Source organism: Kitasatospora sp. NPDC059973 (assembly GCF_042737525.1).
Taxonomy (GTDB): domain Bacteria; phylum Actinomycetota; class Actinomycetes; order Streptomycetales; family Streptomycetaceae; genus Kitasatospora.
In genome coordinates this window covers 1-57,671 of sequence record NZ_JBHWUI010000022.1, presented here as the reverse complement: position 1 = coordinate 57,671, position 57,671 = coordinate 1, and the positions used below count along the sequence as shown (strand labels likewise).

Sequence of the window (57,671 nt, the reverse complement as noted above, 5' to 3'; positions counted from 1 at the left end):
CGTCCTCGCGGTGCCGGCCGCGAGCCTCAGCCTCGGCCTGCCCGGCGGCGGCTCACAGGCCGCCGGCACCGACGCCCGTACCGCGTACGACCGGATCGGCGAGAGCTTCGGCCCCGGGTTCAACGCACCACTGGTGGTCGTCGTCGACGCCGGGGGCGCGGCGCGGCCGGAGCAGGCCGTCCAGGGCGTGGCCGCGAAGCTGGGCACCCTGGAGGGGGTGCGGACGCTGCTGCCGCCGACCGTCGACGGGCCGAGCGGCACGGCCCTGCTCACCGTCATCCCGACCACCGGCCCGGACCACGCCGACACCAGGAAGCTGGTCGGGGAGATCCGCGACCAGCGCGACGACCTGCGGGCCTCGACCGGCGCGCGGATCGACGTCACCGGCACCACGGCCGCCAACATCGACGTCTCCGCCAAGCTCGGCGACGCCCTGCCGCCCTTCGTGGCGGTGATCGGCGGCATCGCGCTGGTGCTGCTGGCGCTGGCCTTCCGTTCGGTCCTGGTGCCGCTGAAGGCGGTGGCCGGCTTCCTGCTCAGCATCTCGGCCTCGCTCGGCGCGGTGGTCGCCGTCTACCAGTGGGGCTGGCTGGACGGGCTGATCGACGTGCCGAAGGTGGGCCCGGTGGTGAGCTTCGTGCCGATCCTGCTGATCGCGGTGCTGTTCGGGCTGGCGATGGACTACGAGCTGTTCCTGGTCTCCGGGATGAAGGAGCACCACGTGCACGGCATGGCGCCCCGGGAGGCCGTGGTCGCCGGGGTGAAGAACGGCGCGCGGGTGGTCACGGCGGCCGCCCTGATCATGGTCGCGGTCTTCGGCAGCTTCGTCTTCGGCCACGACCCGATCGTCCAGCCGATCGGCTTCGCGCTGGCGGTGGGCGTGCTGGTGGACGCCTTCGTGGTGCGGATGGCCCTGGTGCCGGCCGCGATGACGCTGTTCGGCAGGGCGGCCTGGTGGTTCCCGAAGAGCCTGGAGAAGGTGGTGCCGCGGGTGGACATGGAGGGCGAGCAGCTGATGGCCCGGCTGGAGTCGGAGCGGGCCGCGCCCGAGGGCACGACCGGGGCCGGGGGCGCCGAGGAGAGCGGCGCGGCGAAGGAGCCGCAGCGGGTCTGACGGGCCCGTCCCGGAGGGCGTCCGGCCACTACGGCCGGGCGCCCTCCGGCGTACCCGGAGGGCCTACGGCAGCCGCTGTTCGAACCAGACGACCTTGCCGGTGCCCAGGCGGGTGGCGCCCCAGCGCTCGGCGCACCTGGCCACTATCTGCAGCCCGCGCCCGCGTTCGTCCTCCGGTCCGGTGCGCCGCGGTCGGGGCAGCAGCGGGCTGTCGTCGCCGACCTCGCAGCGCAGCCGGGAGGTGCGGACCAGGCTCAGGGTGACCGGGCGGGTGGCGTGCTGAACGGCGTTGGTGACCAGCTCGCTGACCATCAACTCGGTTGCCTCGCTGAGCTCTTCGAGCCCCCAGCGGCGCAGTGTGTGGGCGGCCAGCCGGCGGGCCCGGCCGGGCGTCTCGTTGCGCGGCTGGAGGTACCAGTGCGCGACGTCCCCGGCCGGAATGCCGTCGAAGCAGGCGGCCAGCAGCGCGATGTCGTCACCGCGGTCGCCCGGCGGCAGGATCCGCAGCGCCTCCTGGCAGAGCTGCTCGGGGGTGTGCCGCTGGGTGGCGGCCAGCCGGGCCCGGAGCAGCTCCAGTCCGTCGCTGAGCGGGCGGGTGCGGGTCTCCACCAGGCCGTCGGTGAAGAGCAGCAGGGAGGAGCCGGGCGGGGCGGGCAGCTCGACGGAGTTGAAGTCGACCCCGCCGACGCCGATCGGCGCGCCCGAGTCCAGCTCCAGCAGCTCGGCCGTGCCGTCCGGCCCGACGAGCACCGGCGGGACGTGCCCCGCGTTGGCGAGCACCACGCGGTTGGCGATCGGGTCGTAGACCGCGTACACGCAGGTGGCCAGGTGCTGTTCGCGGCCGAGCCGCTGGGCCTGTTCGTCCAGGTGGTAGAGCACCTCGTGCGGGGGCAGGTCGAGCGCGGCCAGGGTCTGGGCGCTGGTGCGGAGCTGGCCCATGATGGCGGCCGAGGTCAGCGAGTGGCCCATCACGTCGCCGACGATCAGCGCCACCCGGTTCCCGGGCAGCGGGACGGCGTCGTACCAGTCCCCGCCGACCTGCGCGCCGCGCTCGCCGGGCAGGTAGCGCTGGGCGAGCCGGACGCCGTGCGGCTGGGGCAGGCGCAGCGGCAGCATGCTGCGCTGGAGCTCGTTGGCTATCTCCCACTCGCGGGCGTACCGCAGGGCGGTGTCCACGGCGAGCCCGGCCTGGGTGGCGAGGTGGGCGGCGGTGGCGGTGTCGGTGGCGTCGAAACTGGGGCGGCCGGTCTTCTCGGGCGGCCGGCGGATCAGCACCAGCAGGCCGAGGACGGCCTTGCGCCCGCGCAGCGGCAGGGCGAGCACCGAGGAGCCCGGGCCGAGCCGGGCCAGCCCGCGCGGGCCGTACAGCTCGCGCAGCAGCTCGGTGGTCCGGTCGGGGCCGGCGGCCGGGGAGCCGGCCGCCCCGAGGACGGCGGCCTCGGCGGGGCGGCGGCTCAGCAGGGTGTGCGCGAGCGCCCCGCCCCGGGTGACCGGGGTGGCGGGCCCGGTGTCGGCGGTCGAGCGCGAGCCGTACCGGGTGCCGTAGCGGGAGCCGCGGTGGTCGGAGCCGGTGGTCGGCCGGCCGCGGCGGCCGAGCCGGGTGCCGAGGCTGTGGTGGATCCGCAGGTCGTCGGGGAAGCCGGGTTCGCGCTCGACGTTCGGCAGCGGGTCGCGCAGGTGCACGACGGCGGCGTCGGCGAGGGTCGGTACGAGGACGCGGCAGATGTTGCGCAGCGTCGCGGCCAGGTCCAGGGCGCTGTTGATCCGCCGGGTCGCGGAGTCCAGGTAGGCGAGCCGCTCGGCGACCTGTCCGGTGGCGCTCGGCCCGCTCCCCTCCGGGGCCGGTGGCGTGCGGCGCGGGCCCGGGAGGGCAGGCGGCTGTCCGGCCTCGGGTTTGAGCTGGTCGCGCACGGCTGCCTGTCCTGGGATTGATGGGGAGTGGTGGCTCTGCTGGTCCGGCGGTCGGTCGGTGGGGCGGTGTGGCGAACGGTCAGCCGACGCGTCGGCAGCGGAGGAACAGCTGCTCCTCCGGCGGCAGCGAGGTGCTGGCCGGCGCGTACGGATGCCCCGACTGCTCCTCGACCGCGAACCCGGCCTCCACCAGGACCCGTTCCAGATCCTCCCGCAGATACCCGCTGATCCGCAGCTCCCGTCCGAGGAACGGCAGTGGAACGTGATCCAGGTCCGCCTCGACCATACCGAGCGCCAGCAGACCGCCGGGCCGCAGGAGCGCGCGCAGCCGGGTCAGCACGGTGGGGATCTCCTCCTGGGGGAGGAGGATGAGGGAGAAGAAGGCGGTGACGGCGTCGAAGGTGCCGCGGCCCCGCGGGCCCAGGGCCGGGAGGTTCCAGGCCCGGTCGGCGCGCCGGGTGGCCAGGTCGTACATGTCGATGCGGTGGAAGGCGGGGGCGAACGGCCCGTTCGGCGCCGCCGCGCGGGCCAGGGTGAGCATGACGTCCGAAAGGTCTATACCGGTGACGCGCATCCCGGCGGCGGTCAGCTGTCGGACGGTCGGGTCGCCGGTGCCGCAGCCGATGTCCAGCACGGCGGCGCCCGGTTCGAGCCGGGCCAGCAGCCGGCGGCCGCAGGCGAGCTGGCCGCGCTTGGCGGGGAAGGCCTCTCCGTAGCCGGCGCCGATGGTGTCGAAGGCGACGGCCTGCAGGGCCCGCTCGGCACGGCGGCGCAGGACGTCGGGACCGTCGTCGCCGTCCGCGTCCTCGTCGAGGGGGGACGGGTCGGATATCTGTCCGGTCGTCACGATTGAGAGGCACCTTTCCACCCGGGCCTCCGGTCGGCCGGACGAGGCCGGCCCGCCGTCCTGCCGGCGCCCGCGTTGCCCCGCCGGCCCGCTGCCGGTGGCGGTACGTCACGCTCCCCGCGTCACACTGACTGCACGCTGACACTTTGCACAGGGACACTCTGCACCGCGGGAGCGCCGCCGCGCTGCCGTTTCCGGACGATCCGCCGGACGGGTGCCGTCATGTCTGTACTGGCATCTGAGAATATGCGTGATCACTGCGCCGTGGGGTCCCTTTCCGGCCAACTCGTGACGGTTGGGGTGCTGTGGCCCGGCTTGCGGAAGCACGGGGGGTGCGGGCCGGGGTGGTGCGGTCGGCCGCCGCACGCCGCGGGGCCCGTCGGAGCACGCCCCCGACCTGCGGATCCGCCCGCGTCCGGGGCCGGCAGGGCGACGTTTATCGAACGTCAATCGGCCCGGTGCACAGTGGAGTCCAGCGCCGGGGAAGCGTTGAGGGTGCTCCCGCAGCCGGGGGGCTGCGGGAGCACCGAACGCACGGGGGTCGGCCCCCACGGGGGAAGCACGGGGGTGTGCGGGGCCTACGGCGCGGGGGGAGAGAGGGGCTCGGTGTGCTGCTGGGAGATGAGGTCCGCCACGGGGGAGGCCTCGGGCACACCGAGCCGTGTGAAGATCGCGTGCGCCTCGCGCAGACAGGCCAGCCCGCGGGCCGGCTGGGCCAGGCCGAGCAGCGCCTCGCCGAGCGCGGCGTTGGCGAGGCCCTGGCAGTAGGCGGAGTCCATCTCCTGCCCGATCGCCAGCGACTCCTCGGCCGCCTCGGCCGCGTCCGCGTGCTGGCCGGCGGCGAGCAGGCTCACCCCGAGGCGGGCCAGCGTGTAGCCCTCGCGGAGGCGGTTCTGCTGGGAGCGGTAGAGCCGGTGCGCTTCATGGAGGTGGGCGACGGCGGTGCCGGGCGCGCCGCCGGAGGAGAGCACGACGCCCAGCTGGTACAGCGTGTCGGCCAAGCAGGGGCCGTTCTTCGAGGCCCGGGCGCTGGCCACCGCGTCGGTGGCGGAGCGGACGGCGGACCGCGCGTCCCCGACGTCGAGCTGTGCCCGGGCGATGTTGCCCAGCAGCCGGGCCTCGCCGATGGGGGCGCCCACCACCCGGCTGATGGCGAGGGACTGCTCGAAGAAGGGCAGCGCCTCGGCGGAGCGGTCGGCGACGCTGAGGATGATGCCCAGGGTGTTGGTGGCCATCGACCGCAGGATGGTCAGGTCGTCACTGTCCTGGAGGCTCAGGCTCTTCAGCAGCGAACGCTCGGCGCTCTGGAAGTCGTTGGTGACCGACTGCAGGGTGCCGCGGGCGAAGTGCACCCGGGCCAGCACGGCGGAGTCCTGGTACGACTCGGCGTTGAGGTCGGCGACCTCCAGCATCCGCCGAACGCGCGGACCGTGGGTCGGGTCCTCCACCAGGCTGTCCAGGACGATCAGCAGGTCGACGGCGGGCCGCAGCAGTTCGCCGGGTCCGCTCACGGCGGCCTCGACCAGGCTGAGCAGCACCGCGATCTCGCTGCGCAGCCAGGCCCGGGCCGATTCGCCGTCCGACAGGCTGAGACCGGGGGAGTTCAGGCCGTTGAGCGGCTCCGGCAGCTGGTCGTCCGGCTCGATCGCCTGGGCGGCGTTGCGGACGGTCGGCAGCATCAGGTCGAGCAGCCGCCGCACCGCGGCGTGCTGCTCCTCGACGTCACCGATCCGCTCGTTCTTGCGCTGCGCGTAGAGCCGCAGGAGGTCGTGGTACCGGTAGCGGCCCGGAGCGAAGCACTCCAGCATGTTCGCCTCGACGAGCGCCTCGGCGAGGTCCTCGGCGGTGTGCTCGTCGACGCCCAGCAGGGCGGTTACGGACGAGAGCGGGAGGTCCGGGGAGTCGATCAGGGAGAGCAGTCGAAAGGCCCGCGCCTCGGGGGCGGAGAGCTGCGCGTACCCCAGTCCGATGGTGGTCTCCACCGCCAGGTTGCCGAGCTGGAGCTCGTCCAGCCTGCGCCGTTGATCGGCTAACCGCCGGGCGAGGTCGGAGACGCTCCAGCGCGGCCGGCTGGCCAGCCGGGCGGCGGCGATCCGGACGGCGAGCGGCAGGAAGCCGCAGGCGGTGACCACGGCCATGGAGGCCTCGGGCTCGGCCGTCACGCGCTGCTCGCCGACGATGGCCGAGAAGAGCGTGAGCGCCTCCTCGGGCGTCAGCTCCTCGACGTCCACCAGGTGGGCGCCGGGGATTCCGGCGAGCCGGGACCTGCTGGTGGCCAGCACCGAGCAGCCGGACACCCCGGGGATGAGCGGCTGGATCTGCTGGGCGTCCTGCGCGTTGTCCAGCAGGATCAGCATCCGCCGGCTGGCGAGCAGCGAGCGGTAGAGGGCCGCGCGCTGGTCGAGCGAGTCGGGGGTCTCGGTGACGCCGAGCGCGTGCAGGAAGTCACCGAGCACCACGGCCGGGTCGGCGGGCGAGGCGCCCGCGCCCCGGAGGTCGACGTACAGCTGTCCGTCGGGGAACTCGGCGCGCACCCGGTGCGCCACGTGGACGGCGAGGGTGGTCTTCCCGACACCGCCGATGCCGGCCAGCGAGGTGACGACCACGGCCTGGCCGGTGGCGTTCAGCAGGACGGCGGAGAGGTCGGTGACCAGCTCGGTGCGTCCGCTGAAGTCCGAGACGTCGGCGGGCAGCTGGGCCGGCGGGGTCACCGGGAGCGGCGCGTCCTCCCGGGCGGCGGCGCCGGCCGGGGCGACGGCGGGGAGGGTCAGGGCCGGGTCGGCGGCCAGGATGCGGGAGTGCATGGTGGAGAGCCCGGCGCCGGGTTCGACGCCGAGTTCGTCGATCAGCAGCTTCCGGGTGTCCGTGTAGACCCCGAGCGCCTCCGCCTGGCGGCCGCACCGGTAGAGCGCGAGCATCAGCAGCTCGCGCAGCCGCTCCCGGAGCGGGTGTTCGGCGGTCAGGGAGCTCAACTCGCCGACCATGTCGGCGTGCAGGCCGATGTCGAGGGCCACCGCACACCGCTCCTCGGAGACGGTGACGTGCCGTTCGGCCAGGCGCAGCCGCTGGGACTCCGCGTACGGGCCGGGAACACCGGTCAGCGCGCGGCCGGTCCAGAGGCCGAGCGCGCCCACCAGGAGGCGGTGCGCCTCGTGCAGGTCCCCGGCCACCCGGGCGGCGGTGGCCTCGGACGCCCGGCTCTCGAAGACCGTGACGTCCAGGGCCTCGGGCGGAATACGCAGTGCGTACCCGTCACTGACCGATACGAGGAGTTCGGCGGGGCGGCGAATTTCGCGCTTCGGCTCGATGACAGCGCGAAGGCGCGAGATATATGTCCGCAATGCGGCAATGGCCTGCGTCGGGGGCCGATCTCCCCACAGCCCGTCGACGAGATCCTGGGTGGTGACGGGCCGGCCGCCGTGCAGAAGCAGTGCGGTGAGGACGGCCTGTTGCTGCGGCGAGCCGAGGGGCACCGGGGCGCCGTCGAGCCAGGCCTGTACGGGACCGAGTACCTGGAAGCGCAGCGCCGACGCGGGCGGCGTCTCCCGAAACTCCATGAAATCCCCCGATGGCCTGTGCTGTCGATTCCGTGAAGGGCGCTCGGCGGTCCGCCGTGTGGTGGCTTCAGCTTAGGCGGAGGGCCGACTCTGCCGGACGCACCGGCAAGCCGCACGATGTTTATCGGACATTTAATCAGCCCTACGATACTGACGGCGTGCCCGCACCAAACCGGTGGGGCTGAAGACATTTGATGACCGAAAGGCGGCCGCCCATGGCCAACGACCAGCGCGACACCCCCGCGTCGACCACGGAGGCCGCTGCGGAGGCGGGCGCGGCCGTCGAGGGCGCGGTGGCCGCGTCCCCGGATCAGGTCGAGTACACCGAGCCGACCGCCGACCGGAAGGCGGACCTGGAGGACGACCTCTTCGGGGGCGAGGCCGACCGGATCGTCGAGCCGGCCGCGCCGAGGACCGAGAAGGACGGGCCGTACGAGCCCCAGGGCGTCATCGCCAGCCGCCCGTAGTCGTTCGGAAGCCAGTGCCCCGTACCCCACGCTCGGTGGGGCGCGGGGCGCTCGTCGTTGTGCCCGGCCCCGCGGCCCCTCTGCCGGGGCCACCGCCGGTTCCGGTGGCCGGGCCCGTCAGGCGACCCGGCTCTCGTTGAGGCGCGAGTCCTGGTTGCGGGCGGCGAGCCGGGCGCTCAGCCGGGTCCGGCTCTCCGGCGCGGTCCGAGGGCGGGGCGGCCCGGGGGCCGGGCCGGGGTCGTCGGGGGGCGGCTCGGGTGCCGGGCCGACGCGGTCGGGTGGGGCGGTCCACTCGCGGCCGCCGCCCGAGGGCCGCAGGTAGTGCTCTCCGCCGAGGGTGTCCATGTAGATGCCGGTGCGTCCGGTCCTGGTGTCGAGGACGAGTTCACCCACACGCGGTCGGTAGGCCGCGGCGTTGCGCTTACGGGTGCTCACCGCAGTGCTCCTTGCTCTGGTGCGGACGCGGCGGTGGATGCGCCGGTCCTGGTCGCTGTCGGTGCCTGTGTTCTGCTCGGCGACTACCCAGCATCTCTAGAGAAGCTAATATCTCTAGAGATGTCAACGGGCCCGACCGGTCATACCGACGTACCGGCGGTCGGCGGTGGGCCTACGATTTCCGCGAGGACGAGGGAGCAGGCGATGGTCGGCAGCAGCGGCGGGAAACAGCCCAAGTACCAGCGGATCGCCGACACGCTCAAGGCGGCCATCGACACCGGGGAGTACCGCGCCGGCGACCGGCTGCCCGGCGAGAACGACCTCATGGAGACCTACGGCGTGGCCCGGATGACGGCCCGCCAGGCGCTCGGCGTCCTGCAGAGCGAGGGCATCGCCGAGGCGCGCAAGGGCGCCGGGGTCTTCGTCCGGGACTTCCGGCCGCTGCGGCGGCGCGGCATCCAGCGGCTCGCGCAGGGGCAGTGGGGGTCGGGACGGTCCATATGGTCGGCGGACATCGACAACCGGACGCTGGTGGTGGACCAGGTGTCGGTCACCGAGCAGGGCGCGCCGGAGCACGTGGCGCGGGTGCTCGGGGTCGATCCGGGGGCGCCGATGTGCGTGCGGCACCGACGGTTCGTGCTGGACGGCAAGCCGGTGCTGCTCTCCACGTCCTACCTGCCGGCGGAGCTGGTCGCCGGGACGGCGATCACCCGGGAGGACACCGGGCCGGGCGGTACCTACGCGCGGCTGGCCGAGATCGGCGCCAAGCCGGTGCACTTCCGCGAGGAGGTCCGGTCGCGGATGCCCAGCGCGGAGGAGGGCGTCCGGCTGGAGCTGTCGGCGGGCACGCCGGTCATCCTGATCTGCCGCACCGCCTTCGCCGACGAGGGCCAGGTCGTCGAACTCAACGAGATGACGCTCGACGCGGCGTCCTACGTGCTGGAGTACGACTTCGACGCCTGAGCGCCCGCGTTCCTGACTGCGTGAACGCCCCGCGCGCGCCCGCCCCGGTCGCGGAGTTCGCGGCCGGGGCGGGCGGAGTGGTCGGGCGGTCGGAGTGGCCGGGACGGGCGGCGGAGCGCCCGGCCGCTACTCCTTGGAGCGCACCCGCAGGCTGGTGATCAGCGGGCCCTCGGTGGTCTCGCGGAAGAAGTCGTTGCCCTTGTCGTCCACCACGATGAAGGCCGGGAAGTCCACGACCTCGATGCGCCAGACGGCCTCCATGCCCAGCTCCGCGTACTCCAGCACCTCGACCTTCTTGATGCAGTCCTGGGCCAGCCGGGCCGCCGGGCCGCCGATGGAGCCGAGGTAGAAGCCGCCGTGCGCGGCGCAGGCGTCGGTGACCTGCTTGCTGCGGTTGCCCTTGGCGAGCATCACCATCGAGCCGCCGGCCGCCTGGAACTGGTCGACGTAGGAGTCCATCCGGCCGGCCGTGGTGGGGCCGAAGGAGCCGGAGGCGAAGCCCTCGGGGGTCTTGGCCGGGCCGGCGTAGTAGACCGGGTGGTCCTGGAGGTACTTGGGCATGCCCTCGCCGGCGTCCAGCCGCTCCTTGATCTTGGCGTGCGCGATGTCGCGCGCGACCACGAGCGTGCCGGTGAGCGAGAGCCGGGTCTTGACCGGGTACTTGGACAGCTCGCTCCGGATCGCGGCCATCGGCTGGTCGAGGTCGATGCGCACCACGTCGTCGTCGAGGTGCTCGTCGGTGGTGTCCGGCAGGTACTTCGCCGGGTCGGTCTCCAACTGCTCCAGGAAGACGCCCTCGGCGGTGATCTTGCCCAGCGCCTGGCGGTCGGCCGAGCAGGAGACGGCCATCGCGACCGGCAGCGAGGCGCCGTGCCGCGGCAGCCGGACGACGCGCACGTCGTGGCAGAAGTACTTGCCGCCGAACTGCGCGCCGATGCCGATCCGCTGGGTGAGCTCGGTGACCTTGGCCTCCAGGTCCAGGTCCCGGAACCCGTGCCCGGTACGGGCGTTGCCCTCGGTCGGCAGGTTGTCCAGGTAGTGCGCGGAGGCGTACTTGGCGGTCTTCAGCGCGAACTCCGCGCTGGTGCCGCCGATCACGATGGCCAGGTGGTACGGCGGGCAGGCGGCGGTGCCGAGCGAGCGGATCTTCTGCTCCAGGAACGAGAGCATGCTGGCCTCGTTCAGGATCGCCTTGGTCTCCTGGTACAGGTAGGACTTGTTGGCCGAGCCGCCGCCCTTGGCCATGAACAGGAACTTGTAGGCGTCCCCGTCGGTCGCGTACAGCTCGATCTGGGCCGGCAGGTTGTTGCCGGTGTTCTTCTCGTCCCACATGGTCACCGGGGCCATCTGCGAGTACCGCAGGTTGAGCTTGGTGTACGCGTCGTAGACGCCGTGCGCGATCGCGCTCTCGTCGCCGCCCCGGGTCAGCACGGACTGGCCGCGCTTGCCCATGACGATCGCGGTACCGGTGTCCTGGCACATCGGCAGGATGCCGCCGGCCGAGATGTTGACGTTCTTCAGCAGGTCCAGCGCGACGAAGCGGTCGTTCGGGCTGGCCTCCGGGTCGTCCAGGATGCGCCGCAGCTGGGCGAGGTGGGCGGGGCGCAGGTAGTGCGAGATGTCGTGCATCGCCTCGGCGGTGAGCAGCCGCAGGGCCTCGGGCTCGACCTGGAGGAAGGTGCGACCGCCGGCCTCGAAGGTGGAGACACCCTCGGAGGTCAGCTTGCGGTACGGGGTCGGGTCAGCGCCCAGGGGGAGCAGGTCGCTGTACTCGAAATCCGGCGTGGGAGCCATGGGGGCGGTCCTTAGTGTTCCAGTGATGCGGCTGCGTCGGCGAAGCACCCTCAAGGGTAGGACCCGCCGGAACGTCGCACGCGGACAGGTCGGCCTGCGTGACCGGGGTCACTCGTACACGCGTACGGGACTTGCCCGGTTGACTAGGCTTGGGCCGTGGACAACTCGCCGTCGCAGGACGACCAGGGGCAGTCGCCCGTAGCCATCACCAAGCCGGGGGGCGAGCCGCCCGCCCGGGTCGACCGGACCCCGGTCGCCGAGGCCGAGATGCGGGCCTCGGACGCCGACCGCGAGCGGGTCGCGGAGCTGTTGCGCGACGCCTATGCCGAGGGCCGCCTGAACGTGGACGAGCACGCCGAGCGGATCGAGGCCGCCTACGGGGCCAAGACGCTGGGCGACCTCGTGCCGCTCACCCGGGACCTCCCCGCGCACCGGTCGATCTCCTTCGAGAAGGCCCCGCTGGGCGCGCCGGAGGCCCGGCCGTCCGGCCCGGTGCGGCTGCCGGCGCGGCACGAGGCGCCGACCATGGTGGCGATCTTCGGCGGGGCCTCCCGCCGGGGCCGCTGGCGGGTCGGCTCGCACCTGCGGGCGGTCGCGGCGTTCGGCGGGGTCGAGATCGACCTGACGGATGCCGTCTTCGAGTCGCCCGAGGTGGAGATCGAGGTGATCGCCATCTTCGGCGGCGTCGAGATCAAGGTGCCGGAGAACGTCAGCCTGCACGGCAGCGGGGTCGGCATCTTCGGTGGCTTCGACGTCAAGGAGCAGACCGCGGTCGACCCGTACGCGCCGGTCGTCCGGGTCAAGGGCGCCGCGGTGTTCGGGGGTTGCGAGGCGAAGCCGCGCAAGGGCAAGAAGCTCAAGGAGTGGGTGCGCAAGCAGCTCGGCACCGACGAGGGGCCCGTTGCGGGCCGCTGACCTGCGCAGGGCCGGACCGAGTGCCCGGGTGGGAACAACTCCCGCCCGGGCACTCGGTGTTGCGGCGAGTGCAGACTGTAGTCGATTGCGTGCAGTGTGCATGAATCGCGGTGCGGCAGGGTAGTTCCTCTCGCACATCGCTTCTTGTACGGCTGCGCACCGGAGGCGGCCTGAGGCCGGCTCGGGGGGTGAAGAGCGGGGGCTCGCAGCCGGACAGGGGAGCGAGCTTCCCCGTGTCCGAGAGCCTCGTCAGGAGTACGGCCGTGCTGCATCCGATCGAGTCCCGCACCACTTCGCCCGTCGCCGCCGCCCGGGTGCTGGAGCGCCCGCCGGTTGCCCAGTCGCAGGGCGACGACAATCCCTGGCACACCGGCGCGGCCTGCCGGCGGGACGAGGTGGGCCTGTTCTTCGCCCCTTCCAAGGAGCCGACGGCGGCCCGGCTCTCGCGCGAGGAGCAGGCGAAGCAGGTCTGCGCGCGCTGCCCGGTGCTGCTGGAGTGCCGCGAGCACGCGCTGGCGCAGCCGGAGCCGTACGGGGTGTGGGGCGGGCTGACGGCCGCCGAGCGCCGGGTGGTGCTGGCCCGCCGGCGGCGCCGGGAGACGGACCTGCACGAGGCCGCCCGGATCCCGGCCGCCCGCAGCCGCATCGCGGGCTGACCGGGCTGACCGGGCTGACCGGGCTGACCGGCGACGGGCGGTACGCGAGACGCCCGCTGGTACGTGAGCGGCGCGGCACGCGAACGCCCCGCGGTACGCGAACGCCCCGCGGCTTCGGCGAAGGGGGATTTCGCCGAAGCCGCGGGGCGGTGGAACGCGGCCGGGAGCCGGTTCAGTTGGCGCGGTCGAAGTCGATCGCGCTGTACGCCCGCAGCTTGGACAGCTTGTGGGTCGAGTGGATCTCCCGGATCGTGCCGCTCTTGGAGCGCATCACCAGCGAGCTGGTGGTGGCGGTCTCCTGGCGGTAGTGCACGCCGCGCAGCAGCTCGCCGTCGGTGATGCCGGTGGCGACGAAGAACACGTTCTCGCCGCTGACCAGGTCGTCGGTGGTGAGCACCCGGTCCAGGTCGTGGCCGGCGTCGAGGGCCTTCTGGCGCTCGGCCTCGTCCTTGGGCCAGAGCCGGCCCTGGATGACGCCGCCCATGCACTTCATCGCGCAGGCCGCGATGATGCCCTCGGGGGTGCCGCCGATGCCCATCAGGAGGTCGACGCCGGTGCCCTCGCGGGCCGCCATGATGGCGCCGGCCACGTCGCCGTCGGAGATGAACTTGATCCGGGCACCCGCCTCGCGGATCTCCTGGACCAGGCCCTCGTGGCGCGGCCGGTCGAGGATGACCACGGTGACGTCCTCGACGGCGCTGCCCTTGGCCTTGGCGACCCGGCGGATGTTGACGGCCGCCGGCGCGGTGATGTCGACGAACTCGGCGGCCTCCGGGCCGGCCACGAGCTTGTCCATGTAGAACACGGCGCTCGGGTCGAACATGGTGCCGCGGTCGGCCACGGCCAGCACGGCCACGGCGTTGTTCATGCCCTTGGCGGTCAGGGTGGTCCCGTCGACCGGGTCCACCGCGACGTCGCACTCGGCGCCGGTGCCGTCGCCGACCCGCTCGCCGTTGTAGAGCATCGGCGCTTCGTCCTTCTCGCCCTCGCCGATGACGACGACACCGTTCATGGAGACGGTGGAGACGAGGGTGCGCATGGCCTTGACGGCGGCGCCGTCGGCGCCGTTCTTGTCGCCACGGCCGACCCAGCGGCCGGCGGCCATCGCGGCCGCCTCGGTGACCCGGACGAGCTCGAGCGCGAGGTTCCGGTCCGGAGCCTCGGGAGCGACCTCAAGGGCGCTGGGGAGATTGTGCGGGTACTGCGTGGTCATCGTCGTTACCTCTCTGTACGCGACGGCCAGTAAGCGCCCGACTACTGCCAGGTCGAACGCCGTGGTGAGGGTCCTGCGATCGTATCTGCCCAAGAGATGACTGTCTGTGGCGCGGGTCGCCACCCCCGGTCGGAATCGGCCCGTTCGTCCCGGATCACCCGTACGTGGGCACCCCCGGGTGCCGGTGTCCCGTAAGGGATGAGTCACCATGTGGGGGTGGCTGGAGAGAGCAAGGGCATGAGGAGCCGGCAGTCGGTACGGGACATGGTCCTGTCGATGCTGGCCGTCGGTTTGGTGGTCTGGGTCGGGTACCTGTTCCTGCCGCACGACGCCGGCGGCGACGGGGTGCGCACGGTCGAGTACAAGGTGGCCGCGGCCTCGGCGAAGCGCGCCGCACCGTACCCGCTGCTCGCCCCGGAGGGCCTCTCCGACAAGTGGCGGGCCACCTCGGTCAAGTACGACCCGGCGTCGCTGGGCGGCGGCCGGGGCAATGCCTGGCACCTGGGCTTCGTCACCCCCGCCGGTCAGTACGCGGCGGTCGAGCAGAGCGACATCGCCCCGGGCTCGCTGGTCGGCTCGCTGGTGGCCGACGGCAAGCCGGACGGCAGCTCCGAGGTGGCCGGGCGGGTCTGGGAGCGGATCCAGGGCGGCAAGTCCCGCGCGCTCACCTTCCAGAGCGGCGGCGGCACCACCGTGCTCACCGGCACCGCCTCGTACGAGGAGCTGGCCGAGCTGGCGCAGGCGCTCAAGTAGCCAAGTAGCCAAGTAGCCGGCGGAGCCGGCCGCCCGGCGGCGGCGGAACACGCGGAAGGGCCCGCACCGGTCGAACGGTGCGGGCCCTTCCTGCGTGCCACCGGTCAGACGGTGGTGACGACCTCGTCGTAGGCCAGGCGCGGCGAACGCGGGAACCAGGCGTCCTCGCCCGGCTTGCCGATGTTCACCACGGCCAGCACCGAGTGCTCGCCGTCGGCGAAGAACTCCTTGTTGATGCCCTCGGCGTTGAAGCCGGTCATCGGGCCGGCGGCCAGGCCCGCGGCGCGCACGCCGATGATGAAGTAGCCGGCCTGCAGGGCGCCGTTCAGCACCGCGGAGGACTCGCGCACCGGACGCTCGGTGAAGAAGAGGTCCTTGGCCTGCGGGAAGTGCGGCAGCTGGGTCGGCAGCTCCTCGTGGAACTCGTTGTCCACGGCCAGGATGGCGACCAGCGGCGCGGCGGCGGTCTTCGCCTTGTTGCCGTCCGCCAGGTGCTGGACGAGGCGCTCGCGGCCCTCCGCCGAGCGGACCAGGACGACGCGCAGCGGCTGCTGGTTGAACGCGGTCGGGCCGAACTTCACCAGCTCGTAGATGGCCTGGATCTGCTCCTCGGAGACCGGCTCGTCGGTGAAGGTGTTCGCCGTGCGGGCGTCACGGAACAGCAGGTCCTGAGCGGCGGCGTCGAGTACCAGGGCGTCGGTGGTCATGCTTGTCTGCACCTCATGCGGGACGGGGTTCGTCGGTCGACCGGCGGCGCCGATCACTGGATCCCAACATGAGTGAAGATTCAACTGTTCCCCGGGGGCGTGTGACACGTGTCACTCCGGGGCGGCCCCGCCCTCCTCGGCGGCCAGCGCGGCGTCCAGCCGGGCCCGGGCGCCGTCCAGCCAGCGCTGGCAGACCTTCGCCAGCTGCTCGCCGCGCTCCCAGAGGGCCAGCGACTCCTCCAGCGACGTACCGCCGTTCTCCAGCTGCCGGACGACCTCCAGCAGCGCGTCCCGGGCGTGCTCGTACCCCAGCGCGTCGTCGGGGGTCCGCGGCGCCGCCTCCACCTGCTCCTGCTCAGCCATGGAGCCAGCGTAGGGCGTGCCGCCGACAGCGCCGTCCCACCGCCGCCCGCGCGGCTGGGGCTAGGGCTAGGGCTAGGCCTTGGGGCCGGCCGTCACGTCGAAGCCGCCGCCCGCCACCCGGGCGTGCAGCGCGTCGCCCGCCCCGACCTGGGCCGGATCGGTCACCACCGTGCCGTCCGCGCGCTGCAGCACCGCGTAGCCGCGCTCCAGGGTGGCCGCGGGGGAGAGGGCGACCACCCGGGCCAGGGTGTGCCCGAGGTCGCTCTGCGCGTGGTCCAGCCGGTGCCCGAGGGTGCGCCTGGCCCGCTCCAGCAAGGCCTCCACCTCCTGGCCGCGGCCGTCCAGCATCCGGCGCGGCGCGGCCAGCGCCGGGCGGCTCCGGACGCCGTCCAGCCCGTGCTGCTCCCGTTCGACCCGGCCGAGCACCTGCCGCCGGGCCCGGTCGCGCAGGGTCAGGACCTTCGTCAGCTCCTCGCCGACGTCCGGCACCACCCGTTTGGCCGCATCGGTCGGGGTGGAGGCGCGCAGGTCGGCGACGAAGTCCAGCAGCGGCTGGTCCGGCTCGTGCCCGATCGCGCTGACCACCGGCGTCCGGGCGGCCGCGACCAGCCGCACCAGGGCCTCGTCCGAGAACGGCAGCAGGTCCTCCACGCTGCCGCCGCCCCGGGCCACGATGATCACGTCCACCTCGGGGTGGTCGTCCAGCTCGCGCACCGCCGCGCCGACCCGCTCCACCGCGCTGACGCCCTGCACCGGCACGTTGCGCACCTCGAAGCGGACGGCCGGCCAGCGCCGCCGGGCGACCTCCAGGACGTCCCGCTCGGCGGCCGAGCCGCGCCCGGTGACCAGGCCGACGCACTGCGGCAGGAACGGCAGGGGCCGTTTGCGCTCGGCCGCGAACAGGCCCTCCCCGGCGAGGCGCCGCTTCAGCTGCTCCAGCCGGGCCAGCAGCTCGCCGAGCCCCACCAGCCGGATCTCGGCGGCCCGCAGCGACAGCTGGCCGCGCGCCCCGTACCACTCCGGCTTGGCGTGCACGATGACCCGCGAGCCCTCCTGCACCGCGTCGGCGACCTCGTCGAAGACGGAGCGGAAGCACGTCACCGTCAGGGAGACGTCCGCCTGCGGGTCGCGCAGGGTCAGGAACACCACCCCCGCGCCCGGCCGCCGGCTGAGCTGGGTGATCTGGCCCTCCACCCAGACCGCGCCGAGCCGGTCGATCCAGCCGCCGATCAGCGCGGAGACCTTGCCGACCGGGAGCGGGGCTTCGGGGGAGCTGGTGTTGGCCATGCGTATGAGGCTAGCGGCGGATGCCGACAGGGAGGTCAGCGGCGGACACCGGCGGCCGCGGCCCCCTGGACCAGCAGCACGACGAGCCCGACCGCCAGCCAGACGGCCCCGGTGAGCTGCGCGGTGGACGAGGCCTCGTAGACCACCGCGCCGATCACCGTGATGCCCAGCAGCGGCGCCACCAGGTGCCGCGCCCAGTCCCGCGAGCCGTGCTTCACCACGTACCAGCCGATCACCGAGGCGTGCAGCAGTGCGAAGGCCGTCAGCGCGCCGACGTTGACCACCGAGGTCAGCTGGTCCAGCCCGTCGTCCCGGTTCGCCGCCCAGACGGCCGCACCCATCGTGATCACTGCGGCCACCAGCAGCGCCCGGCGCGGCACCGCCGAGTCGGGGTCCACCGCGGCGAGGAAGCGCGGCAGCCGCCCCTCCCGTCCCATCGCGAAGACCAGCCGCCCGGCGGCCGCCTGCCCGGCCAGCGCCGCGAAGGCCGCGCCGATCGCCTTGCTCGCCGCCACCAGCACGTGCAGCCAGTGCCCGACCCCGCGCTCCACGGTGTCGTAGAACGCCGAGCCCTGGGCGGCCGGATCCGCCGCCAGCTGCTGCGGGGTCAGCGGCTCCAGCAGCGCCGCCAGGTACGTCTGCAGCACGAACAGCACCCCGGCCAGGGCCAGGCACCAGAGCACCGCCCGCGCCACCGCGGCGGAGGCGCCGACCGCCTCCTCCACGAAGGTGGCGATCGCGTCGAAGCCCAGGTACGACAGGACGGCCACCGACACGGCCGAGATCACGGCCGTCGGCGAGAAGCCGCCGACGGCCGTGAACGGCGTGTCCCAGCCGCGCTGCGCCCCGTCCCGGGCCAGCACCACCACGGCCGCCACCACGAAGACCGCCAGCACCGCGATCTCCAGCGCCAGCACGGCCAGGCCGACCACCGCCGCCGTCCGCACCCCGGCCAGGTTGAGCGCGGTGGTGACCACCACCGCCAGCGCCGTCCACACCCAGCGCGAGACGTCCGGGACCAGCGAGTTCAGGGCGATGCCGGAGAAGAGGTACGCCACCGCCGGGATCAGCAGGTAGTCCAGCATCGCCATCCAGCCGGCGATGAACCCCGGACCCTCGCCCAGCCCGGCCCGCGCGTAGGCGAACACCGAGCCGGTCCGCGGCACCGCCCGCACCATCTGGGCGTACGAGAGCGCGGTGAACCCCATCGCGACCGTGGCGGCCAGGTAGACGGCCGCCACCGCGCCGTGGCTCTTGGCGTCCAGCACGCCGAACACGCCGACCGGGGCCATCGGGGCGATGAACAGGAGCCCGTAGACCATCAGATCGCGCACGCCCAGGCTGCGCCGCAGGCCGCCGTCGTCGACTCGATCGCTCATCACGTCCACATTTGAGCACCGGTGACCGGATCCGGCTCGAAGGCGCCTTCCGTCGGCGCGGCTCGCCGCCGCCCGTACGATGGAGCCATGTCCAACACCGCGCAGCGCCGTGTCCTGCTCGCCGCCCCCCGGGGCTACTGCGCGGGCGTCGACCGCGCCGTGATCGCCGTGGAGAAGGCCCTGGAGCAGTACGGGGCGCCGATCTACGTCCGCAAGCAGATCGTCCACAACAAGTACGTGGTGCAGACCCTGGAGAAGCGGGGCGCGATCTTCGTCGACGAGACGGAGGAGGTGCCCGAGGGTTCGATCGTGGTGTTCTCCGCGCACGGCGTCGCGCCGTCCGTCCACGACGAGGCCAAGGAGGGCCGGCTCGCCACCATCGACGCCACCTGCCCCCTGGTCACCAAGGTGCACAAGGAGGCCGTCCGCTTCGCCGACGAGGGCTTCGACATCCTGCTGGTGGGCCACGAGGGCCACGAGGAGGTCGTCGGCACCATGGGCGAGGCCCCGGACCGGATCCACCTGGTGGACGGTGCCGAGGACGTCGCCAACGTCGAGGTCCGCGACGAGTCCAAGGTCGTCTGGCTCTCCCAGACCACGCTCTCGGTGGACGAGACCATGGCCACCGTCGGCGAGCTGAAGAAGCGCTTCCCGCTGCTGGTCAGCCCGCCCAGCGACGACATCTGCTACGCCACCCAGAACCGCCAGGTCGCCGTGAAGCAGATGGCGTCCGAGACGGACCTGCTGATCGTGGTCGGCTCCAGGAACTCCTCCAACTCGGTCCGCCTGGTCGAGGTCGGCCTGGAGTACGGCGCCAAGGCCGCCCACCTGGTGGACTTCGCCGACGAGATCCAGGAGTCCTGGCTGGACGGCGTCACCACGGTCGGCCTGACCAGCGGCGCCTCGGTGCCGGAGATCCTGGTCGACGGCGTCCTGGAGTGGCTGGCCGCGCGCGGCTACGGCGACGTGTCGACCGTCAAGACCGCCGAGGAGCACCTGACCTTCTCGCTGCCCAAGGAACTCCGCCGCGACCTGCGCGCCGAGGCCGCCGGCAAGCTGTAACGGACCTCCCGGGAACCCGGTGCCCCGCGCGGGCGCCGGGTTCTCCGCTGCGCGCGGCCGTGCGCGCCCGGCCGCGCTCTCGTAGTTTTGTACACAGCTGTGCACAGGCCTGTGGACAACGGTTACGCGGAGGGCGGTCGTCATGACGGCGGTATTCGGTGTGGACATCGGCGGTTCGGGCATCAAGGGTGCTCCCGTCGACCTCGCCCGGGGCGTGCTCGCCCAGGAGCGGCACAAGGTCCTCACCCCGCAGCCCTCGGCCCCGGAGGCCGTGGTCGCCGCCGTCCGCGAGGTGGTCCGGCACTTCGACCACCAGGGACCGGTCGGGCTGACCTTCCCCGGGGTGGTGGTGAACGGCCAGACCAGAACGGCGGCCAACGTCGACAAGGGCTGGATCGGCCTGGACGCGGCGGGCCTGTTCCGCGAGGCGCTCGACCTGCCGGCCGTGGTGCTCAACGACGCCGACGCGGCGGGTCTCGCCGAGACCGTCCACGGGGCCGGCCGCGACCAGCGGGGCGTCGTCCTCGTGCTGACCTTCGGCACCGGCATCGGCAGCGCGCTCTTCGTGGACGGCGCACTGGTGCCCAACACCGAGCTGGGCCACCTGGAGCTGCGCGGCAAGGACGCCGAGCGGCGGGCCTCCTCGGCCGCCAAGGAGCGGCACGACCTGAGCTGGGAGCAGTGGGCGGGGCGGGTCGACGAGTACCTCGACCTGGTGGAGATGCTCTTCTCGCCGCAGCTGATCGTGATCGGCGGCGGGGTGAGCCGCAAGCACGAGAAGTTCCTGCCGGTGCTGCGCGAGCGCGAGGCGCGGGTGGTCCCGGCCGAGCTGCGCAACGACGCGGGGATCGTCGGCGCGGCCATGGCGGCGGCCCGGGCCTCCACCGGCTGACCGGTACGGCCTCCGCGGCCGCGTACGGTGCCGGGTCGGGGAGTGGGCCGGGGGCGGGTCGGGCCGGGGCGGGGGCGGGAAGTCGGCCGGTCCGACGTCCCGTCTCCTCAGCGGTCGCGGTGGATCCGCCGCTGGGCCACGAAGCGGGCGAGCACGATGGCCGCGGCCAGGCCGGTGCCGGTGAAGAGCCAGCCGGCCCGCGTCGCCAGACCGGTCGCCAGCGCCACCACCTGGGCCGTCAGGCCCGAGGAGGTGACCGGGCCGAGCAGCAGCAGGGCGACGGCGAAGGCGATCGGGCCGCTGATCGGGGCGGCCAGCAGGTCGGCGAAGCGCACCCGGACGGCCAGCTGGAAGCAGATGACCAGGTAGCCGATGCCGAACAGCACCCCGAGACCGCCGAAGAGCATCCGGTCCACGCCCGCCAGGGCGACGGTCGCGACCGTCGCGGCCACGCCGGTGCCGATCGCGGTCAGCCGGGTCGGCCGCCCGGTGCGCCGGCGCCCGTAGAGCCGGCTGTCCGGGTGGCCGCCGCGGCGGGCGCCGCCCCGTTCGCCGCCCCGTTCGCCGCCGTGGCCGTCGTCCCGGGCGTCCTCGCGCTCGCCGGTGCGGGGTCCGAACGGCAGGCGCAGCCCGGTCCGGCCCGCGCCCGGGCGGCCGCGCTCGGCTCCGCCGGCCACGGCGCGTAGCCGGGAGGCGGGTGCCGCGGAGCCCTCGTCGGTCTCGGGGGCCCGCCCGGGCCCGGGGACGGCGGCCCCGGCCGCGCCGTTAGGCGGTCGGCGTCTGGGCCCTGGCGGTTGGGTTCGGATGCGCTGCTCCACCCACCCAACGTACGGTCCGATCATCGCCACACTGTGTAATGGGCCACAGGACCTTGCTCCGTGTCTCCGGACGGAGTACTGGTGTGATCGTCGCTCAACTCGACCATGGGGGGCTCATGACCGGCGGATTCGCCTTCGAACGCCTGCACCACGTGCGGCTCGACATCCCGGCTGGCGCCGAGGACGAGTGCCGCGCCTTCTGGCACGGCGTCCTGGGCATGGCCGAGCTGACCAAGCCCCCGGTCCTGGCCGCCCGCGGCGGCTGCTGGTTCCGGGGCGGTGGGGTGGAGGTGCACCTGGGCGTCGTTCCGGAGTTCCGCCCGGCCCGCAAGGGCCACCCGGGGATCCAGGTGCGCGCCCTGGACGCGCTCGCCGAGCGGCTGGCCGCGCACGGCCACGAGGTCGTCTGGGACGACGCCCTGCCGGGTCACCGCCGGTTCCACTCCAGCGACCGGTTGGGCAACCGCCTGGAGTTCCTGGAGCCGCTGCCGGTGGACGCGGGCGCCTGACCCGCTGCCCGTAGACTGGGCGATCGGCCCGCACGGTGCCGACCCAACTCCTCCAAGCCCACGGGACTGCGCTTCATGTCGCTCACGATCGGAATCGTCGGCCTGCCGAACGTCGGCAAGTCGACCCTGTTCAACGCCCTGACCAAGAACGACGTGCTGGCGGCCAACTACCCGTTCGCCACCATCGAGCCGAACGTCGGCGTCGTCGGTGTCCCGGACGCCCGGCTGAAGAAGCTCGCCGAGATCTTCGGCTCGCAGCGGATCCTCCCGGCGACCGTGGACTTCGTGGACATCGCGGGCATCGTGCGCGGCGCCTCGGTCGGCGAGGGCCTGGGCAACAAGTTCCTGGCGAACATCCGTGAGTCCGACGCGATCTGCCAGGTCATCCGGGCCTTCGTCGACCCGGACGTGGTGCACGTCGACGGCAAGGTCTCGCCGAAGGACGACATCGAGACCATCAACACCGAGCTGATCCTCGCCGACCTCCAGTCGATCGAGAAGGTGCTGCCGCGGCTCCAGAAGGAGGCCCGGCTCAAGAAGGAGTCGGCCGCCACGCTGGCCGCCGCCGAGGCCGCCCAGAAGATCCTGGAGACCGGCAAGACCCTCTTCGAGGTGGGCTTCGACGCCTCCTCGGTGCGCGAGCTGCACCTGCTCACCACCAAGCCCTTCCTCTACGTCTTCAACGTCGACGAGGACGAGCTGGTCGACGAGGAGTTCAAGGAGGCCCAGCGCGCCCTGGTCGCCCCCGCCGAGGCCATCTTCCTGAACGCCAAGATCGAGTCCGAGCTGATCGGCATGGACGAGGACGAGGCGCTGGAGCTCCTCCAGTCCATGGGCCAGGAGGAGACCGGCATGGCCACCCTCGGCCGGGTCGGCTACGAGACCCTCGGCCTGCAGAGCTACCTCACCGCGGGCCCCAAGGAGACCAGGGCCTGGACCATCAAGAAGGGCGCCACCGCCCCCGAGGCCGCTGGTGTGATCCACACCGACTTCCAGAAGGGCTTCATCAAGGCGGAGATCATCTCCTTCGACGACCTGGTCGCCTGCGGCTCCATCGCCGAGGCCCGCAGCAAGGGCAAGGCCCGCATCGAGGGCAAGGAATACCTCATGCAGGACGGCGACGTCGTGGAGTTCCGCTTCAACGTGTGAGATCCTGATTACTTTGAGCTAGATTGATCTGTCACATGCGCAGGTCGGACGGGGCCCGCCTCTCTGAGGCGGGCCCCGATCCCTTTTCCGTGCTGACGTGGTGCTGACTTCTTCGACCCGTCGCGCCTGCTTGACTGGTACGTTATGTGGTACCAGTCATGGAGGGAGTTCAGTCGATGTCGATCACTGCCAGCGAGGCGCGCAAGGCTCTCTTCCCGTTGATCAAGAAGGTCAACGACGATCACGAGGCCATCGAGATCGTCTCCAAGCACGGAAATGCCGTACTCGTCTCGGCCGAGGACTATGCCGCCCTGCGTGAAGGCTCCTACCTGTTGCGCTCGCCGGTGAACGCCCGCCGCCTGCTCAAGGCGTATGAGAACGCCCTTGGCGGCGTAGGGCTTTCCGAGCGGGAGCTCATCGACCCTGATGCGGCGGATGGCGAGAAGGGTGCCGCGTGAGGCTCGTCTTCGAAGAGGGCGGCTGGGAGGACTACACGTCCTGGCTCAAGAGCGACCGCAAGATGCTCGCCCGCATCAACAAGCTCATCGAGGACGTGTTGCGCGACCCGTTCACCGGCATCGGCAAGCCCGAGCCGCTGAAGTACCACCTGCCCGGGGCCTGGTCGCGGCGGATCGACGATGAGCACCGCCTCGTCTACTTGGTGACGGACCGGGAGATCATCGTTCTGGCCGCCCGTTACCACTACTGATGGCTGGCTGCGAGTTCGGTTCACCGTGCTGATTCCGTGCTGACTTGGGCCGTCAGGGTCAGCGTTTTCGCAGGTCACGGCGTTGTGGTGGAGGTTCCGCTTCACCGTGTAGCCGTTTGCTCGCTGGGCGCCAGTTGACCGGTCGAGCGCGCAGCTCGGAAGGGGTCGGACTCTGTCGAGTCCGACCCCTTCGTCGGTACCGGGCTGGAGGGGTGCTGGATTCCTGGCGCCCGGTCAGCGGCGATCAGGTCCCGTAGCCGCTGGATCGATGTCCCACCGCTGAAGGACCAGCTGCCAGGGGCCCGGTCGCGGCGGACCGATGACGAGCGGCGCCTCGTCCATCTGGTCACCGACCGGGAAGGCGTCGTCCTGGCGGCCCGCTCTCACTGCTGGTCCCCGGTGGCGGCGTCAGGCGATGTGGACGGTGAGGGTGCCGTCGGGGGCGGGGGTGACGGTGACCTGCTCCAGGGTGGGGGCGTGGGCGGCGGTGCGGTGGGCCGTGGCGCGGGGGCCGATGCCGAGGACCGGGATGCCGGCGGCCACGGCGGCGGCGATTCCGGCCGAGGAGTCCTCCAGGGCGAGGCAGTCGGCGGGGGCGAAGCCGAGGGCGGCGGCGCCCTTGAGGAAGCCCTCGGGGTCCGGCTTGCTGGCGCCGACCGACTCGGCGGTGACGAGGACCGGCGGCAGCGGGAGGTCGGCGGCGGCCATCCGGACGCGGGCGAGCGGTTCGTCGGCGGAGGTGACCAGGGCGTGCGGCAGGCCGGCCAGTGAGGCGAGGAAGGCGGCCGCGCCGGGGATCGGGACGACGCCCTCGACGTCGGCCTTCTCCTCGGCGAGCATCCGGTCGTTGTCGGCGCGGTTGAGTGCGACCGGGCGGTCGGGCAGCAGGGCGGCCATGGTGGCGTGGGCCTGGCGGCCGTGCGCGAGCCGGAGCACCTCGGCGGGGTCGAGGCCGTTCGTCTCGGCCCAGCGGCGCCAGCAGCGCTCGACCACGGCGTCGGAGTTGACCAGGGTGCCGTCCATGTCCAGCAGGAGGGCGCGGGTGGTCAGGGTGAGGGAGGTGGGCATGCGGGGGCTCCTCGCGGGCGGCGGGCGGGCTTCCGAGTCTATTGTTCAGCAAGGATACAAAAGATCAACCCACCAGGTGCGCGTTGACCGCGCGGGCCTCCTCGGCCAGCTCCGGCAGCTCCACCACCTCGACCCCGGCCGCCTCCAGGAGTGCCGTCCCCTGGCAGTCGGTGACGAACAGGTCCGGCTCGCGCCAGGCGACGACCACCCGGGGCACGCCGGCCGCGATCAGCAGCCGGGCGCACGGCAGCGGCCGGGAGGCCCGCCGCCCGCAGGGCTCCAGCGAGCTGTAGACGGTGGCGCCGCGCAGTCGGGGATCGCCCGCCGGGAGCTTGGCGAGGGCGGCCTCCTCGGCGTGGTCCAGCGCGTCCGCCTCCCGGCTCCAGCCCTCGGCGAGCACCTCGCCGTCCGCGCCGACGATCACCGCGCCGACCGAGAAGGCGGTGCTGGAGGGCGGGCAGCGGCGCGAGAGCTCGACGGCCCGCCGCAGGTGTGCGAGGTCGGACGGTGCGCTGGTCACGGGGCGGACTCCTTGGGGGCGTACCTGAGCAGGACGACATCGTCCACGGTACGTGCCTCCAGCAGGCGCATCCGGCGGGCCGGTCCGCCGGGGAAGGCCGCCGGCCGGACGAAGCGCGGCGCGTCCGCCTGTCCGACCAGCAGCGGGGCGACCGCCAGCTGGAGCTCGTCGGCCAGGCCCTGGGCCAGGAACTGGGTGTGCACGCCGCTCCCGCCCTCGACCATCAGCCGCCGCACCCCCCGGGCCCCGAGGTCGTCCAGGACGGCCCCCAGCTCCACCGTGCCGCCGAGCGCCACCACCTCGGCCAGCCCGTCCAGCGCCGGGCGGAGCACGGCGGCGCCGGCGTCCGAGGTGTAGGCGACCTTGTCGCCGCCGGTGTGCCAGAACCTGAGCGAACGGTCGAGGGCCCCGCTCGCGGTGAGGGTGACCTTCAGCGGGTACTCCGGCCGGCCGGCCGCGAGCCGGGCCGCCCGTCGGCCGGGGTCGTTGACCAGCAGTCGGGGGTTGTCCGCGCGCAGGGTGTTGCCGCCCACCAGGATCGCGTCGCTGGCGGCGCGCTCCGCGTCCACCCGGTCGAAGTCGGCGGGGCCGGAGAGCAGCAGGCGGTCGGGGGAGGCGTCGTCGAGGTGCCCGTCGAGGGACATCGCGGCGCTCAGCAGGACGAAGGGGCGGCGGCCGGGCATGGTGAACCGTTCTGTCGGGAGCCCGTCCACGGTACGGGCCCCGGTGCGGGCGCCGAGCCGCGCGGGGGCAGGAGTTCGCCCGGGGGTCCGCCGCCGGAGGGGCCGCGTTCGCCGAGGGGGCCCACCCCGGTCCGGACCTCGCGCCGCCCCTCGACCCGTAGTCCCCGCAGGGCGAAGCCCCCGCCCGGGCCCCGGGCGGGGGCGTTCACGTGAATCGTTCGTTCGACATGTGAGACGAATCTTCTCGCCATACGGGACAGGGAGTAGCGTCGGAGGCGTCGGAGGAACCGACCGCAGGGAACGCGACCGAACCCAGGGGGACCGCCATGACCGGACCGCAGCCCACCGTCTACACGCACGGGCACCAGGAGCCCGTGCTGCGCTCGCACCGCTCCCGCACGGTGGCCAACTCGGCCGCCTATCTGCGGCCCGAACTGCGGCCGGGGCAGGCCGTGCTGGACGTCGGCTGCGGCCCCGGCACGATCACCGCCGAGCTGGCCGAACTGGTCGGCCCCACCGGGCGGGTGGTGGCCGTGGACACCTCGGCCGAGGTGCTGGAGTCGGCCGCCCGGTACGCGGCGGACCGGGGCCTGGCCAACGTGGTCTTCGAGATCGCCGACGTGCACGGACTGCCTTACGCGGACGGGGAGTTCGACGTGGTGCACGCCCACCAGGTGCTGCAGCACGTGGCCGACCCGGTGGGGGCGCTGCGGGAGATGCGCCGGGTCACGGCGGTGGGCGGCGTGGTCGCGGCCCGGGACGTCGACTACGCGACCATGACCTGGTACCCGCAGGTACCGGAGCTGGACCGCTGGCTGGCGCTGTACGGGCGGATCGCCCGGGCCAACGGCGGCGAGCCGGACGCCGGCCGACGGCTGCTGTCCTGGGCCCGGGAGGCCGGCTTCACCGACGTCACGGCGACGTCCAGCAGCTGGACCTACGCGTCGCCCGAGCAGCGTGCCTGGTGGGGCGGGCTGTGGGCGGACCGGATCGTGGCGTCCGACATCGCCGACGCGGCGGTGGCCGAGGGGTACGCGGACCGGGCGGAGCTGGAGCGGATCTCGGCCGGGTGGCGGGCCTGGGTGGCCGCCGAGGACGGGTGGTTCGCGATGCTGCACGGCGAGGTGCTGGCACGCCGCGGGTGAGCGGCGGGCGGCCGGAAATGGGCGGGAGGGTGTGCTCCAAGATCGGGTAAAGTCGCGCGTCCGTTCCCATCGCCCCGGCCGGTCCTCCGCTGGTCCGCCCGGTGGTCCGTCTGCGGAACGTTCGAGTCGAAACTGCCGAGCTGATGCCCGTGACCGGGCCGGGGGAGTCCACGTGTCCAAGCCCGAGTCCGACGCGCCCGTTCCCGGGCCGGTGGCCGCCGCACCGGAGGCCACCGGGCCGGACACCGCCGCACCGGACGCCGCACCGGCCGACGCACCGGCCGACGCGGCACCGGCGGACCGGGTGGAGCTGACCAAGCCCGCGGCCCCCGCCGAGCTCCCGGCACCGGCCACCGCTCCCGCCGCCGACCCGTGGGCCGCGCCCGGCGCGACCACCCCCGCTCCCGCCGCCTCCGGGGCCGCGCCCGCCGCCGACCCGTGGGCCGGCGCCGGGGGGCCGGTCCCGCCCGGGGCGCCGCCGGCCTCCGGCTGGGCCGCCGTCACGCCCGGCGCGATCTCCGGCTTCCAGCCCGGCTACGCCTACCCGGCGACCCCCGAGGTCACCAACGGCTTCTCCGTCGCCGCGCTGGTCACCGGCCTGCTCTGCATGTGGCCGCTCTCGCTCGCCTTCGGCATCGTCGCGCTGGTCCAGATACCCAAGCGCAACGAGCGCGGCCGGGGCATGGCGGTGACCGGTGTGGTGTTCGGTGTCCTCGGGGCGCTGGTCTCGCTGATCGCCTTCATCGGTCTGCTCGCCGCCGGGGTCGAGGAGAGCACCCGCGCCGACCGTCCCGCCCGGGCCCCGAAGGCGCCGGCGGGCTCGGTGCTCTGGTCCTCGCTCAAGTCCGGCGACTGCTACAACCCGGCCGGTGGCGCCGACGGACGCGAGGACGGCGACCAGACGGTCCTCTGGGTGTTCACGGCCCCCTGTGCGCTGCCGCACCACGGCGAGGTGGCCGGCACCGCCCGGATCCCGGAGAGCGGCGGGCTCGCCTACCCGGGCGAGAGCCGCGTCCGCGAGAGCGCCGCGGCGCTCTGCGGCCCGGTGCTCGCCGACTACGCCCTCGACTACTGGGCCGTGCCGGACGGCGTGGACGAGGTCTACCTGTTCCCGGGCCGCGCCAACTGGAAGTCCGGCGAGCGCTACGCCACCTGTGCCTTCGAGGACCGCGACGCCGAGCACCTGGGCAGCGTCCGCACCGACCGGGGCAAGCTGTCCCAGGCCCAGCTGGCCTACCTGGAGGCGGCGCTGGTCTACAACAAGGTCTCCTGGAGCGAGCCGGACGCCGAGGTCGCCGACGCCCGGCCCGAGTTCACCGCCTGGGCGGGCCGGATGGCCGACGCCTCCCGCAAGGAGGCCGAGCAGCTGTCCGGGAGCACGGTGGCCTGGCCGGAGGGCGCCAAGCCGAAGGTGGCCGAGCTGGTGGCCGCCCAGCGCGCCGCCGCGACGGCCTGGGACGCCGCGGCCAAGGCCGTGGACGCGACCGCGCTCGAACGCGAGATCCGGCGGGCGAAGTCGCTGGTGGCCAAGGAGGCGAACTCGACCGTGGAGATCCGCCGGGAGCTCGGCCTCTCGACCGGCGAGCAGGTCGGCGAGATCCGGGTCTGACGGCGGCGGCGGGCGGGCCGGGCCGGTGTCTTACCGGGCGTTAACCGGGCCCGTACACACCGGAAGCGCGCCGGGCGTAGCGTCCCGTGCGCGTGGTCCCGGCCCGACCCCCACGCGGGCCGGGACCACGCGCCCCGGCGGTCGGATGCCCGTGCGGGCACCGGCCGTTCCGGTCCCGGGGCGGGGCGCCTAGGCTCACCGGTATGGACACCTGCCGGGTGATGCGACAGGACGACAACGGCAACCGCTACGTGGTCGCCAAGGGGCTGGACCGGGCCGAGGCCGAACGGCTGGCCGCGGAGTTCGAGGCCCGCGGGCACAAGCAGCTGTACTGGGTGGAGGCCGAGGCCGCATAGGGTCGGGGCCATGGAGAACCGGATCGTCGTCGGGGGCGCGCTCGTCCACCGGGGCCGGGTGCTGGCCGCCCGCCGCAGTGCCCCGGCCGAGGTGGCCGGGCGCTGGGAGTTCCCGGGCGGCAAGGTCGAGCCCGGCGAGACGCAGCCCCAGGCGCTGGAGCGCGAGCTGCTGGAGGAGCTCGGTGTCCGGGCGAGGGCGCTGGAGCCGCTGCCCGGGGCGTGGCTGGTCCGCCCGGGGCTGGAGCTGCGGCTCTGGGTGGCCGAACTGCTCTCCGGCGACCCGCGGCCGCTGCAGGACCACGACGAGCTCCGCTGGCTCGTCGCCGCCGAGCTCGACGGGCTCGACTGGCTCGACCACGACCGCGAAGTCCTCCCGCACCTGACCCGCCTGCTGGCCGGGGCCGACAGCGCGCGCTGACCGCCGCGCGCCCGGCGTGCCCGCCCGCACCACGGGAGGGGCGGGGCGGGCCGCACCCGCCCGCGCCACGCGCGATACGCCAGGTAGGTCAATCGGAAAAGAGGACCCATAAGCCGGGATAGCCTGGGTTCTGCTGGGTATGTCGCTTTTCGGCACCATTCGTCACCATCGGTGAGCCGTCCCCAGCCGGCGACGCCGATCCCGACCAGAGCCGGAGGCCCCGTCGGTGTCGAGTACCGGTCACGGTGGCGGGGGAGCACGAGGCACGGGCACCGGGGGGAGTGCCGCCGCGCGCGCCCGCCTGCGCCGTGGCGCGCGCCCGCAGCAGCAGCCGCCGCTACCGCCGGCCGGCCGCCGCCGGGGGGACGGCGGCGCCCCCGAGGCCGATCCCGCGGACCGTCCCGCGACGTCCATGGTGGCGCCCGACGCGTCCCCGTCGGCGGGCCCCCGCAGCCGCCCCGGCCGCCCCTTCCCGGGCGCCCCAGGAGCCGAGCCGGGCGGCACGGGCGGCCACCGCGAGGGCAATCTGCTCGACGTGGTGAAGGTGGCCATCGCCATCCTGGACACCGCCGGCCGGGTGGTGCTCTGGAGCCCGGCCGCCGAGGAACTGCTCGGCTGGCCGAACGAGCTGCTGGTCGGCCGCCGGATCGACGAGCTGATCCCGGACGAGGACCAGGTCACCCGGATCCGCACGGCGATCCAGGACACCCTGCGCCACGGCCGCTGGGCCGGCCTCACCGAGCTGCGCGACCGGGACGGCGAGGCGGTCACCGTCGACGCCCGGATCTCCCTGCTGGTGGACGGCGACGGCACGCCGTTCCTCCAGGTCAACCTGGCCGAGGCGGCCGCCGTCCGGGCGGTCGAGCGGGACCTCGCCGTCCGGGACGCGCTGTTCGAGCAGTCCCCGCTGGGCATCGCCGTCCTCGACACCGACCTGCGCTACACCGCCGTCAACCAGACCCTGGCCGAGATGAACGGCATGGTCACCGAGGACCACGTCGGGCGGACCACCGGCGAGACCCTGCCCGAGCGGGCCGCCGACGAGATCACCGCCATCCAGCGCCAGGTGCTGGCCACCGGCGAGCCGGTCATCGACGTCACCCTGGCCTCGCCGGTCACCGCCCGCTCCGGGTACCGCTCGATCTCCTACAGCCGGATGACCGACCGGGCCGGCCGGGTGCTCGGCATCTCCGGCACCGTGATGGACGTGACCGAGCGCTACCGGGCGGTCGCCAAGGTCGAGCACGCCCGGCGCCGGCTCTCGCTGCTCAACGAGTTCGGCTCCCGGGTCGGCGACCTCCTGGACGCCTCGCGGATCGCCCAGGAGCTGGCCGGCGCCGTGGTGCCCCGACTCACCGACCACTCCGCGGTGATCCTGCTCCAGGCCGTCGCCCACGGCGACGACCTGCCCCGGCACGGCCACGACCGCCGCACCTCGCTGCTCCAGCTGGGCACCGCCTCCGTCCAGGACGGTCCCGAGGTCGAGGTGATGCTCCGGCGCGGCGCCCGGATCACCTTCTCCGAGGACTCCGCCTGCGGGCGGGTGCTGCGCACCGGCGTCCCCGAGCTGCTCTCCGGCGCCGACCAGCTGAGCGACGTCACCTACCCGGGCGACCCGAAGATGCAGGCCGCCCACGACCTGGGCGTGCACTCGATGCTGGTGGTGCCGCTGCGGGCCCGGGGCATCGTGATCGGCCTGCTGCTGGTCAGCCGGGCCGGCTACCGCGAGGGCTTCGACCGGGACGACCTCGCCTTCACCGTCGAGCTGGCGGACCGGGCCGGCAGCTCCCTCGACAACGCCCGGCTCTACGCCCGGGAGCGCACCGCCGCGCTCACCCTGCAGCGCACCCTGCTCCCGCAGCAGGTCCCGCAGCCCACCGGCGTCGAGGTCGCCTACCGCTACGTGCCGGGCAGCATCGGCACCGAGGTCGGCGGTGACTGGTTCGACGTCATCCCGCTGCCCGGCGACCGCACCGCGCTGGTGGTCGGCGACGTGATGGGCCACGGCCTGCGGGCCGCCGCCACGATGGGCCGGCTGCGCACCGCCGTCCGCGTCCTGGCCGCCCTCGACCTGCCCCCGGACGTGCTGCTGCGGCACGTCCACGAGCTGGCCGACGACCTCGCCCAGGGACCGGACGAGGCGCTGCTGGCCACCTGCGTCTACGCGGTGTTCGACCCGGCCACGGCCCGGCTGACGGTCTCCAAGGCCGGCCACATCCCGCCGGTGCTGGTGGTGCCCCGCGAGGGCGCCGAGGAGCCGACCCGCACCGGCGGCCCGCTGCTCGGCGGGACCGGCCGGATCCTCGACCTGCCGTCCGGCGCTCCGCTCGGCGTCGGCGGGGTGCCCTTCGAATCGGTCGAGCTCAAGATCCCCGAAGGCAGCCTGCTCGCCCTGTGCACCGACGGGCTGGTGGAGTCCCGCGACAAGGACCTCGACGTCGGCCTCGGCCGGCTGGTCACCGTGCTCCAGGAGCCGCACGCCTCCATCCAGGCGGCCTGCGAGGCCGTGCTGGCCACCATGGAGCAGGGCCGCGAGCCCGACGACGTGGCGCTGCTGCTGGCCCGGCTCGGCCACGGCCAGGCCGGCACCCCGACGGCCGGCTGGACGCTGCCCGCCGAGCCGACCGCCGTCTCCCGGGCCCGCCGGCTGGTCCGCGCCGCGCTGGTCGAGTGGGGCGTCGAAGCGCTCACCGACACCACCGAGCTGCTGGTCAGCGAGCTGGTGACCAACTCGGTCCGCTATGCCAGCGCCCCCATCGGCGTACGGTTGACGCTGGGCGAGACGCTGCTGGTCGAGATCTCCGACCCGCTGCCCGATCCGCCCCGCGAGCGTCACGCGGCGGAGGCCGACGAGGGCGGCCGGGGCCTGGAACTCGTCCGCCGGCTGGCACTGCGCTGGGGCGCGCGGGCCGAGGGCATGGGCAAGGTCGTCTGGTTCGAGCAGGCGCTGCCGGGTAATGAGCCCGAGGAGCCGGGTGACGAGTAGGACGCGAGTAGAACGGGACCGCATATGCCAGCAGGGGGCCGGGGGGAGCGCGCACTCCGGCAGGGGGCGCGAGCGTGGCATTGTGGTTGCGCGGGCGGTAGGACAAAAACCTTCGCCCGATCTGATGTTGTGATGTTGAGGGCGTGTGAACGTACCCCTCGATGATGAATACTCGGTCTTCTCGGCATCCGGACGGTCGCGGGTTTGGAGGGGTCGGTCCGTTGAACAGCACCCCGGCGCGTAACGCGCCGAGCAGCAGCGGTCATGCCGCTGTGCCCGGGCAGGCCGGTTCGCCACACCTGCCCGCCCCTTCCGCGGGGCAGGGCCGGGCGGCCCGCCCGGTGGTCGGCGCCCACCAGTGGGGCGCGGGGGACCCGGGCTCGATCTACGACTACATCCGGGTCGCCACCTTCGCGATCGGCCCGGACGGCCGGATCAGCCAGTGGAGCGAGCGCGCCGCCGAGTTCTTCGGCGTGCCCGCCGTCGACGCGGTCGGGGCCGATCCGATCAGCACCTTCGTCCCGCGCGAGCTCTGGCAGCGCGGCCGCACCCGGCTGGAGCGCACGCTGGCCGGCGAGGAGTGGGTGGGCACCACGCCCTACCGCGACGCCACCGGCGGCGAGGGCCTCGCCGAGCTCTACCTGATGCCCGACAGCGCGCTGCCCACCGCCGGTGCCACCTGTCTCGCGGTCGACCTCGGCCGGCTGCGCCGGATCGAGACCGACCTCGCCGCCTCCGAGGCCGTCTTCGGCCAGACCCCGACCGGCTTCGTCCTGTTCGACGACCGGCTCCGGCTCCAGCGGGTCAACGACGCCTTCGCCTCGGGGGTCGGCCTCGCCCCCACCGACCTCGAAGGCCTGACCGCGCACGACCTCTTCCCGGCCCCCGAGGCCGACCGGCTGACCGCCGCCCTGCGCAAGGTCCTCGCCACCGGCGAGCCCGTCTTCGACCTGCGCTTCCACTCCGCCGTGCCGACCCGCGAGGGCAACCGGCTCTGGGCCGTCTCGCTCTACCGCCTCAACGGCTCGGCCGGGCAGCCGATGGGCGTGGCCGGCCAGGTCTCCGACGTCACCTCCCGGCACGTCGCCGAGCGCGAGGCCGACGGGGTGCGCCGCAACCTCGCCCTGCTCAACGAGGCCAGCGCGCACATCGGCTCCACCCTCGACCTGGAGACCACCGCCAAGGAACTGCTGGACGTCGTCGTCCCGCCGTTCTGCGACCTCGCCACCGTCGACCTCTACACCGCGCTGCTCTCCGGCGAGACCGTCCCCAGCGCCGGCCGCTACGGCGACGGCGTGCTCACCGACGGCAGCGGCGAGCTGCGCCGGGTCGCCGTCTCCAGCGTGGTCGGCGGCGCCTCCTCCGTGCTCGGCTCGGTCACCGGCCTGCCGATCGCCGAGGCCGGCGGCACGCTCTGCTACCCGCGCCGCTCGCCGCACGCCCGCGCGCTGCGCACCGGCCGCAGCGTCGTCCCCGAGCCCGGGCCGGACCCGCTGCTGCGCTCCACCCTGATCGTGCCGCTGGTCGCCCGCGACCAGGTGCTCGGCCTGGTCCAGCTCTCCCGCGCGATCGGCAGCGAGCCGTTCGACGCCCGTGACGTCGCCATCGCCGAGGAACTGGTGGCCCGCGCCGCCGTCTGCATCGACAACGCGCGGCTCTACCGCCGCGAGCACGAGCGCGCCCTGATCCTGCAGCGCAGCCTGCTGCCCCCGGGCAACCCGGCCGCCAGCGGCCTGGAGATCGCCTGCCGCTACCTGCCCAGCAACAACAACACCGAGGTCGGCGGCGACTGGTTCGACGTCATCCCGCTGCCGGGCAACCGCACCGCGCTGGTCATCGGCGACGTGATGGGCCGCGGCCTGCGCGCCGCCGTCGCGATGGGCCAGCTGCGCACCGCCGTCCGCACCCTGGCCATGCTCGACCTCGACCCCGCCGAGGTGCTCACCGCCCTCGACGAGATCGCCCGCGGGCTGGGCGACGACTCCGCGCCCGCCGGCTCGCCCACCCCGTACGGGCGGCTCACCTCGACCGCCGACGAGGAGGCCCGCGAGGTCTACCTGGCCACCTGCGTCTACGCGGTCTACGACGCCGTCACCCGGCGCTGCGTCTTCGCCAACGCCGGCCACCTGCCGCCCGTCCTGCTCAGCCCCGACGAGCCCGCCCGGATGCTCGACGTCCCGCCCGGCCTGCCGCTCGGCGTCGGCGGCGAGCCCTTCGAGGAGGTCGAGTTGACCCTGCCGGACGGCGCCGTGCTCGGCCTGTACACCGACGGCCTGGTGGAGAGCCGCAAGCACCAGCTGGACGAGGGCCTGCGCGCCTTCCGCATCGCGCTGTCGGCGGAGGGCAAGAGCCTGGAGAACCTCTGCGACCACGTCCTCGGCGAGCTCAACCCGCACCACGGCGAGGACGACATCGCCCTGCTGATGGCCAAGGTGCACGCCTTCCCCGACGACGCCGTCGGCAACTGGTTCCTGCCGCCCGAGCCGACCTCCGTCGCCAAGGCCCGCGAGCTGGCCTGCAGCTGGCTGCTGGCGCGCGGTCTGGACGAGCTGGTCGACACCACCGAGCTGCTGGTCAGCGAGCTGGTCACCAACGCGCTCCGGCACGGCCGGGGCGAGATCCGGCTGCGACTGCTGCGCGACCGCAGCATGGTCTGCGAGGTCTGGGACGACGGCTACGCCCAGCCGCGCCAGCGGCGCGCGCAGGAGACCGACGAGGGCGGGCGCGGGCTCCAGCTGGTCAGCCTGCTGGCCGAGCGCTGGGGGAGCCGGCGGACGCCCAAGGGCAAGATCGTCTGGTTCGAGCTGTCGCTGTAGGGCCGGTCGCCCCCGGACCGGTCGCCCTCGGCCGGGCACGCTCGGGGCCGCCGCGCGGATCGGCTGTCCGGGTGCAGTCCCCCGGCGGCCGCCGTGTCGGGACGGCCGCCCCGACCGGGTCGGCGTTCGATGGCCGCCATGCGCGTCCGCCAGCTCACCGCCGCAGCCGCCGCGCTGCTGCTCGCCACCGGCGCCCTGGCCGGCTGCTCCGGCGGCCCGGCCCCGGCCCACCCGCCGGTACCGGCTCCCGTACCGGCCCCGCCCACCGCCGTCACCGGGGACGTCGGCCCGCCCGACCGTGCCGCCGTCCGGGAGGGCGGCACGCCGCGCTGGGCGCTGGACGCCGCCCCGGCCACGCTCAACGTCTACCAGCCGACCGCGACCGCGGACAGCGCGCTGCTCGCCCACGCCCTCTACCCCTCGCTGTTCCGGCCGGACGAGCACGGCCGGCCGGTCGCCGACCCGGACTACCTGGAGTCCGCCGAGTGCACCCCGCCCGGACAGCAGCCGCAGGTGGTCACCTACCGGCTCAGCCCGCAGGCCGTCTGGAGCGACGGCACCCCGCTCTCGGCCGCCGACTTCGGCGCGCAGCGGGCCGCCCTCTCCGGCCTCGACCCGGCCTACGCCGGGAACCGTCCGGCCGGGTACGACGCGATCGACTCGATCACCCAGGGGGCCGGCCCGCACGAGGTGAAGGTGACCTTCCGGCGGCCGTACGCGGAGTGGCGCGCCCTGTTCGGTCCGCTCTACCCGGCCGCGGTGACCGGCTCCCCGGCGGCGTTCAACCGCCCGCTGACCGACGGGCCGGAGCCGACGGCGGGTCCGTTCCGGCTCTCCCGGTACGACCCGGCGGGCGGGCGGGTGAGCCTGGTGCGCAGCCCGAACTGGTGGGGGGACCGGCCGAAGGCGGACGGGATCGACTTCCTGGTGGTCCCGGCCGAGGGCCGGCTGGACGCGCTCGACCAGGACCGGCTGGACATCGCCTCGCTCACCGCGGCGGTCGACCGGGCCGGCTCCGCCCCGGCCGCTCCGCCCACCCCGTCCGCGTCCGCCTCCGGCTCCGCCTCCGTATCCGGGTCCGCCTCCGGCTCCGGGTCCCCGGCCGCGACCGCGTCCGCGACCCCCGCCGCCCCGCCCGCCGCGGCGCCGGAGGCCGCCGACCGGGCGCTGCGGCGGGCGGAGGCCCTGCCCGGCATCACCGTGCACCGGGCCGCCGCGGCCGCGCTCACCGAGCTCACCCTGAACGCCGCCCGCGGCCCGCTCACCGACCCGGCCGTCCGGCTCGCCCTGGCCCGCGCGGTCGACCGGCGCCGGGTCGCCGGTGCCGCGCTGACCCCGCTCGGCCTCGCCGCCGCCCCGCTCGGCAGCCACCTGTTCGCCGGTGACCAGGACGGCTACCGGGACAATAGCGCCGCGCTCGGCCCGGCGGACGCGGGCCGGCTGCTGGACGCGGCCGGCTGGAAGCGGCCCGTGGCCGGCGCCACCCGGGTCCGGGACGGCCGGGAGCTGGCCCTCGCCCTGCTGGTCCCGGCCGGCTCGGCCACCGCCCGGCGCACCGCCGACGCGCTGACCGCCGACCTCGCCGGCGCGGGCATCGCGCTCCGGACGGTGGCGGCGCCCGCCGAGGCCTTCGTCCGGGACCACCTGGCGACCGGCGACTACGACCTCGCCCTGTTCTCCTGGCCGGCCGGCCCCCACCCGGCGGTCGACCAGCGTGCCGTCTACGCCAAGCCGCGCCCCGGCGCGGACGGCGCCCTGGAGGCCGGCAGCAACTACGGCCGCTCCGGGACGGAGGAGATCGACCGCCTCTTCGACCGCGCGGCCGCCGAGCTCGACCCCGCCGCCCACCTGGCCCTGCTCCAGGAGGCCGACACCCGGATCTGGCAGCTGGGCCACTCGGTACCGCTCTACCAGCGGCCGGACCTGGTCGCGGTCCGGTCGGACGTGGCGGGCGCGGGCGCCTGGGGCTTCGGCCGGCCGCGCTTCCAGGACGTGGGGTTCCTCGCCCCCTGACCGTGCGCGGGCCGGGGCGACCACGCGGACGACGCCCGGCCCGGCCGGGCCCGGCGGTGCGTGACCGGGGGCCCCGGCACGGCGTCGGCCGGGTGGCGTGCCGGTGATCCACTTGTGATCTTGATCCCGCCCGACCTGCCCGTTTCTGCCGACCTGGAGGGTTCCCCGTACGATAGGAGGAAGCCGTGGCATGTCCTGCCCGGCGGGTGGACCGGTAGTAGCAGGCGGAACGGGCGGCGGTGATCACAACGGATCGCCGGTCGGCGTCACGCAGCCGGGCGCCGAAACCCACGATTCCGGGAGAATCCGCTCAGCATGCCCACGCGCAATGACATCCGCAACGTTGCCATCGTCGCCCACGTCGACCACGGCAAGACCACTCTGGTCGACGCCATGCTGAAGCAGGCCGGTGCCTTCGCCGCCCACCAGCACCTCGATGACCGCATGATGGACTCCAACGACCTGGAGCGCGAGAAGGGCATCACCATTCTCGCGAAGAACACCGCCGTGAAGTACCACCCCAAGGAGGGTGGCGCCCCGATCACGATCAACATCATCGACACCCCCGGCCACGCCGACTTCGGTGGTGAGGTCGAGCGCGGTCTGTCCATGGTGGACGCGGTCGTTCTCCTGGTCGACGCCTCCGAGGGTCCGCTGCCGCAGACCCGCTTCGTGCTCCGCAAGGCGCTCACCGCCAAGCTCCCGGTGATCCTCTGCATCAACAAGACCGACCGTCCGGACTCCCGGATCGACGAGGTCATCAACGAGACCTACGACCTCTTCCTGGACCTCGACGCGACCGAGGAGCAGATCGAGTTCCCGATCGTCTACGCCTGTGCGCGTGACGGCGTCGCCTCGATGACCAAGCCGGAGGACGGCAGCGTCCCGGCCGACAGCGACTCGCTGGAGCCGTTCTTCTCGACCATCCTGTCGGCCGTCCCGGCCCCGACCTACGACGAGGACGCCCCGCTCCAGGCCCACGTCACCAACCTGGACGCGGACAACTTCCTCGGCCGCATCGCGCTCTGCCGCGTCGAGCAGGGCGAGCTGCGCAAGGGCCAGCAGGTCGCGTGGATGAAGCGTGACGGTTCGATCCAGCAGGTGAAGATCACCGAGCTGCTGATGACCGAGGCGCTCACCCGCAAGCCGGCCGAGGTGGCCGGCCCCGGCGACATCTGCGCCGTCGCGGGCATCCCGGACATCATGATCGGCGAGACCCTGGCCGACCTGGAGAACCCGATCGCGCTGCCGCTGATCACGGTGGACGAGCCGGCCATCTCGATGGTCATCGGCACCAACACCTCGCCGCTGGTCGGCAAGGGCGGCAAGGGCCACAAGGTCACCGCCCGCATGGTGAAGGACCGCCTGGACCGCGAGCTGATCGGTAACGTCTCGCTCCGCGTGCTGCCGACCGAGCGTCCGGACGCCTGGGAGGTCCAGGGCCGTGGCGAGCTGGCGCTGGCCATCCTGGTCGAGACCATGCGCCGGGAGCTCTTCGAGCTGACCGTCGGCAAGCCGCAGGTCGTCACCAAGGTCATCAACGGCAAGACCCACGAGCCGGTCGAGCGGATGACCATCGACAGCCCCGAGGAGTACCTCGGCGCGATCACCCAGCTGATGGCGACCCGCAAGGGCCGCATGGAGACCATGACGAACCACGGCTCCGGCTGGGTCCGCATGGAGTTCATCGTCCCGTCGCGCGGCCTGATCGGCTTCCGGACCCAGTTCCTGACCGACACCCGCGGCACCGGCATCGCGCACTCCATCTTCGAGGGCCACGAGCCGTGGTTCGGCGAGCTCCGGATGCGCAACAACGGCTCGCTGGTGGCGGACCGCGCGGGCGTCGTGACGCCGTTCGCGATGATGGGCATCCAGGAGCGCGGCACGCTCTTCGTCGAGCCCACCACCGAGGTGTACGAGGGCATGATCGTCGGCGAGAACTCGCGCCAGGACGACATGGACATCAACATCACCAAGGAGAAGAAGCTCACCAACATGCGTGCGGCCTCCTCCGACACCACCGAGAACCTGGTGCCGCCGCGCAAGCTCTCGCTGGAGCAGTCGCTGGAGTTCTGCCGCGAGGACGAGTGCATCGAGGTGACTCCGGAGACGGTTCGCATCCGTAAGGTCGTCCTGGACCAGAAGGAGCGCGGCCGCACGGCTTCGCGCGCCAAGAAGGCGTGACCACTTCCTTCTGAGCGCCCTTTGGCCTGAATCGATCGCCCCCCTTTCCAACGGAGAGGGGGGCGATCGTTTTCACTACTCCACGCTGTCGACGCGCGTATAAACGGAATATCGCTTAACACAGCAAGGTGTCCGCTGAGCGAACGTGACAGTCCGTCATTCATGACGACTGTCCGTTTGATGCCTGTCTGAGTATGTCTCTTATGTCCGATTTTCGAAACTTACCGACCGTTCATGTGACCTAATTGAGATCGCTAGTGGTCACTTTCGTGTCCGTGCGTGACGGATAGTGGGTGCAGTCAGGCTCGGGTCAAGGGTTAACGCGCAGGGGTGCGCGCCGAAACCACGAGCGCGGACGGCACAACGGAAGCGGCGTCAGCCGACCGTGGTGCTCTCCTCGTTGGAAAGTCGATTTCAGGAGGCATCCCCCATGCGCGGTGCAACCCAGACCAAGTGGATCGTCGCGGCGACCGCTATCGCCCTCGCGGCGACCGCTTGCAGCACCAGCTCGAAGAGCAGTGACAAGGCCTCTTCCGGCGGCGGCACCATCGCCGTCCAGCTCGGCGAGCCGCAGCACGGTCTGGTTCCCCAGAACACCGCGGAGTCCGAGGGTGCCGAGGTTCTCGGTGCCGTCTTCGCCGGCCTGGTCGAGTACGACAACAAGACCAACGAGCCGAAGCTGCGCGTCGCCGAGTCGATCGAGAGCGCCGACAGCAAGCTCTGGACGATCAAGCTGAAGGACGGCTACACCTTCCACAACGGTGAGAAGGTGACCGCCCAGTCGTTCGTCGACGCCTGGAACTGGGGCGCCAACCAGGACAACGCGGCCGAGGGCCTGCCGTTCTTCGCCAAGATCGAGGGCTCCGAGGACCTGGCCCCGGGCAAGGACAAGAAGCCGACCACCGACAAGCTCAAGGGCCTGACGGTCGTCGACGACAAGACCTTCACCGTCTCCCTGACGCAGCCGTTCTCCCAGTTCAAGACCATGCTGGGCTACAACGCGTTCTACCCGCTGCCCAAGGCGTTCTTCACCGACCCGAAGACGTTCGCCGACAAGCCGATCGGCAACGGCCCGTTCGAGATGGACGGCGCCTGGGAGCACAACAAGCAGATCAAGGTCAAGCGCTACGAGAACTTCCCTGCCTCGGACGGCAAGGCGAAGCTCCAGGGCGTCACCTTCAAGATCTACGACAACCTGGACACCGCGTACAACGACCTGCGCGCCGACAACATCCAGGCCACCGACAAGCTGCCGATCTCGGCCCTGTCGAGCGTCAAGGGCGAGTTCGGCGACCGCTACATCTACAAGCCGGAGTCCGGCGTCGGCTACATCGGCTTCCCGATCGCCACCAACCCGGCCACCTACGGCAAGCCGGAGATCCGCAAGGCGATCTCGATGGCGATCGACCGCGAGGCGATCACCAAGACGATCTTCTCGGGCACCCGCGTCCCGGCCGACGACTTCGTCAACCCGCTGATCCCGGGTTACCGCAAGGGCGCCATGGGCGACGCGGCGAAGTACGACCCGGCCAAGGCCAAGGCGCTCTTCGACCAGGCCGGCGGTGTTCCCGGCAACACCATCGAGCTGGGCTACAACGCCGACGGCGGCCACAAGGAGTGGATCGAGGCCGTCGCGAACCAGCTGAAGAAGAACCTGGGCATCGAGGTCACCACCAAGCCGTTCGAGAAGTTCGGCAAGATCCTCGACGCGCTGGGCGAGAAGCAGTACTCGGGCGCCTTCCGCATGGCGTGGTCGATGGACTACCCGTCGATCGAGAACTACCTCCGTCCGATCTTCTCCAAGGTCGCGATCGAGAACGGCTCGAACTACGGCGGCTACGTCAACGACAAGTTCGAGGACCTGCTGAACCAGGCCGACCAGGCGAAGACCCAGGACGAGGGCCAGAAGCTGTACCAGCAGGCCGACGACATCCTGGTGCAGGACCTGCCGTACATCCCGGTGTACACCTACATGTCCTCCGCCGCGTACAGCAAGAAGATCAAGAACTTCGACACCGACGCCCAGGGCCGTATGAACCTGGACGAGGTCGAGCTCGCCGGCTGATCCGGTAGTCAGACGAACGGGGGCGGGCGGACCGGACTACAGTCCCGGTCCTCCCGCCTCCCTTCCTTGCTTGAAAGTGTGGAGGTCTGATGGGCCGCTATGTCATCCGCCGACTGATACAGGCGATCCCTGTCCTGCTCGGTGCGACTCTGCTGATCTATGCCCTGGTTCACTACCTGCCCGGTGACCCGGTGCAGGCGCTGGCCGGTGAGAAGCGAGCCGACCCGCTCGTGGCGGAAATGATCCGCCAGAAGTACCACCTGAACGACCCCTTCCTGCTGCAGTACTGGAACTACATCTCAGGGGTCTTCCAGGGGAACCTCGGCGAGAGTCTGACCGGTCGCTCCGTGACCGACATGATCAGCGAGGCGTTCCCGTACACCGTCAACCTCGCCCTGGTCGCCTTCATCATGGAGGCAGTCATCGGCGTGCTGGCGGGTGTCATGGCGGCCCTGCGCAAGGGCAAGTTCATCGACCAGCTGGTGCTCATCAGCACGCTGTTCGTCATCTCGATCCCGGTCTTCGTCACCGGCTTCGTGCTGCAGCTGGTGCTGGGCGTGAAGCTCAAGACCGACTACGGCGTCGACTTCTTCCCGGTCTCCTTCAACGAGGAGGACGGACTGCGGGCCTACCTGCTGCCGGCCTTCGTGCTGGCGTCGACCTCGCTCGCGTACGTCGCCCGACTGACCCGCACCAGCCTGATGGAGACCATGCGCGCGGACTACGTCCGCACCGCGGTCGCCAAGGGTCTGAAGCGCCGTCGGGTGATCGGCCGCCACGCCCTGCGCAACGCGCTGATCCCGATCGTCACCTTCCTCGGTGCCGACCTCGGCGGTCTGATGGGTGGCGCGGTCATCACCGAGAAGATCTTCAACATGCACGGCATCGGCGGCCTGCTGGCCCAGTCCGTGTACCAGAAGCAGGGCACGGTGATCGTCGGCATGGTCACCCTGCTGGTGATGATCTACCTGATCACCACCCTGCTCGTGGACCTGCTGTACGCCGTGCTCGACCCGAGGATCCGCTATGAGTGACACCATCACCGTGGGCAGCGAGGCGCCCGAGGACAAGACCCCGAAGGCCGCGCCGGAGAAGAAGCAGAAGCCCGAGCGCGTCGCCAGCCTCTGGTCCGACGCACTGCGCGACCTGCGCCGCAACCCGGTCTTCATCATCGGCGCGGTGCTCGTCTCCGCCCTGCTGGTGATCGCCGCCGTGCCGCAGCTGTTCACCGACGGCAACCCGCTCTCGGGCGACGCGTGCGACCTGGCCAACTCCCTGAAGCGCCCGAGCGCCGAGCACTGGTTCGGCTTCGACGTGCAGGGCTGTGACGTCTACACCCGCACCATCTGGGGTGCCCGCAACTCGATCATCGTCGGTGTGCTCACCACCACCACGGTGACCGTGATCGGCGCCCTGCTCGGCCTGCTGGCCGGCTGGGTCGGCGGCATGGTCGACAGCATCCTGTCGCGCTTCACCGAGATCTTCTTCTCCATCCCGCTGCTGCTCGGCGGCATGCTGATCATGTCGATGCTCGGCAAGGGCAACGCCTACACCGTCTCCGTCGTGATGGCCGTGCTCGGCTGGCCGCAGATCTTCCGCATCATGCGCGCCTCCGTGCTGGCCAACAAGCACAACGACTACGTGATGGCGGCCAAGGCGCTCGGCGCCGGCAGCTTCCGGATCACCTTCCGGCACATCCTGCCGAACGCCATCGCGCCGGTGATCGTGGTCTCCGCGATCAGCCTGGGTGTCTACATCGGTGCCGAGGCCGCCCTGTCCTACCTGGGCATCGGTGTCCAGTCCCCGGAGATCTCCTGGGGCCTGATGATCAGCGACGCCCAGCCCCGCTTCCTGACCGCCCCGCACGTGCTGCTCTTCCCGTCCGCGGTGCTGAGCGTCACGGTGCTGGCGTTCATCATGCTCGGCGACGCGGTGCGCGACGCCCTCGACCCGAAGCTCCGCTGAGAGAAGAGGTGACGACCCGATGACCACCGTGATCGAGAAGAACCAGAAGAGCGGCCGCCTCGAAATCGGCACCCCGCTGCTGGAGGTCCGTGACCTCCACGTGGAGTTCCACACCCGGGACGGCGTCGCCAAGGCCGTGAACGGCGTCAACTACTCCGTGTCCGCCGGTGAGACCCTGGCGGTGCTGGGTGAGTCCGGCTCCGGCAAGTCGGTGACCGCCCAGACCATCATGGGCATCCTGGACATGCCGCCCGGCAAGATCAGCCAGGGCCAGATCCTCTTCCGCGGCGAGGACATGCTCGCCATGAAGGAGGAGCAGCGCCGGCTGATCCGCGGCCAGAAGATCGCGATGATCTTCCAGGACGCGCTCTCCTCGCTGAACCCCGTGATGACCGTGGGCGACCAGCTCGGCGAGATGTTCCGGGTGCACAAGGGCATGTCCAAGAAGGACGCCCGGGCCAAGGCCGTCGAGCTGATGGAGCGGGTGCGCATCCCCGCCGCCAAGCAGCGCGTCGGCGACTACCCGCACCAGTTCTCCGGCGGCATGCGCCAGCGCATCATGATCGCGATGGCGCTCTCCATGGAGCCCGACCTGATCATCGCCGACGAGCCCACCACCGCCCTGGACGTCACCGTCCAGGCCCAGGTGATGGACCTCCTCGCGGAGCTGCAGGCCGAGTACAACATGGGCCTGATCCTGATCACCCACGACCTCGGCGTGGTCGCCGACGTCGCGGACAAGATCGCCGTGATGTACGCCGGCCGGATCGTCGAGACCGCCCCGGTCCACGACCTGTACGCCAACCCCGCGCACCCGTACACCAAGGGCCTGCTCCGCTCCATCCCGCGCCTGGACCAGAAGGGCCAGGAGCTGTACGCGATCAAGGGCCTGCCCCCGAACCTGCTGAAGGTCCCGGCCGGCTGCGCGTTCAACCCCCGCTGTGACGTCGCCACCGACCAGTGCCGCACGGAGATCCCGAAGCTGCACCAGGTGACCGACAAGGACGGCACGGAGCTCACCGGCCGCCGCAGCGCGTGCCACCTCTGGAAGGAGACCCTCCATGGCTGAGCCCATCCTGGAGGTCAAGGACCTGGTCAAGCACTACCCCCTGACCCAGGGCATCGTCTTCAAGAAGCAGGTCGGCGCGGTCAAGGCGGTCGACGGCATCTCCTTCGAGCTGATGAAGGGCGAGACGCTCGGCATCGTCGGCGAGTCCGGCTGTGGCAAGTCCACGCTGGCCAAGGTGCTGATGAACCTGGAGCGGGCCACCTCCGGCCAGGTGCTGTTCAAGGGCGAGGACATCTCCAAGCTGTCCGGTTCCGCCCTGAAGGCGGTCCGCCGGAACATCCAGATGGTGTTCCAGGACCCGTACACCTCGCTCAACCCGCGCATGACGGTCGGCGACATCATCGGCGAGCCCTTCGAGATCCACCCCGAGGTGGCTCCCAAGGGCGACCGCCGCAAGGCCGTCCAGGACCTGCTGGACGTCGTCGGCCTGAACCCGGAGTACATCAACCGGTACCCGCACCAGTTCTCCGGCGGCCAGCGCCAGCGCATCGGCATCGCCCGCGGCCTCGCGCTCAAGCCCGAGATCATCATCTGCGACGAGCCGGTCTCCGCCCTGGACGTCTCCGTCCAGGCGCAGGTGATCAACCTGCTGGACCAGCTGCAGAGCGAGTTCGAGCTCTCGTACATGTTCATCGCGCACGACCTCTCGATCGTCCGGCACATCTCCGACCGCGTCGGCGTGATGTACCTCGGCAAGATGGTCGAGATCGGCACGGACGAGGCGATCTACGAGAACGCCACGCACCCGTACACCCAGGCGCTGCTCTCCGCGGTGCCGGTGCCGGACCCGACGGCGCGCGAGTCCCGGGACCGGATCATCCTGACCGGCGACATCCCCTCGCCGGCCAACCCGCCGTCCGGCTGCCGGTTCCGCACCCGCTGCTGGAAGGCGGAGGAGCGCTGCGCCACCGAGATCCCGCTGCTGGCGGTGCCCAGCACGCTCAGCGGTGCGGCGGCCCACGAGTCGGCCTGCCACTTCGCCGAGGTCCGGGAGACGGCCGCCGCCGTCTGATCCCCGAGGCGTTCCCCGGAAGGGCCCGCGGCTGTCGAAGCCGCGGGCCCTTCCGGCGTTTGGCGCTCCTGCGGCGGCGTCAACCCCGGGCGGGGTCCGCTGCACCCGTCCGGGGGTACCTGGCTCGCGCCGCCGGGCCACCGCGCTTCTCATGGGGTGTGATGCGACACACACCTTGAGGAGGGACCTCCATGCCCGCAGCCACTCGCGCTCGATGGGTCCTCGCCGCTGCGACATCTGTGGCCCTGGTGGCCAGTGGGTGCAGCAGTAGCGGCGGAGGCAGTAGTTCGTCGGACAGCGGCAAGACCTTCAGTTACCAGAGCAGTGAGCCGCAGAACCCCTTGCAGCCCGCGAACGCGAACGAGACCGGCGGCGGCCGCATCCTGCAGAACCTGTTCAAGGGGCTGGTGGACTACGACCCCAGCAACGCGAAGATCCGGATGCAGGTCGCGGACTCGATCGAGACCAGCGACTCGCAGACCTTCAACGTCACCCTGAAGACCGGCTGGACGTTCCACGACGGCACCCCGGTCACCTCGAAGAACTTCGTCGACGCCTGGAACTGGGGCGCGACCACCAGCAACAACCAGATCAACAGCTCCTGGTTCTCGGACATCGAGGGCTACCAGGACGTCCACCCGGCCAGCGGCCAGCCGACCGCCACCGCGATGTCCGGCCTGACCGTCGTGGACGACACGCACTTCACCATCAAGCTGCACACCAAGGTCTCGTACTTCGAGTACAAGCTGGGCTACATCGCCTTCTCCCCGCTGCCGACCGCCTTCTTCAGCGACCCGACCGGGTTCGGGCAGAAGCCGGTGGGCAACGGCGCCTACCAGTTCGTCAGCTGGAGCCACAACCAGCAGGTGGTGACCAAGGCGTACCCGAACTACCAGGGCGTGGACAAGCCGAAGAACGGCGGCATCGTCTTCAAGATGTACAACACGTCCGAGGCCGCCTACGCGGACCTGCAGTCCAACAACCTCGACGTGATGGACCAGGTGCCGCCGTCCGCGCTGGCGACGTACAAGAGCGACCTGGGCGACCGGGCGATCGACTCGCCGCAGGGCGCGATCCAGAACATCGGCTTCACGCTCTACCAGCCGGACTGGGCCGGCCCGGACAAGGCGAAGGTCCGTCAGGGGCTGTCGATGGCGATCGACCGCGACACCATCACCAAGACCGTGCTGCAGGGCTCGCGCAAGCCGGCCTCCGCGTGGGTCGCGGAGGGCGTCGAGGGCTACAAGGCCGGCCAGTGCGGCGACAACTGCACCTTCGACGCCACCAAGGCCAAGCAGCTGATCACCGAGGGCGGCGGCGTCCCCGGCAACAAGCTGACGATCACCTACAACGCCGACGGCGGCCACAAGGAGTGGGTGGACGCGGTCTGCAACTCGATCCGGCAGAGCACCGGCGTGGACTGCGTGGGTGACCCGAAGCCCGACTTCAAGACCGCCCGCGCGGCGATCACCGGCCACCAGATCAACGGCGCCTTCCGCACCGGCTGGGTGCAGGACTACCCGCTGAACGCCAACTTCATGGCCGACGTCTACCGCACCGGCGCCGCGTCCAACGACTTCGGCTACAGCAGCCCGCAGTTCGACCAGCTGGCCACCGAGGCGGACCAGGCGGCCAGCGTGGCGGACACGGTGACGGGCTACCAGAAGGCGGAGGCGGTGCTGGCGAACGACATGCCGGCCATCCCGCTCTGGTACTACCGCACCAACTCGGGCTACTCGGCGAACGTCCAGAACGTGAAGTTCGACTCCTTCGGCAACCCGGCCTGGACCCAGGTCGAGGTCAAGGGCTGATCCAGCCCCTCGCGCCGGCCCCGCCCTCCCCGCACGGAGGGCGGGGCCCGGGCACTCGACCCCCACGCGGCCCTGCGCACCCGGTCACGGGCCGACCAGTCACCTAGGAAGGAGGCTCGGATGGGAAGTTATGTGCTGCGGCGGGTGCTGCAGATGATCCCGGTGTTCTTCGGCTCCACATTCCTGATCTTCCTGATGGTCTACACGCTGCCCGGGGACCCGGTCGCGGCGCTCTTCGGGGACAAGGCCGCCGACCCGGCGGTGGTGGCCAATCTGAAGCACAAGTACTACCTCGACCAGCCGCTGTGGAAGCAGTACCTGCACTACATGGGGAACCTCTTCCAGGGCGACTTCGGGACGAGCTTCACCGGCCGCTCGGTCACCGACATCATGGCGGACGCCTTCCCGGTCACCATCCGGCTGGCGCTGATGGCCTTCGCCTTCGAGCTGATCGTCGGGCTGGCGCTCGGCCTGGTCTCCGGCCTCAGGCGCGGCAGCTTCCAGGACACCCTGGTGCTGGTCCTGACCCTGGTGGTGATCTCGATCCCGGTGTTCGTGCTGGCCTACATCGCCCAGACGATCTTCGCGACCAACCTGGGCTGGGTCACCCCGACCGTGCAGGACTCCAAGGACCTCTCCCAGCTGATCCTGCCCGCGATCGTGCTGGGATCGCTCTCCCTCGCCTACGTCGCCCGGCTCACCCGGACCTCGATCGGGGAGAACCTGCGGGCGGACTACATGCGCACGGCGGTCGCCAAGGGCCTGCCCCGGCGCACCGTCATCACCCGCCACCTGCTCCGCAACTCGCTGATCCCGGTGGTCACCTTCCTCGGGACCGACCTGGGCGCGCTGATGGGCGGTGCGATCGTCACGGAGGGCATCTTCAACGTCCAGGGCATCGGCAACGTGCTGTACCGGGCGATCAACCAGAAGGAGGGCCCCACCGTGGTCGGCATCGTGACCGTCCTGGTGATCGTCTACCTGGTCGCCTCCCTGATCGTCGACCTGCTCTACGCGGTCCTGGACCCGAGGATCCGTTATGCCTGACCTGCGTGACGAGGGCGAGTTCAAGCCGCACGCGGCCCCGGGCGTCGACCACCTGGACTACGCCGGCGAGCAGGGCATGGCGGTCGAGCAGGAGACCCTGGTCGAGGGCGATCCGGCCAAGCGGGAGGAGGCCCGCAGCCTGTGGGGCGACGCCTGGCGGGACCTGCGGCGCCGGCCGATCTTCCTGATCTCGGCGATCCTGATCCTCCTGCTGGTCGTGATGGCGATCTTCCCCTGGGCCTTCACGGACGCCGATCCGCGCAAGGCCGACCTGGTCAACGACTACCTCAAGCGCCCGGACTGGTCGGACTTCTTCGGCGCCGGCTGGTTCGGCTACGACGGCCAGGGCCGGTCCATCTACGCCCGGGTGGTCTACGGGGCCCGTGCCTCGATCACCGTCGGCATCTTCGTGACCCTGGGGGTCACCCTGCTCGGCGGGCTGACCGGGATGGTCGCCGGGTACTTCGGCGGCGCGGTGGACGCCGTGATCTCCCGCGTCGTCGACATCTTCTTCGGCATCCCGCTGCTGCTCGGCGCGCTGGTCCTGCTGGGCGCGTTCTCCGCCCGCACGGTGTGGAGCGTGGTCATCGCCCTCGCGGTGCTCGGCTGGACGCAGATCGCGCGCGTCATGCGCGGGGCCGTCCTGACCGTCAAACAGTCCGACTACGTGGTGGCCGGCCGGGCGCTCGGCGCGAGCACCGGGCGGTTGATGTTCCGGCACATCCTGCCGAACGCGATCGCGCCGGTGATCGTCGTCGCCACGATCGCGCTGGGCGGCTACATCGCGACCGAGGCCACGCTGAGCTTCCTCGGCATCGGCCTGCAGGATCCGACCATCTCCTGGGGCATCGACATCGCCTCCGCCCAGAAGGTCATCCGGACGGCCCCGTACGTGCTGTTCTTCCCGGCCGTGGCGCTCTCGATCACCGTGCTGGCCTTCATCATGCTGGGTGACGCGGTGCGCGACGCCCTCGACCCGAAGCTTCGCTGAGCGAGGGGACTCATCGTGACCACAGCTGTCGACACCGGCAAGCCCCAGCGGGAGACGCCCTACGAGGGGCCGCTGCTGGACGTCCGGGACCTGCACGTGGAGTTCGTCACCCGGGACGGCGTGGCGAAGGCGGTCAACGGGGTCAACTACAGCGTCCGGGCGGGGGAGACCCTGGCGGTGCTGGGGGAGTCCGGTTCGGGCAAGTCGGTGACCGCGCAGGCGATCATGGGCATCCTGGACATGCCCCCGGCCCGCATCCCGCAGGGCGAGATCCGCTTCCGGGGCCAGGACATGTTGACGATGGGCAAGGAGGAGCGCCGGAAGATCCGCGGGCAGAAGATCGCGATGATCTTCCAGGACGCGCTCTCCTCGCTGAACCCGGTGCTGAGCGTGGGCTTCCAGCTCGGCGAGATGTTCCGGGCCCACCACGGGGCGTCGCGCAAGGAGGCCAAGGCCAAGGCCGTCGAGCTGATGGACCGGGTGCGCATCCCGGCGGCGAAGGAGCGGGTCAACGACTATCCGCACCAGTTCTCCGGCGGCATGCGCCAGCGCATCATGATCGCGATGGCGCTGGCCCTGGAGCCGGACCTGATCATCGCGGACGAGCCGACCACGGCCCTGGACGTGACCGTGCAGGCGCAGGTGATGGACCTGCTGGCCGAGTTGCAGGCCGAGTTCCACATGGGGCTGATCCTGATCACCCACGACCTCGGCGTGGTCGCCGACGTCGCGGACAAGATCGCCGTGATGTACGCGGGCCGGATCGTCGAGACCGCCCCGGTGCACGAGCTGTACGCGCGGCCGGCCCACCCGTACACCCGGGGCCTGCTGGACTCGATCCCGCGGCTGGACCAGAAGGGCCAGGAGCTCTACGCGATCAAGGGGCTGCCGCCCAACCTGCTGCGGATCCCGCCGGGTTGCGCGTTCAACCCGCGCTGCCCGCGCGCCCAGGACATCTGCCGGGCCGAGGTGCCCGAGCTCTTCCAGGTCACCGCGGACGACGGCAGCGAGCTGGCCGGGCGGGGCAGTGCCTGCTTCTTCTGGAAGGAGACCCTCCATGGCTAGCCCGCTCGGGTCCGCGGTTCCCAAGGAGGAGGCGTTCGCGCAGGCCGTGCGGCCCGGCGAGCCGATCCTCGAAGTCCGTGACCTGGTCAAGCACTTCCCGCTGACGAGGGGCGTCGTCTTCAAGAAGCAGGTCGGCGCCGTGAAGGCGGTCGACGGGGTCAGCTTCGACCTGATGCAGGGGGAGACGCTCGGCATCGTGGGGGAGTCCGGCTGCGGCAAGTCCACGCTGGCCAAGGTGCTGATGAACCTGGAGCCGGCCACCGGCGGATCGGTGCGCTACAAGGGGGAGGAGATCTCCCGGCTCTCCGGCTCCGCCCTGAAGGCGGTGCGGCGCAACATCCAGATGGTGTTCCAGGACCCGTACACCTCGCTCAACCCGCGGATGACGGTCGGTGACATCATCGGCGAGCCGTACGAGATCCACTCCGAGGTGGCGCCGAAGGGCGACCGGCGCCGGGCCGTCCAGGACCTGCTGGACGTGGTGGGTCTGAATCCGGAGTACATCAACCGGTACCCGCACCAGTTCTCCGGCGGTCAGCGCCAGCGCATCGGCATCGCCCGGGGGCTGGCGCTCAAACCGGAGGTGATCATCTGCGACGAGCCGGTCTCCGCCCTGGACGTCTCCGTCCAGGCGCAGGTGATCAACCTGCTGGAGCAGCTGCAGGGCGAGTTCAACCTCTCGTACATGTTCATCGCGCACGACCTCTCGATCGTCCGGCACATCTCCGACCGGGTCGGCGTGATGTACCTGGGCAAGATGGTGGAGATCGGCTCCGACCGGGAGATCTACGACCACGCGACGCATCCGTACACCCAGGCGCTGCTCTCCGCGGTGCCGGTGCCGGACCCGACGGCGCGCGAGTCCCGGGACCGGATCGTGCTCGTCGGGGACGTGCCGTCGCCGGCCAACCCGCCGTCCGGCTGCCGGTTCCGCACCCGCTGCTGGAAGGCGCGGGACAGGTGCGCCGTGGAGGTGCCGCTGCTGGCCGCCCCGGCCTGGCTGGACGGGCACGCCCGGCACGACTCGGCCTGCCACTTCGCGGCGGAGCGCGGGGGCCCGGACGGCGGGGAGGGCGCGGCGGGCACGCCGGAGCCCCCACCCGAATCCAGTTGACACAGTTGTCCTGACCACGCACCAAGGGCGCGTCCTCCCTCCGGAGGGCGCGCCCTTGCGTTGTCCTGCGGAAACGCCGGAATTCCCGGCCCGAAAATGATCATTACGCTCCGTAAAGCATCGAATACCGGAGCTTATTGTTCGTTATCCGGAAACCGGAACACGGCATTCCAGGTGCGATATGCCGGAATTTGGCGAGCATTGTCATGACTTGGTCTGAGCATGTAATTGAAAAGAGATGTGAGGCGGATTCCGCCGGAGGGGTCGGGTGATCGATAGTTGCTCTGCGCGTATCAGTGGTCACCTCGCCAACTGTGCGGATCGGCCCTGAGATGTCGACCCTTGCCATGCCCGGCACACCGACTGGCGAGGCGCCGTTCGTTCGTAAGCCCCTAAATCGAGAGGCACTTGAATGAGGCTCACCAAGACCATGCGTTGGACCGCGCTCGCGGCGTGCACCGCACTCGCGATCTCCGCCTGCAGCACCGGCGGCGACAAGAAGTCCTCCAGCGAGGCGAGCGGCGCCGGGTCGGGCAAGAAGGGTGGCTCGATCAGCGTCGAGCTGGGTGAGCCGCAGCACGGGCTGGTGCCCCAGAACACCTCCGAGTCCGAGGGTGCCGAGGTGCTCAACGCGATCTTCGCGGGCCTGGTCGACTACGACATCAAGGACAACTCGCCCAAGCTCCGGGTCGCCGAGTCGATCGAGAGCCAGGACGCCACCACCTGGACGATCAAGCTGAAGGACGGCTACACCTTCCACAACGGCGAGAAGGTGACCGCCCAGTCCTTCGTCGACGCCTGGAACTACGGCGCCAACCAGGACAACGCGCAGGAGGCCCTGCCGTTCTTCGACAAGATCCTCGGCTCCGACGAGCTGGCCCCCGGCAAGGACAAGAAGCCCACCGCCGACAAGCTCAAGGGCCTCGCGGTCGTCGACGACAAGACCTTCACCGTCACCCTCAAGGCGCCGTTCTCGCAGTTCAAGACGATGCTCGGCTACAACGCGTTCTTCCCGCTCCCGAAGGCGTTCTTCACCGACCCGAAGGCCTTCGAGGACGCGCCGATCGGCAACGGCGCGTTCCAGATCGACGGGAAGTGGGAGCACAACAAGCAGATCAAGGTGAAGCGCTTCGAGAACTTCCCGGCGTCCGACGGAAAGGCCAAGCTGGATTCCGTCACGTTCAAGATTTACGACAAGCTGGACACCGCTTACAACGATCTGCGAGCGGACAACATCCAGATCACCGACAAGCTGCCGATCTCGGCGATGGCGACCGTCGCCCAGGAGTTCGGCGACCGCTACATCTACAAGCCGGATTCCGGCGTCGGTTACCTCGGATTCCCGATCTCGACGAATCCGGCATTCGCCAGTCCGGACCTCCGCAAGGCGATCTCGATGGCGATAGACCGGGAATCGATCACCAAGACCATCTTCTCGGGCACCCGCAAGCCCGCCGACGACTTCATCAACCCGATCATTCCCGGGTACCGCCAGGGCGCGCTCGGCGACGCCGCGAAGTACGACCCGGCGAAGGCCAAGGCGCTCTTCACCCAGGCCGGCGGCCTGCCCGGCAACACGCTGGAGATCGGCTACAACGCCGACGGCGGCCACAAGGAGTGGATCGAGGCCGTCGGCAACCAGCTCAAGGCGAACCTCGGGATCGAGGTCACCTTCAAGCCGTTCGAGAAGTTCGGCGCGATCCTCACCGCGCTGGGCGAGCACAAGTACTCCGGCGCCTTCCGGATGGCCTGGTCGATGGACTACCCGTCGATCGAGAACTACCTGCGGCCGATCTTCTCCAAGGTCGCCATCGACAACGGGTCCAACTACGGCGGCTACGTCAACGAGGAGTTCGAGGCCCTGCTGTCCAAGGCGGACGCGGCCAAGACCGACGCCGAGGGCATCAAGCTCTACCAGCAGGCCGACGACATCCTGGTCAAGGACCTGCCGTACATCCCGGTCTACACCTACATGTCCTCCGCGGCGTACACCAAGACCGTCAAGAACGTGAACGTCAACGCCCAGGGACAGATGGACCTGGCCAACGTCGAACTGGCCTGAACCGACATCCAGCTGACCGGCACGCCGGGACGGGTGGCGCGGGCAACCCCCGTGCCGCCCGTCACGGGCGTGCCCCGAACCACGAGGAGGCCGCATGGGCCGCTATGTGGTCCGCCGGATCATCCAGGCCATACCTGTGATCCTCGGCGCGACGTTCCTGATCTACGCACTGGTCTTCCTGCTGCCTGGCGACCCCATCACGGCACTGGCCGGTGAGAAACGGCAGGACCCTGCCGTCGTCGCGGTCCTGCGGGACCGCTACCACCTGGACGACCCGTTCTTCATCCAGTACTGGGACTACCTGGTCGGCCTGTTCAAGGGCGACTTCGGGGAGGACTACCGCGGCAACGAGGTCGTGGACGTCATGAAGACGGCGTTCCCGTACACCATCAACCTGGCGGTGACCGCGCTGGTCATCGAGATGGTGGTGGGTGTCACCGCGGGTGTGATCGCCGCCCTGCGCCGCGGCAAGTTCATCGACAACGTGGTGCTGATCTCGACCCTGATGGTCATCTCGATCCCGGTCTTCGTGATCGGCTTCGTGCTCCAACTGGTGCTCGGGGTGAAGCTCAACACCGATTACGGCATCGACTTCTTCCCGGTCTCGTTCAACGAGGACGCCGGCTTCCGGTCCTATCTGCTACCGGCCTACGTCCTCGCCTCCACCTCGCTGGCGTACATCGCGCGGCTCACCCGGACCAGCCTGATCGAGGTGATGCGGGCGGACTACGTCCGCACGGCGGTCGCCAAGGGCCTCAGCCCGCTGCGGGTGGTCGTCCGGCACGGCCTGCGCAACGCGCTGATCCCGATCGTCACCTTCCTGGGCATGGACCTCGGCGGGCTGATGGGCGGCGCGGTCATCACCGAGGGCATCTTCAACATCCCCGGGGTCGGACACCAGCTCTTCCAGTCCGTCTACCTGCGCGAACGCACCATCGTGGTGGGCATCGTGAGCGCCCTGGTGCTCGTCTACCTGTTCGCCAACCTGGTGGTCGACCTGCTGTACGCCGTTCTGGACCCGAGGATCCGCTATGAGTGAGCCGACGAAGAGCGAGGACACCAAGGTGGCGATCCCCGAGCAGCCCGGCTCCGCGGCGCCCGGGACCGCGGTGCTCACCAAGGGCGCCGAGGCCGGCCGGACCGGCAACGAGCGGGTGGCCAGCCTCTGGACCGACGCCTGGTACGACCTGCGGCGCAATCCGCTGTTCCTGATCGGCGGGTTCCTGGCGCTGTTCATGGTGGCGCTCGCCGTCGCCCCGAGCCTGTTCACCGACGGGGACCCGACCTCGGCGGGGTTCTGCAACCTGTCCGACTCGCTGAAGCGGCCCAGCGCGGACCACTGGTTCGGCTTCGACGTCCAGGGCTGCGACATCTACACCCGCACCGTCTGGGGCGCCCGCAACTCGATCATCGTCGGCATCCTGACCACCTCGCTGGTGGTCGCCGTCGGCGGCACGCTGGGCCTCTGGGCCGGCTGGATCGGCGGGATCTGGGACAGCCTGCTCTCCCGGGTCACCGAGATCTTCTTCGCCATCCCGCTGCTGCTCGGCGGCATGCTGATCATGTCCACCTGGGGCAAGGGCAACGCCTGGACCGTCTCCGCGGTGATGGCCGTCCTCGGCTGGCCGCAGATCTACCGGCTGATGCGCTCGGCGGTGCTCTCCAACAAGCACAACGACTACGTGGTCGCGGCCAAGGCGCTCGGCGCCGGCACCGGGCGGATCGTCTCCCGGCACATCCTGCCGAACGCGGTCGCCCCGGTGATCGTGGTCTCGACCATCAACCTGGGCGTCTACATCGGTGCCGAGGCCGCGCTCTCGTACCTCGGCATCGGCATCCAGTCCCCGGCGATCTCCTGGGGCCTGATGATCAGCGACGCGCAGTCCCGCTTCCTGACCGCGCCGCACGTGCTGCTCTTCCCGGCCGCGGTGCTGAGCATCACCGTGCTGGCGTTCATCATGCTCGGCGACGCGGTACGCGACGCCCTCGACCCGAAGCTGCGCTGAGGAGGGCCGCGGACGATGAGTGACACGACGAAGCTGTCGAAGCAGTCGAAGGACGGCACCCCGCGCCGGGATGCCGTGGAGGTGATCGGCGGCGGCCGGGAGAACCTGGTGCCCGGAACGCCGCTCCTGGAGGTCGACGACCTGCACATCGAGTTCCACACCCGGGACGGCGTGGCCAAGGCCGTCAACGGCGTGAGCTACTCGGTGTCGGCCGGGGAGACCCTGGCGGTGCTGGGGGAGTCCGGCTCGGGCAAGTCGGTGACCGCGCAGGCGATCATGGGCATCCTGGACATGCCCCCGGGGAAGATCACCGCCGGCGCGATCCGGTTCCGGGGCGAGGACCTGCTCACCATGAGCCCCAAGGCCCGGCGGGCGGTCCGCGGCCGGAAGATCGCGATGATCTTCCAGGACGCGCTCTCCTCGCTGAACCCGGTGCTGAGCGTGGGCTACCAGCTGGGCGAGATGTTCCGGGTGCACCAGGGGGCCTCCCGCAAGGAGGCCAAGGAGCGGGCCGTCGAGCTGATGGAGCGGGTGCGCATCCCCGCCGCCAGGCAGCGCGTCGGCGACTACCCGCACCAGTTCTCCGGCGGCATGCGCCAGCGCATCATGATCGCGATGGCGCTGGCCCTGGAACCGGACCTGATCATCGCGGACGAGCCGACCACCGCCCTGGACGTCACGGTCCAGGCCCAGGTGATGGACCTGCTGGCCGAGCTGCAGGCCGAGTTCAACATGGGCCTGATCCTGATCACCCACGACCTCGGCGTGGTCGCCGACGTCGCGGACAAGATCGCCGTGATGTACGCGGGCCGGATCGTCGAGACCGCCCCCGTGCACGAGCTGTACGCGCGGCCGGCCCACCCGTACACCAAGGGCCTGCTCCGGTCGATTCCCCGGCTGGACCAGAAGGGCCAGAACCTCTACGCCATCCAGGGCCTGCCGCCGAGCCTGCTGCGGATCCCCGAGGGCTGCGCGTTCAACCCGCGCTGCGACCGGGCGACGGACCGCTGCCGCGGCGAACTCCCGCGGCTGGTGCCGGTGCTGGACTCCGACGGGGCCGATCTGCCGGGCCGCCGCAGCGCCTGCCACTTCTGGAAGGAGACCCTCCATGGCTGAGCCCATCCTGGAGGTCAGGGACCTGGTCAAGTACTACCCGCTGACCCAGGGCATCGTCTTCAAGAAGCAGGTCGGCGCCGTGAAGGCGGTCGACGGCATCTCCTTCGAGCTGAGGAAGGGCGAGACGCTCGGCATCGTGGGGGAGTCCGGCTGTGGCAAGTCCACGCTGGCCAAGGTGCTGATGAACCTGGAGCGGGCCACCTCCGGCCAGGTGCTGTTCAAGGGCGAGGACATCACCCGGCTCTCCGGCGCCGGGCTGAAGGCGGTGCGCCGCAACATCCAGATGGTGTTCCAGGACCCGTACACCTCGCTCAACCCGCGGATGACGGTCGGCGACATCATCGGCGAGCCGTACGAGATCCACCCGGAGGTGGCGCCGAAGGGCGACCGCCGCAAGGCCGTCCAGGACCTGCTGGACGTCGTCGGCCTGAACCCGGAGTACATCAACCGGTACCCGCACCAGTTCTCCGGCGGCCAGCGCCAGCGCATCGGCATCGCCCGGGGGCTCGCGCTCAAGCCGGAGCTGATCATCTGCGACGAGCCGGTCTCCGCCCTGGACGTCTCCGTCCAGGCGCAGGTGATCAACCTGCTGGAGCAGCTGCAGAGCGAGTTCGAGCTCTCGTACATGTTCATCGCGCACGACCTCTCGATCGTCCGGCACATCTCCGACCGCGTCGGGGTGATGTACCTCGGCAAGATGGTCGAGATCGGCACGGAGGACGAGATCTACTCGCACCCGACCCACCCGTACACCCAGGCGCTGCTCTCCGCGGTGCCGGTGCCCGACCCGACCGGGCGGGAGCAGCGCGAGCGCATCCTGCTCACCGGCGACCTGCCGTCGCCGGCCAACCCGCCGTCCGGCTGCCGGTTCCGCACCCGCTGCTGGAAGGCGGAGGAGCGCTGCGCCACCGAGGTCCCGCTGCTGGCGGTGCCCAGCACGCTCAGCGGTCCGGCGGCGCACGACTCGGCGTGCCACTTCGCCGAGGTCCGGGACGTGATCGGCGCGGGCTGAACCGGTCGGCGGGCCGGGCCCCGGGGCGTGCTCCCCGG

General features: G+C 71.7%; 47 protein-coding genes and 1 pseudogene (1 of these 48 running past the window's edge). 35 read left to right on the top strand and 13 right to left on the bottom strand.

Annotated features, from left to right (window positions below):
• Positions 1-1,114, top strand: partial view of an MMPL family transporter gene (locus ACFWA9_RS09000; RefSeq protein WP_380384767.1) — the final stretch only. It extends 1,118 nt beyond the left edge of the window; 1,114 of the gene's 2,232 nt are visible here — the last part of the coding sequence; the start codon falls outside the window, past its left edge; it ends in the stop codon at positions 1,112-1,114.
• 63 nt (positions 1,115-1,177) lie between these two features.
• Here ACFWA9_RS09000 and ACFWA9_RS08995 read toward each other — a convergent pair whose 3' ends face one another.
• From ACFWA9_RS08995 to ACFWA9_RS08985, 3 genes are all read right to left on the bottom strand, one after another.
• The gene (locus ACFWA9_RS08995) at positions 1,178-3,025 is read right to left on the bottom strand and encodes a SpoIIE family protein phosphatase (protein WP_352289970.1); all 1,848 of its coding nucleotides are present in this window, start codon (positions 3,023-3,025) and stop codon (positions 1,178-1,180) included.
• 79 nt (positions 3,026-3,104) lie between these two features.
• Positions 3,105-3,872, bottom strand: coding sequence for a class I SAM-dependent methyltransferase (locus ACFWA9_RS08990; protein WP_380384764.1), 768 nt, complete (start codon positions 3,870-3,872; stop codon positions 3,105-3,107).
• A 578-nt stretch (positions 3,873-4,450) separates the two neighbouring features.
• Complete coding sequence (locus tag ACFWA9_RS08985) at positions 4,451-7,429, bottom strand: BTAD domain-containing putative transcriptional regulator (protein ID WP_380384761.1); 2,979 nt, start codon at positions 7,427-7,429, stop codon at positions 4,451-4,453.
• A gap of 215 nt (positions 7,430-7,644) precedes the next feature.
• On the opposite strand from ACFWA9_RS08985, the gene ACFWA9_RS08980 reads away from it, so the two are divergent.
• Positions 7,645-7,896, top strand: coding sequence for a hypothetical protein (locus ACFWA9_RS08980; RefSeq protein WP_352289974.1), 252 nt, complete (start codon positions 7,645-7,647; stop codon positions 7,894-7,896).
• Between the two features lie 117 nt (positions 7,897-8,013).
• Here the strand turns inward: ACFWA9_RS08980 and ACFWA9_RS08975 are convergent, their stop codons facing one another.
• Positions 8,014-8,331 (bottom strand): hypothetical protein, encoded by a 318-nt coding sequence (locus ACFWA9_RS08975; RefSeq protein ID WP_380384758.1) that lies wholly within the window; start codon positions 8,329-8,331, stop codon positions 8,014-8,016.
• Positions 8,332-8,535: 204 nt separating this feature from the next.
• On the opposite strand from ACFWA9_RS08975, the gene ACFWA9_RS08970 reads away from it, so the two are divergent.
• Positions 8,536-9,294 (top strand): GntR family transcriptional regulator, encoded by a 759-nt coding sequence (locus tag ACFWA9_RS08970; protein ID WP_352289977.1) that lies wholly within the window; start codon positions 8,536-8,538, stop codon positions 9,292-9,294.
• A gap of 126 nt (positions 9,295-9,420) precedes the next feature.
• Here ACFWA9_RS08970 and ACFWA9_RS08965 read toward each other — a convergent pair whose 3' ends face one another.
• A complete protein-coding gene (locus ACFWA9_RS08965; protein ID WP_329489413.1) occupies positions 9,421-11,088 on the bottom strand; it encodes a fumarate hydratase in 1,668 nt (555 codons plus the stop codon).
• Positions 11,089-11,244: 156 nt separating this feature from the next.
• On the opposite strand from ACFWA9_RS08965, the gene ACFWA9_RS08960 reads away from it, so the two are divergent.
• Both ACFWA9_RS08960 and ACFWA9_RS08955 read left to right on the top strand, forming a co-directional pair.
• Positions 11,245-12,003 (top strand): DUF1707 domain-containing protein, encoded by a 759-nt coding sequence (locus tag ACFWA9_RS08960; protein ID WP_380384753.1) that lies wholly within the window; start codon positions 11,245-11,247, stop codon positions 12,001-12,003.
• 314 nt (positions 12,004-12,317) lie between these two features.
• Positions 12,318-12,659 carry a WhiB family transcriptional regulator gene (locus tag ACFWA9_RS08955; protein WP_380384783.1) on the top strand — a complete coding sequence of 114 codons (342 nt, stop codon included), beginning with the start codon at positions 12,318-12,320 and terminating at the stop codon, positions 12,657-12,659.
• Positions 12,660-12,831: 172 nt separating this feature from the next.
• On the opposite strand, the gene glpX is transcribed toward ACFWA9_RS08955, so the two are convergent.
• The gene (gene glpX, locus ACFWA9_RS08950; protein ID WP_352289981.1) at positions 12,832-13,872 is read right to left on the bottom strand and encodes a class II fructose-bisphosphatase; all 1,041 of its coding nucleotides are present in this window, start codon (positions 13,870-13,872) and stop codon (positions 12,832-12,834) included.
• 216 nt (positions 13,873-14,088) lie between these two features.
• On the opposite strand from glpX, the gene ACFWA9_RS08945 reads away from it, so the two are divergent.
• Positions 14,089-14,625, top strand: coding sequence for a DUF4245 domain-containing protein (locus ACFWA9_RS08945; protein ID WP_380384751.1), 537 nt, complete (start codon positions 14,089-14,091; stop codon positions 14,623-14,625).
• A gap of 104 nt (positions 14,626-14,729) precedes the next feature.
• Here ACFWA9_RS08945 and ACFWA9_RS08940 read toward each other — a convergent pair whose 3' ends face one another.
• The 4 genes from ACFWA9_RS08940 to ACFWA9_RS08925 all read right to left on the bottom strand — a co-directional run bounded on the left by ACFWA9_RS08940 (position 14,730) and on the right by ACFWA9_RS08925 (position 18,361).
• A complete protein-coding gene (locus tag ACFWA9_RS08940; protein WP_329489419.1) occupies positions 14,730-15,332 on the bottom strand; it encodes a malonic semialdehyde reductase in 603 nt (200 codons plus the stop codon).
• A gap of 111 nt (positions 15,333-15,443) precedes the next feature.
• Positions 15,444-15,695 (bottom strand): exodeoxyribonuclease VII small subunit, encoded by a 252-nt coding sequence (locus tag ACFWA9_RS08935; protein ID WP_329489420.1) that lies wholly within the window; start codon positions 15,693-15,695, stop codon positions 15,444-15,446.
• Positions 15,696-15,767: 72 nt separating this feature from the next.
• Entirely contained in the window at positions 15,768-16,982 is a 1,215-nt protein-coding gene (xseA, locus tag ACFWA9_RS08930; protein WP_380384747.1) for an exodeoxyribonuclease VII large subunit, read from the bottom strand.
• A 35-nt stretch (positions 16,983-17,017) separates the two neighbouring features.
• Positions 17,018-18,361 (bottom strand): APC family permease, encoded by a 1,344-nt coding sequence (locus ACFWA9_RS08925; protein ID WP_380384744.1) that lies wholly within the window; start codon positions 18,359-18,361, stop codon positions 17,018-17,020.
• Positions 18,362-18,448: 87 nt separating this feature from the next.
• Between ACFWA9_RS08925 and ACFWA9_RS08920 the strand changes: the two genes are divergently transcribed.
• Both ACFWA9_RS08920 and ppgK read left to right on the top strand, forming a co-directional pair.
• Positions 18,449-19,423 carry a 4-hydroxy-3-methylbut-2-enyl diphosphate reductase gene (locus ACFWA9_RS08920; protein WP_329489423.1) on the top strand — a complete coding sequence of 325 codons (975 nt, stop codon included), beginning with the start codon at positions 18,449-18,451 and terminating at the stop codon, positions 19,421-19,423.
• A gap of 142 nt (positions 19,424-19,565) precedes the next feature.
• Positions 19,566-20,315 carry a polyphosphate--glucose phosphotransferase gene (gene ppgK / locus ACFWA9_RS08915; RefSeq protein WP_380384741.1) on the top strand — a complete coding sequence of 250 codons (750 nt, stop codon included), beginning with the start codon at positions 19,566-19,568 and terminating at the stop codon, positions 20,313-20,315.
• 107 nt (positions 20,316-20,422) lie between these two features.
• Here the strand turns inward: ppgK and ACFWA9_RS08910 are convergent, their stop codons facing one another.
• Positions 20,423-20,992, bottom strand: coding sequence for a DUF6542 domain-containing protein (locus ACFWA9_RS08910; protein WP_380384738.1), 570 nt, complete (start codon positions 20,990-20,992; stop codon positions 20,423-20,425).
• A 257-nt stretch (positions 20,993-21,249) separates the two neighbouring features.
• On the opposite strand from ACFWA9_RS08910, the gene ACFWA9_RS08905 reads away from it, so the two are divergent.
• The 4 genes from ACFWA9_RS08905 (at position 21,250) to ACFWA9_RS08890 (ending at position 23,500) form a co-directional block, all read left to right on the top strand.
• Complete coding sequence (locus ACFWA9_RS08905) at positions 21,250-21,642, top strand: glyoxalase (RefSeq protein ID WP_380384735.1); 393 nt, start codon at positions 21,250-21,252, stop codon at positions 21,640-21,642.
• Positions 21,643-21,717: 75 nt separating this feature from the next.
• Positions 21,718-22,791, top strand: coding sequence for a redox-regulated ATPase YchF (gene ychF, locus ACFWA9_RS08900; RefSeq protein ID WP_329489426.1), 1,074 nt, complete (start codon positions 21,718-21,720; stop codon positions 22,789-22,791).
• A gap of 176 nt (positions 22,792-22,967) precedes the next feature.
• A complete protein-coding gene (locus ACFWA9_RS08895) occupies positions 22,968-23,249 on the top strand; it encodes a type II toxin-antitoxin system Phd/YefM family antitoxin (protein ID WP_380384732.1) in 282 nt (93 codons plus the stop codon).
• Positions 23,246-23,500: a Txe/YoeB family addiction module toxin gene (locus ACFWA9_RS08890; protein WP_328955342.1), complete on the top strand. Its 255-nt coding sequence runs from the start codon at positions 23,246-23,248 to the stop codon at positions 23,498-23,500. Before ACFWA9_RS08895 ends, ACFWA9_RS08890 begins: the two co-directional genes overlap by 4 nt.
• Before the next feature lie 408 nt (positions 23,501-23,908).
• On the opposite strand, the gene ACFWA9_RS08885 is transcribed toward ACFWA9_RS08890, so the two are convergent.
• Positions 23,909-24,568 (bottom strand): HAD-IA family hydrolase, encoded by a 660-nt coding sequence (locus tag ACFWA9_RS08885; protein ID WP_380384728.1) that lies wholly within the window; start codon positions 24,566-24,568, stop codon positions 23,909-23,911.
• Between the two features lie 64 nt (positions 24,569-24,632).
• Positions 24,633-25,771 (bottom strand): annotated as a pseudogene (locus ACFWA9_RS08880) (dihydrofolate reductase family protein).
• Positions 25,772-26,097: 326 nt separating this feature from the next.
• Between ACFWA9_RS08880 and ACFWA9_RS08875 the strand changes: the two are divergent.
• The 23 genes from ACFWA9_RS08875 to ACFWA9_RS08765 all read left to right on the top strand — a co-directional run bounded on the left by ACFWA9_RS08875 (position 26,098) and on the right by ACFWA9_RS08765 (position 57,633).
• The gene (locus tag ACFWA9_RS08875) at positions 26,098-26,916 is read left to right on the top strand and encodes a methyltransferase domain-containing protein (protein ID WP_352289997.1); all 819 of its coding nucleotides are present in this window, start codon (positions 26,098-26,100) and stop codon (positions 26,914-26,916) included.
• 172 nt (positions 26,917-27,088) lie between these two features.
• Entirely contained in the window at positions 27,089-28,525 is a 1,437-nt protein-coding gene (locus ACFWA9_RS08870; RefSeq protein ID WP_380384725.1) for a DUF4190 domain-containing protein, read from the top strand.
• 203 nt (positions 28,526-28,728) lie between these two features.
• Positions 28,729-28,881 carry an SPOR domain-containing protein gene (locus tag ACFWA9_RS08865; protein ID WP_329489432.1) on the top strand — a complete coding sequence of 51 codons (153 nt, stop codon included), beginning with the start codon at positions 28,729-28,731 and terminating at the stop codon, positions 28,879-28,881.
• 10 nt (positions 28,882-28,891) lie between these two features.
• Complete coding sequence (locus ACFWA9_RS08860; RefSeq protein ID WP_380384722.1) at positions 28,892-29,299, top strand: NUDIX domain-containing protein; 408 nt, start codon at positions 28,892-28,894, stop codon at positions 29,297-29,299.
• A gap of 412 nt (positions 29,300-29,711) precedes the next feature.
• Positions 29,712-32,285 carry a SpoIIE family protein phosphatase gene (locus ACFWA9_RS08855; RefSeq protein WP_359805991.1) on the top strand — a complete coding sequence of 858 codons (2,574 nt, stop codon included), beginning with the start codon at positions 29,712-29,714 and terminating at the stop codon, positions 32,283-32,285.
• Between the two features lie 272 nt (positions 32,286-32,557).
• Complete coding sequence (locus ACFWA9_RS08850) at positions 32,558-35,101, top strand: SpoIIE family protein phosphatase (RefSeq protein ID WP_380384719.1); 2,544 nt, start codon at positions 32,558-32,560, stop codon at positions 35,099-35,101.
• Between the two features lie 138 nt (positions 35,102-35,239).
• A complete protein-coding gene (locus ACFWA9_RS08845; RefSeq protein WP_380384716.1) occupies positions 35,240-37,114 on the top strand; it encodes an ABC transporter family substrate-binding protein in 1,875 nt (624 codons plus the stop codon).
• Positions 37,115-37,429: 315 nt separating this feature from the next.
• Complete coding sequence (gene typA, locus ACFWA9_RS08840; RefSeq protein WP_329489436.1) at positions 37,430-39,298, top strand: translational GTPase TypA; 1,869 nt, start codon at positions 37,430-37,432, stop codon at positions 39,296-39,298.
• A gap of 430 nt (positions 39,299-39,728) precedes the next feature.
• On the top strand, positions 39,729-41,363 hold the full coding sequence (locus ACFWA9_RS08835) for an ABC transporter substrate-binding protein (RefSeq protein ID WP_380384713.1): 1,635 nt from the start codon (positions 39,729-39,731) through the stop codon (positions 41,361-41,363).
• An 89-nt stretch (positions 41,364-41,452) separates the two neighbouring features.
• Positions 41,453-42,397 carry an ABC transporter permease gene (locus ACFWA9_RS08830; RefSeq protein WP_352290007.1) on the top strand — a complete coding sequence of 315 codons (945 nt, stop codon included), beginning with the start codon at positions 41,453-41,455 and terminating at the stop codon, positions 42,395-42,397.
• Complete coding sequence (locus tag ACFWA9_RS08825) at positions 42,390-43,328, top strand: ABC transporter permease (RefSeq protein WP_352290009.1); 939 nt, start codon at positions 42,390-42,392, stop codon at positions 43,326-43,328. The genes ACFWA9_RS08830 and ACFWA9_RS08825 overlap by 8 nt, the downstream gene beginning before the upstream one ends.
• Before the next feature lie 19 nt (positions 43,329-43,347).
• A complete protein-coding gene (locus ACFWA9_RS08820) occupies positions 43,348-44,397 on the top strand; it encodes an ABC transporter ATP-binding protein (RefSeq protein WP_329489440.1) in 1,050 nt (349 codons plus the stop codon).
• Positions 44,390-45,409: an ABC transporter ATP-binding protein gene (locus tag ACFWA9_RS08815; RefSeq protein ID WP_380384708.1), complete on the top strand. Its 1,020-nt coding sequence runs from the start codon at positions 44,390-44,392 to the stop codon at positions 45,407-45,409. Before ACFWA9_RS08820 ends, ACFWA9_RS08815 begins: the two co-directional genes overlap by 8 nt.
• A gap of 191 nt (positions 45,410-45,600) precedes the next feature.
• Complete coding sequence (locus ACFWA9_RS08810; protein ID WP_352290015.1) at positions 45,601-47,220, top strand: ABC transporter substrate-binding protein; 1,620 nt, start codon at positions 45,601-45,603, stop codon at positions 47,218-47,220.
• Positions 47,221-47,340: 120 nt separating this feature from the next.
• A complete protein-coding gene (locus ACFWA9_RS08805) occupies positions 47,341-48,267 on the top strand; it encodes an ABC transporter permease (RefSeq protein WP_352290017.1) in 927 nt (308 codons plus the stop codon).
• Positions 48,268-48,343: 76 nt separating this feature from the next.
• Positions 48,344-49,258: an ABC transporter permease gene (locus ACFWA9_RS08800; protein WP_352290041.1), complete on the top strand. Its 915-nt coding sequence runs from the start codon at positions 48,344-48,346 to the stop codon at positions 49,256-49,258.
• Positions 49,259-49,273: 15 nt separating this feature from the next.
• On the top strand, positions 49,274-50,323 hold the full coding sequence (locus ACFWA9_RS08795; RefSeq protein WP_380384703.1) for an ABC transporter ATP-binding protein: 1,050 nt from the start codon (positions 49,274-49,276) through the stop codon (positions 50,321-50,323).
• On the top strand, positions 50,316-51,437 hold the full coding sequence (locus ACFWA9_RS08790) for an ABC transporter ATP-binding protein (protein WP_380384700.1): 1,122 nt from the start codon (positions 50,316-50,318) through the stop codon (positions 51,435-51,437). The genes ACFWA9_RS08795 and ACFWA9_RS08790 overlap by 8 nt, the downstream gene beginning before the upstream one ends.
• A gap of 412 nt (positions 51,438-51,849) precedes the next feature.
• Positions 51,850-53,499 (top strand): ABC transporter substrate-binding protein, encoded by a 1,650-nt coding sequence (locus ACFWA9_RS08785; RefSeq protein ID WP_352290021.1) that lies wholly within the window; start codon positions 51,850-51,852, stop codon positions 53,497-53,499.
• Positions 53,500-53,593: 94 nt separating this feature from the next.
• Positions 53,594-54,538 carry an ABC transporter permease gene (locus ACFWA9_RS08780; protein ID WP_329489447.1) on the top strand — a complete coding sequence of 315 codons (945 nt, stop codon included), beginning with the start codon at positions 53,594-53,596 and terminating at the stop codon, positions 54,536-54,538.
• Positions 54,531-55,505 carry an ABC transporter permease gene (locus tag ACFWA9_RS08775; RefSeq protein ID WP_352290023.1) on the top strand — a complete coding sequence of 325 codons (975 nt, stop codon included), beginning with the start codon at positions 54,531-54,533 and terminating at the stop codon, positions 55,503-55,505. Before ACFWA9_RS08780 ends, ACFWA9_RS08775 begins: the two co-directional genes overlap by 8 nt.
• Positions 55,506-55,520: 15 nt before the next feature.
• Positions 55,521-56,621, top strand: coding sequence for an ABC transporter ATP-binding protein (locus ACFWA9_RS08770; protein WP_380384695.1), 1,101 nt, complete (start codon positions 55,521-55,523; stop codon positions 56,619-56,621).
• Positions 56,614-57,633 carry an ABC transporter ATP-binding protein gene (locus ACFWA9_RS08765; protein WP_380384692.1) on the top strand — a complete coding sequence of 340 codons (1,020 nt, stop codon included), beginning with the start codon at positions 56,614-56,616 and terminating at the stop codon, positions 57,631-57,633. The genes ACFWA9_RS08770 and ACFWA9_RS08765 overlap by 8 nt, the downstream gene beginning before the upstream one ends.
• Positions 57,634-57,671 lie beyond the last annotated feature (38 nt).

Bases quoted from the DNA above. Each gene is read 5' to 3' on its own strand.
- ACFWA9_RS08800 (WP_352290041.1), top strand. From the start codon at position 48,344: ATGGCGGTCGAGCAGGAGACCCTGGTCGAGGGCGATCCGGCCAAGCGG.
- typA (WP_329489436.1), top strand. From the start codon at position 37,430: ATGCCCACGCGCAATGACATCCGCAACGTTGCCATCGTCGCCCACGTC.
- ACFWA9_RS08855 (WP_359805991.1), top strand. From the start codon at position 29,712: ATGGTGGCGCCCGACGCGTCCCCGTCGGCGGGCCCCCGCAGCCGCCCC.
- ACFWA9_RS08935 (WP_329489420.1), bottom strand. From the start codon at position 15,695: ATGGCTGAGCAGGAGCAGGTGGAGGCGGCGCCGCGGACCCCCGACGAC.
- ACFWA9_RS08775 (WP_352290023.1), top strand. From the start codon at position 54,531: ATGAGTGAGCCGACGAAGAGCGAGGACACCAAGGTGGCGATCCCCGAG.
- ACFWA9_RS08845 (WP_380384716.1), top strand. From the start codon at position 35,240: ATGCGCGTCCGCCAGCTCACCGCCGCAGCCGCCGCGCTGCTGCTCGCC.
- ACFWA9_RS08815 (WP_380384708.1), top strand. From the start codon at position 44,390: ATGGCTGAGCCCATCCTGGAGGTCAAGGACCTGGTCAAGCACTACCCC.
- ychF (WP_329489426.1), top strand. From the start codon at position 21,718: ATGTCGCTCACGATCGGAATCGTCGGCCTGCCGAACGTCGGCAAGTCG.
- ACFWA9_RS08895 (WP_380384732.1), top strand. From the start codon at position 22,968: ATGTCGATCACTGCCAGCGAGGCGCGCAAGGCTCTCTTCCCGTTGATC.
- xseA (WP_380384747.1), bottom strand. From the start codon at position 16,982: ATGGCCAACACCAGCTCCCCCGAAGCCCCGCTCCCGGTCGGCAAGGTC.
- ACFWA9_RS08780 (WP_329489447.1), top strand. From the start codon at position 53,594: ATGGGCCGCTATGTGGTCCGCCGGATCATCCAGGCCATACCTGTGATC.
- ACFWA9_RS08920 (WP_329489423.1), top strand. From the start codon at position 18,449: ATGTCCAACACCGCGCAGCGCCGTGTCCTGCTCGCCGCCCCCCGGGGC.
- ACFWA9_RS08790 (WP_380384700.1), top strand. From the start codon at position 50,316: ATGGCTAGCCCGCTCGGGTCCGCGGTTCCCAAGGAGGAGGCGTTCGCG.
- ACFWA9_RS08940 (WP_329489419.1), bottom strand. From the start codon at position 15,332: ATGACCACCGACGCCCTGGTACTCGACGCCGCCGCTCAGGACCTGCTG.
- ACFWA9_RS08820 (WP_329489440.1), top strand. From the start codon at position 43,348: ATGACCACCGTGATCGAGAAGAACCAGAAGAGCGGCCGCCTCGAAATC.
- ACFWA9_RS08770 (WP_380384695.1), top strand. From the start codon at position 55,521: ATGAGTGACACGACGAAGCTGTCGAAGCAGTCGAAGGACGGCACCCCG.
- ACFWA9_RS08805 (WP_352290017.1), top strand. From the start codon at position 47,341: ATGGGAAGTTATGTGCTGCGGCGGGTGCTGCAGATGATCCCGGTGTTC.
- ACFWA9_RS08980 (WP_352289974.1), top strand. From the start codon at position 7,645: ATGGCCAACGACCAGCGCGACACCCCCGCGTCGACCACGGAGGCCGCT.
- ACFWA9_RS08905 (WP_380384735.1), top strand. From the start codon at position 21,250: ATGACCGGCGGATTCGCCTTCGAACGCCTGCACCACGTGCGGCTCGAC.
- glpX (WP_352289981.1), bottom strand. From the start codon at position 13,872: ATGACCACGCAGTACCCGCACAATCTCCCCAGCGCCCTTGAGGTCGCT.
- ACFWA9_RS08825 (WP_352290009.1), top strand. From the start codon at position 42,390: ATGAGTGACACCATCACCGTGGGCAGCGAGGCGCCCGAGGACAAGACC.
- ACFWA9_RS08970 (WP_352289977.1), top strand. From the start codon at position 8,536: ATGGTCGGCAGCAGCGGCGGGAAACAGCCCAAGTACCAGCGGATCGCC.
- ACFWA9_RS08860 (WP_380384722.1), top strand. From the start codon at position 28,892: ATGGAGAACCGGATCGTCGTCGGGGGCGCGCTCGTCCACCGGGGCCGG.
- ACFWA9_RS08925 (WP_380384744.1), bottom strand. From the start codon at position 18,361: ATGAGCGATCGAGTCGACGACGGCGGCCTGCGGCGCAGCCTGGGCGTG.
- ACFWA9_RS08835 (WP_380384713.1), top strand. From the start codon at position 39,729: ATGCGCGGTGCAACCCAGACCAAGTGGATCGTCGCGGCGACCGCTATC.
- ACFWA9_RS08830 (WP_352290007.1), top strand. From the start codon at position 41,453: ATGGGCCGCTATGTCATCCGCCGACTGATACAGGCGATCCCTGTCCTG.
- ACFWA9_RS08875 (WP_352289997.1), top strand. From the start codon at position 26,098: ATGACCGGACCGCAGCCCACCGTCTACACGCACGGGCACCAGGAGCCC.
- ACFWA9_RS08865 (WP_329489432.1), top strand. From the start codon at position 28,729: ATGGACACCTGCCGGGTGATGCGACAGGACGACAACGGCAACCGCTAC.
- ACFWA9_RS08810 (WP_352290015.1), top strand. From the start codon at position 45,601: ATGCCCGCAGCCACTCGCGCTCGATGGGTCCTCGCCGCTGCGACATCT.
- ACFWA9_RS08765 (WP_380384692.1), top strand. From the start codon at position 56,614: ATGGCTGAGCCCATCCTGGAGGTCAGGGACCTGGTCAAGTACTACCCG.
- ACFWA9_RS08785 (WP_352290021.1), top strand. From the start codon at position 51,850: ATGAGGCTCACCAAGACCATGCGTTGGACCGCGCTCGCGGCGTGCACC.
- ppgK (WP_380384741.1), top strand. From the start codon at position 19,566: ATGACGGCGGTATTCGGTGTGGACATCGGCGGTTCGGGCATCAAGGGT.
- ACFWA9_RS08885 (WP_380384728.1), bottom strand. From the start codon at position 24,568: ATGCCCACCTCCCTCACCCTGACCACCCGCGCCCTCCTGCTGGACATG.
- ACFWA9_RS08985 (WP_380384761.1), bottom strand. From the start codon at position 7,429: ATGGAGTTTCGGGAGACGCCGCCCGCGTCGGCGCTGCGCTTCCAGGTA.
- ACFWA9_RS08965 (WP_329489413.1), bottom strand. From the start codon at position 11,088: ATGGCTCCCACGCCGGATTTCGAGTACAGCGACCTGCTCCCCCTGGGC.